This window comes from Thalassospira povalilytica (genome assembly GCF_002844235.1).
Taxonomy (GTDB): Bacteria; Pseudomonadota; Alphaproteobacteria; order Rhodospirillales; family Thalassospiraceae; genus Thalassospira; species Thalassospira povalilytica.
Map to the genome: position 1 here is coordinate 111,891 of NZ_PGTS01000008.1, position 57,671 is coordinate 169,561.

Consider the following 57,671-nt stretch of genomic DNA (forward strand, 5'->3'; position numbering starts at 1 on the left):
ACGTGGCATCAACCTGGTTGTGACAGGAAACCTTGGGCAAAGACCCTAATTATCAGCTTGGGAAATGTTTGTTGGTGTTCCAGCCTTCGCATTGCGCGCGATGGCGCAGAAGGTGATCGGCAAGCACGATGGCGGCCATGGCTTCGCCAACCGGAACGCCGCGAATACCAACACACGGGTCATGGCGGCCCTTGGTGACGACATCGACTTCCTTGCCATAGATATCGATGCTTTTGCGCGGGGTCAGGATCGAGCTGGTCGGTTTGACCGCAAAACGCACCACAATGTCCTGCCCGGATGAGATCCCGCCCAGAATGCCGCCTGCATGGTTGGAGCCGAAAACCGGTTTGCCATCATTGCCAAGGCGCATTTCATCGGCATTTTCAATGCCGGTCAGTTCCGCAGCTTCAAAACCGTTGCCGATTTCGACACCCTTGACCGCATTGATCGTCATCATCGCCTTGGCCAGATCGGCATCAAGTTTGTCATAAACCGGATCCCCAAGCCCGACCGGAACGCCGGAACAAACGACTTCAATCACCGCGCCAACCGATGATCCGTCCTTGCGCAGACCATCAAGATATTCTTCGAATACCGGCACCGCTTCGGGATCGGGACAGAAGAACGGGTTGTTATCAACTTCGTTCCAGTTCCAGTTGTCGCGATTGATTTCCTTGGTACCCATTTTGACCAGTGCAGCGCGGATCTGGATATCATCGCCAAGTACCTTGCGCGCAATCGCACCGGCAGCAACACGCATCGCCGTTTCGCGGGCCGAAGAACGGCCGCCGCCACGATAATCACGCGTGCCGTATTTTTCCCAATAGGTGTAATCGGCATGGCCCGGGCGGAACTGGTTTTTGATTTCGCCGTAATCCTTGGAGCGCTGATCAACGTTTTCAATCAGAAGCCCGATCGGGGTTCCAGTGGTTTTGCCTTCGAACACACCCGAAAGGATTTTGACCTGATCAGGTTCGCGACGCTGGGTGGTAAAGCGCGACTGACCGGGTTTGCGTTTTTCAAGGAATTCCTGAATGTCGGCTTCGGAAAGTTCCAGAAGGGGGGGCACACCATCAACGACACAGCCAATTGCCGGGCCGTGGCTTTCGCCAAAGGTGGTGAACCGAAAAAGAGTTCCAAAACTGTTGCCAGCCATATCCGAATTCCAGAATGCAAGGGTCAGAGACAAATCGGGCCGCCCGATCTTTAAAGGATTTTGGGCGGCCCGGAAATAAGCGTTTTTGCTGATCAGCCTTTAACAACCGAGATGTCAGGCGCATCAACCTGTTTCATGCCGACCGTGTGATAACCACAATCGACATGATGGGTTTCGCCGGTAACACCGGTCGACAGATCAGACAGGAAGTACAGGCCGGACCCGCCAACATCATCAAGGGTGACGTTGCGACGCATCGGCGAATTGTATTCATTCCATTTCAGGATATAGCGGAAATCGCCAATACCCGAAGCCGCAAGGGTCTTCATCGGGCCGGCCGAAATCGCATTCACACGAATGCCATCCGGACCAAGGTCATTGGCAAGATATTTTACGCTGGCTTCAAGGGCCGCCTTGGCAACGCCCATGACGTTGTAATGCGGCATGACTTTTTCTGCCCCGTAATAGGACAGGGTCAGAAGCGACCCACCCGCAGACATCAGTTTTTCGGCACGCTGGGCAACAGCAGTGAACGAATAAACCGAGATATTCATCGACATGGCGAAGTTTTCAGGCGAGGTGTCGACATAGCGACCACGCAATTCGTTCTTGTCGGAATAGCCGATGGCGTGGACGACGAAGTCCAGCTTGCCCCATTTTTCCTTGAGCGTGTCAAAAACAGCGTCAATGCTGGCCGCGTCCGACACGTCACATGGCAAGACGATGTCGCTGCCGACAGATTCAGCAAGCGGACGAACACGTTTTTCGAGGGCCTCACCCTGGAAGGTAAAAGCAATTTCGGCACCGGCGGCGGCGGCGGCACGTGCAATGCCCCAAGCGATGGATTTATCGTTGGCGACGCCCATAATCAGGCCACGCTTACCGGCCATCAGGCCCGAAATGTTTTCGGTGGACAGGCTCATTTTTCCTCTCGTTCCCACGATCTCTCTCTGGCAGGTGGAGGCATTCAATCAAAGCCGCGACCGGCACAGGAGGCATTAGACATTCGGCGCATCCTACACAAAGCTGGCTCAAGGTCAATCTGGCCTGTCCTAACGTGTGCGGGCACGCTATCTTGTTGATCACGTGCAGTATAACCGGAAAATGCGTAGGGATAAGCGTTTAATGGTCGAAATTCAGAAAATGATCGCGGATCGGACCGCATTCTGGCGCTATGCCGCCATGCGTTTTGTCCATGACAAATCGGTGCAGCGCGCAGCGGGCCTGTCTTACACGACGCTTCTGGCAATGGTTCCGTTTCTTGCCGTGGCGCTGACGGTTCTTTCGGCATTTCCGGTTTTTGATCAGTTCAAAGATCAGATCATGGACGTTGTTCTGAATAACTTTCTGCCTGAAACCGGCGAACAGGTCAGCGGGTATCTGGGAAGTTTCCTTCAGAATACCGGTCAGATGACCGCTGTTGGCACCATTGTGCTTGGCCTGACGGCAGTGATGTTGCTGGGCGCGATCGAAGGGGCGATGAATGACGTCTTCCGCGTGACCAGCCCGCGCAAATTGCTGTCGCGACTTGTGGTTTTCTGGACCTTGTTGACGGTCGGGCCGATGCTTTTGGGGCTTAGCCTGTCACTGGCGTCCTATATCTTTGCCATGCGCCATCTGGTCGGTGGCGAGGCACTGGGCCAGCAGATCGGACAACTGACCTTTATTGCGCCGTTCTTTTTGTCGGCAGCGGCCTTTTCATTGCTGTTTATCGGCATGCCAAACCGTTCTGTGGAAATCCGCGACGGGGCTGTCGGGGGCATGGTTGCCGCCTTGCTGTTCGAGGCCCTTAAAAAGGGGTTCGGTTTTTACGTCACCAACTTTCCGACCTATCAGACGATTTACGGGGCGGTGGCGGTGGTGCCCATTTTCCTGTTGTGGATGTATCTGACATGGATCGTCATTTTGCTCGGCGCACAGGTGGCCGCCGCACAATCGGAATGGCGTGCAGCACGCGCAGCCGGACTGATCCCCGATCCGCGCGGGGCGGTGCCGGGACATATGGAACGGATCATTGCGGTCTTGCGTGTGCTGGAATATCTGCAACACCGTTTTCACGAAGCCGGGAAACCGCCGACCTATCGTCGCATGATGCGCGAATTGAAGCTTGGCGGGCGTGACCTTAACTGGGCGCTGGCCGCCCTGCGACGTGAAAAGCTGATTGACCGATCAGAAAGCCATCGCTGGCTGTTATCCGGGGATTTGTCGCGGATCAGCCTGATGCAATTGATGACGCGGCTTGGGCTGTTTCTTGATTATGACCGGTTGTTGCTGGTGCAGACCGATGGCGGCTGGCCGGTGGTGATGCGCGAACGGCTGGTCGAGTTGGAAAAGAAACGCCAGTCTGTTCTTGATATCAGTGTTGGTGAGTTGCTCGATACTCCGCGACCCGAAGACAAGGTTCCCGAACCGGTCGAAGCCGACCCGCATCAACAAAAGTCCCGCGAAATCGATCAAAAGGACATGACCGATACCATCGGCTGATCTGGGCATCGCCCGGATTTGGGCGTTGGCCTTAGAAAATGGTTTTGCGGGTAACTGTGCCTGACGGTGCGGGGCCTGTATCCGCGATATCCGCAATCCTGGAATTTTGTTGATCGGAAAGCAGAATATTCAAACCGGTTCGGGTATTGCCGTGCAGGATTTTATCCATGATGGCGGGGCACAGGGCATTGATCTGTGCCAACAGCCGTTCGGGCCAACCGATGCGCAGGTCGATCCGGTTGCGTTCAATGGCGTTGGCGATCCGGATTGCGACATCACGCGGGCGATCTTCGGATGTTGCGGTTTGCCGATGAAGCAGTCCAAGTTTCGCACTATTCATGCCTGTGTGAGTAGCGCGCGGTGCGATATGGCATACCGCGATACCATTGGCGGCAACTTCGCGGCGCAAGGCATCACTAAATCCCTTAAGCCCGGCCTTGGCTGCGACATATCCGCTTTGATGTGCCGGGGCGATAAGGCCGGCCATTGATCCGATATTGACGATCTGACCATGGCCGCGATTGCGCATGGCGGGCAAGACCGCCTGACACAAGCGCATCGGCACCAGCAGATCCAGTGTCAGCAACGCGTCGTAATTCTGATGTTCGGCAAGATCAAACGCATTGATCGCTGCCAAATTGACAAGAATATCCGGGGTGTTTTCGCGCAGTGACTTACAAACCGTATCGATCTGTTCCATCAGATCACCCTGTTCGGCATGGTCATGGGTCGTAACAATTGCCCCACGTGATCGCAGAACCGCAGAAAGCGGACGACCAATACCGCCGGTTGCCCCGGTCAGAAAGACGTGTTTGCCATCAACCCGCATGGCGATGCCCGATCGGTCGCGCCAGAGTCATAGACAAGGGAATAAACAGATGGGCAAAATCGTTCACGGTGGCTCCGCACAGGTTGCGTTGGATGCTTTTGCATTGGATGGTTCAGCGTACGGACACATTTTGTCCGATCGAGCTGACAGCAACCTGAAGGCAAACCAACCGTGACGATTATGGTTACGCGTCCTGCGACGCGCCATCGGGTTTTGGCGTTTGCGGCGGGGATTGCGGGGAACTCATTTCGATTTTGATCGGGGCGTCGCCGCTGCGCAAATGCAGGTCGCGTTGCGGGAACGGGATTTCGATATCGTGTTCCTTGAAGGCATCCCAGACATTCAGCAGGATTTCACTGATGATGTTGCCCCGGCCATTTTGCGGATCATCGATCCAGAACCGGATTTCCAGATCAACCGAATTATCGCCAAACCCGCGCAAAAGGGTGTTGGGCCCCGGGTTTTCCAGAACGCGTTGGCACTTCGCGGCGGCTTCGTTGCACAGCTTGATCGCGAAATGCGGATCGCAGTTATAGGAAATGCCAACCGGGATTTTCAGACGCAGTTTGACGTCGGAATGGCTCCAGTTTTCGACCTGGGTGGTGATCAGGTCTTCGTTCGGGATCAGGAATTCGGTGCCGTCACGGGTGTGAACAGCGGTGTATCTGGCACCCAGCGACTGGATCCAGCCAAAAGTTTCGCCAATCGCAATGACATCGCCGGGTTTGATCGACCGGTCCAGAAGCAGGATCACACCACTGATCAGGTTGGCAACAATCCGTTGCAGACCAAGCCCGATCCCGACACCAACCGCACCGCCAAACACGGCAAGTGCGGTTAAATCGACCCCGATGGTCGACAACGCAAACAAGACCGCAACCGAAAGCAAAACAAGTTTCAGAAGCTTTGCCATCAGGACCTGAACCGACGGGGTCAGGCGGTGGACTTTCTGAATGCGCTGTTCAAACAGGCGTGATGCAAATGAAGCAACCCAAAGCAATACCGCAAGTGACAGCACAGCCTTGATAATTCCGTAAACCGATACCCGGAATTCGCCGACCTGCATGGCCAGCCCGTCAAGGATTTCAATTGTCGGATCCAGCCATCCGACAATGTTCAATGCCGCCAGCCCCCAGGCAACCGCGGCAATGGTGCGCGACCATACCGGATCATTGACAATGGCAGCAGCCAGTCGAATGACGATCCAGGCATTCAGCAGGCTTGCAATCAGTCGAATGACATTGTGACGATATCCCGCCTGAACCGCGATGGCATCAAGCAGCCAGACAAACACCACCAGCAACAAGGGAAAGGCCAGATCGGGCAGAACATTGGCGAACCGCCGAAAGCCGGCATATTGCAAAAACGGTTTCCATTTTTGCAGCCGCGCCAACAGTTTTTCCAGACGCGAACGCAACAGCAATGCCGGAATGATCACCGCGACGCAGGCGACAATCTGTATCAGGATCGGGATCAGCAACACATTGGCCGAAAGCCAGTTGATTGCCTGTTCAAGCCACTTTGCGTATTGGTCCGGATTGGTGAATTGTTCCATCATGCCCTGATTGCTGTTTGGTCTTTTGCCAACTGAATGGGGATCCAAAATCCTTTGATTCCATATGGTAACACGAAACCATATTTACAGTCAGATGATTGCGGTCCAGGGTCGGCGGCTGGACAGGAACAAGAAAAAAGCCGGCAAATGCCGGCTTTTGAAATGATGTTCAGCGCGTCTTGTAGGGATGCTTTTCTGACCATTCCCGGATGAAATCGATCAGTTCATCGTCGCGTTCATCGGGAAGTTTCACCGTCAGATGCACATATTGATCACCGCGCTTGTTGCCGCGGTCAAAGGGTGCACCCTTGCCGCGCAACCGCAATTTGGTGCCGCTATTGGCGTTGGCTGGAAGCTTCATATTGACCTTGCCGTCAATGATCGGCACTTCGATCGAGCCGCCAAGAATGGCTTCGGACAGGCTGATTGCCAGATCACAATGAATGTCATTGCCTTCGCGACGGAATGTCTTGTCCGGATGGACATGCAGCTTGATCAATGCATCACCCGGTTCGCCGCCATTCATGCCGGCCATGCCCTGACCCTTGAGGCGCAAGGTCTGTTCATCTTCGCTTCCGGGCGGGATGCGGACTTCAAGACTTTTGCCACTGGCAAGATTGATGCGTTTGGTCGTTCCCAGAATGGCTTCGGCAAAATCAAGGCTCAGCTCATAGGAAATATTAGGGCCTTTGACTTTCTGGGGTTTGCGTTCCCCGCCAAAGCCGCCGAAACCGCCACCACTGCGCCCGCGTCCCTTGCCGAATATCTCGTCAAAGATATCCTCGGCATTGGCGCCGGAAAAGCCGAACGGATCACCATTGCCGCCGCCAAAACCGCCGGAACGTCCGCCGCCACGTGCGAACGGGCTTGTTTCGCGGCCGTCGGCATCGATTTCGCCATTATCGAACTTCTTGCGGCGTTCGGCGTCACCCAAAAGGTGATAGGCGCTTGATACCTTTTTGAAGCGTTCCTCGATTTTAGCGTCGCCGGGATTTACATCGGGATGGAGTTCGCGCGCCAGCTTGCGATAGGCTTTCTTGATTTCTTCCTGACTGGCGTTTTTTGAAACGCCAAGCGTCTTGTAGGGATCTTGCATGTCCAGACCGGTTGTAAAAACAAAAAGCACGTTGGTTCATTATTAGATCATGATCGGTGAAATATGAACCTTATTCGCGATCAGCAAGTCCTGTTTGCATGTGTCTTTTCAGATGTCGGAATGCGAAAAGGCGACGCCAATCAGACTGATTGCGCCGCCTTGTTCGGTGTTTTGGCCAGACGGCCAGATATTGATCAGTTCACAACCTGCCAACTGCCATCCGGTTTGCGGCAAGCGGTGCCATAGGCGGTTTCTTCTTGGCCGCCGATCATGACAGTCTGTTGATATTCGCGGCAATATTCTTGGGTCTTGGGTTCCTGATAGGTGCGGGTCGGGGTGACCGTGCCCTGAACACCGGTATCGGGGTTCTGCCAGGTGGAAGTCTGACCTGTCGGGGTCGCTTCAAGCGTCCGCTGCGTGCTTTGCGCCATGATGGCCCGGTCCGCGTTATCAAGCGAACGGCCGACCTCGCTACCGATGAAGGCACCGGCAAGCGTACCAAGTGCGACACCGACCAGCTGGCCTTTGCCTTTACCAAACTGCGATCCGGCAACCGCACCGCCAACAGCCCCAAGAAGGGTGCCAGCCGTCTGCTTCTGACCCTGGTCCTGGGCACAGCCAGCGATAAAGGCGGTCATGACGACCGGAATTACGATATGACGGAATTTCATGTTTGTTTTGCCCATCTTGTCTTTACGGTCCCAACCGATATGCTTTGCGTATATATGTTAATCAAACGATGCGTCTGCCACCGATGTTCCGAATTAGTTGCGCAGAAAGGCAACTAATTCACTCAGCCGAAGGAATTCTTTTCCCAATGGACGAAAAAAATACGCCAAAATTTGGGCACGAACCCCATGAAGCGCCCTTTGAACAGTTTCAGTCATGGTTTGACGAGGCCAAATCTGCGGAAAAGGCCTATCCGGATGCCATGACGCTGGCGACTGCCGATGCGCAGGGGCGGCCATCAGCACGGATTGTCCTGCTTAAGGGGTTTGATCCGCGCGGGTTTGTTTTCTACACCAACTATGAAAGCCGCAAGGGCAGCCAGCTTGCCGAAAACAGCTATGCCGCGCTGTGTTTCCACTGGAAGACACTTGAAAAATGCGTCCGCATCGAGGGCAAGGTATCGAAGGTTGATGGTGCTGAATCGGATGAATATTTCGCATCCCGCCCTCGCGGCAGTCAGCTTGGTGCTTGGGCATCAATCCAGTCGCGCCCGATGAGTGGCCGCTTTGATCTGGAAAAACGGGTGGCGGAATTCACCGCCAAATTCGGTCTTGGCAAAGTGCCGCGCCCGGATCACTGGGGCGGTTTCCGTCTTGTCCCGGATCGAGTTGAATTCTGGTCCGAAGGAAAATTCCGTCTGCATGATCGCAAACTTTATACCCGTGATGCCAACGATGCGGGCTGGGACATCGACAAGCTGTTCCCATAAGCCAGCCGGGCTGTAACGGATAAAACAAAACGCACAAGGTCAGATGACTTTGTGCGTTTTTCTTTGGCAAGCTTGTGCGTCCCGACAGGTCAGGCTTTGTCTTCGGGCGGGCAGAAGATTTCCTGCAAAATCACGATCACCTTCATGATGTCGGGATTGGCCAGCGAATAATAGATCGTTTGTGCTTCGCGACGGGTTTTCACCAGTCCTTCGCGGCGCAAACGTGCCAGATGCTGTGACAGGGCAGATTGTTTGATGCCCAGTTCGTTTTCCAGCGTGCCGACCGACTTTTCCTGATCCCCGAGTGAGCACAGGATCATCAGGCGCCACTCATTGCCAAGGGTTTTGAGAAATTCCGCTGCTTCGCGGACATTCTCCTGGAGTGCTTCATAATCCATTCGCCAGATGACCCATTCAAAGTTCTGTGTGTGTGTTCGTCCGATGTTGTGCTTTTGCGATTTTTAAAGGACGAAATTTTTGGTTCGATATTGAAACCGCCATCGTAATCACAACCATAGATGATACAATCATTTTATGTGTTAGGCTTAATGAAAAACGGGATCGGGCCTTTGATATGTGTAACAATGGCAATCACATAGACCGAAGTTTGATCTTGAACAAAGAAATGGGCGGCCAAAAGCTGCAAACTTGACACAGACCTGAAAAAGGCCGGGCTCGGCTTTCGGGTCGCTCGGTTATCAAACTGACTGGCGGGAGTGTGTACTATGGCAATACGAACAATTCTGGCACCGGTGGCAGGGACTGCCATTGATGAACGGGTGATGGAAACGGCCTTTCGGATGGCCAAGCGATTTGACGCCCATCTTGAGGCGCTGTTCGTTGCCGCCGAACCGCAGGACGCCATCCCGATCGTTGGCGAAGGCATGTCGGGTCTGATCATCGAAGAAATGATCCGCGCTGCTGAAAACGAAACCGAAAAACGCGAAGTCAGCGGCAAGGCATCGTTCGAGGCCGCTGTTAAGGCATCGGGTGTCGAAACATCCGATACACCATCCCGGGAAACCAAGCCGACCTGCGCCTGGCGCAAGGATAGCGGCCGCGAAGATGAAACCGTTGCCCGCCGCGGGCGGCTGTTTGATCTTGTGGTGATCGGTCGGGATCCCAAGGAAGCATCTGCGTCACTGACCTTTGATGCCGCGCTGATGGAAACCGGGCGTCCGATCTTGGTCGCCCCGGAAACAGCCCCGGCAACGGTTGGCGAAAAAGTCATGATCGCCTGGAATGGCGGGGTCGAAGCTGCACGTGCCGTGACCTCGGCCATGCCGCTTTTGCGCAGTGCCAAGGAAGTGACAATCGTCAGTATCGGCGATGTCCCGTATGGCCGGGCCTGTGGCAAAGCATTGGCCGAGCAGTTCCGCTGGCATGGAGTCGAAGCCAGGGTCGTTGACAATACCGAAACGTCAAATGTGGCTAATGCCTTGATTTCCGAGGCGGAAAAATGCGGTGCGGATACGATCGTTCTGGGCGCTTACAGCCATTCGCGCTTCAAGGAGATGATCCTTGGCGGTGTGACCCAGGATATGTTGGCAAAATGCACCTTGCCGCTTTGGATTATGCACTGACGCAACGGTTATCTTAACCATATGATTTCGCGGCGCTAACCGGCAGTTTCGCGTTCGAGAAGGAAGAAAGGCGCATCTTGATGCGCCTTTTTTTGTTGCACTCGCGAACAATTCGCGACAGGGTTACGGAAATCTTACAAAGACGAAACCCCGATAAACGAGGCGTTTCGCATTGAGGAAGAGAAACGTCTGGCAGGGGAATTCCCATGTTATCATTGCGCGATGTCATTGATTTCGCAGCCATGTCCGAGGATTTGGCACATGAACTCAACAACCCGAAGGTCGGTCTTCCCGATCTTGGCGCCGTTGTTGCGGGCAAGGCCGGTCTGGCTTCGGATATGTGTGGATGCGGTGCAGCGCCCTGTGCGGCAAATGATGTTGATCTCGACTAGTCCTGCCGGGATGTAAGTGCTGGTCGAACCCGTTTGCGGGTGATCCTACTTCGAAAACAAATCAATCTGATTGCGATCCGGGCCGGATGTTTGGGGTCCCGGTGTTTCTTCGTGCCAGGCCAGTATGTGGTCGGGCAACGGGCCCAGCATGTGACCAAGATCTTCAAAGCCGATCATCGGGTCCAGCCACGGTGCGATATGATTGGGGCCGATAATCGCGGGCATTCGGTTATGAATATGGGCAATGGCGGGTGACGGTGCGCAGGTAATGATGGTGGCTTCGCGTCCATTTTCGAGTCCTGCGAACAGAAACGGCTGATGATCGGGCAGGGTGATCCGGTTTTTGTGTTTGGCCGCGCCATTCTTGCGCCATTCATACCAGCCCGTTGCCGGGATCAGACAGCGTCGTTCAAGCAGCGGGCGAAAGGTCGGCTTTTCACGAAGGGTTTCCGCCCGCGCATTGATCATCGGACTGTTCAGGCCGGGCACGGTCAATCCCCAGGATCGTATCGCAACTTTTTGACCGGGCAGGATGACGGCAATCGGGTCTGTCGGACGGCGTGTACCCGTCAGCCCTTCAAACGCGGCATCAAGATCATCTGAAACGTCATCTCCGACCTCATCATTGGCATTGGCTGTGCGGTTTTCATCCTGCATTGCCATACGCCGGATATCTTCCATATTCAGCCCAAGCTGAACCTGAAAAGCCCGAATGTCGCTATTAAGATCAAATCGACTGCACATATCTTTTCACCGATGCCGTGGCCCGATCATAACGGCTAATGCATGTCATGCCAAACAGCGTGACGCTGTGAAATGTGCGATGTGCTGTTAAAAAATTGATCTTTTCCGGGCTTTTGCTTCAATGGTTTGCTGTGGCAATGCTATAAGAAGGCAATCACCCGTCAGGCCCGATCAGGGCCGGGCCGGTGAAGATGCCCCAGTCGCGAAGTGAGCAGAATAAATGACCAGTAGCGCCCCGAAAACAGTTGTCCTGACAGGTGCCAGCCGAGGCATCGGTCATGTCACGGTTGGATATTTTGCCCGGCGTGGCTGGCGCGTGATTTGCTGTTCACGTGAAGCGCCGCCGCCAAGCTGTCCGCGCGATCCGGCACAGGGGATCCACATTCGTGCCGACCTTTCCAAACCCGAAGATGTCGAATCCTTTATCGCACAGGCCAACGAAGTTCTGGGCGATGATCCGCTGCATGCGCTGGTCAATAATGCCGGGGTGTCACCAAAGACCCCCTATAAGGAACGATTGGGCTGCCTGAACGGGGATATCGGTGCCTGGCGCGATGTGTTCGAGCTTAATTTCTTTACGCCGCTGACACTGGCGCGCGGTTTTGCCGCTGCTTTGCACCGTGGCAAGGGGGCGATTTGCAACATCACCTCGATCGCCGGGCATTATGTGCATCCGTTTGCCGGATCGGCCTATTCAACGTCAAAGGCGGCCCTGTCCGGGCTGACCCGTGAAATGGCGGTGGAATTTGCCGAACTGGGCGTGCGGGTCAATGCGGTGGCACCGGGCGAAATCAAGACCGACATGATTTCCCCGGAATATGAGGCACTGGTGCCGCGTATCCCGATGAACCGCATGGGAACCCCCGAAGACGTGGCCGCAGCAGTACATTATCTGGTCGGCGATGACAGCAGTTATGTCACGGGAACCGAAATCTTTGTCACTGGCGGTCAGCACCTTTATTAGGTGCTGACATGACGGTGCGCGAAGAAGGTCAAGTCATTCAGATCATGTTATAATGTCTGAACGGGCCGGGGCACGACCCATCTGCGTTGGCTGTGTCAAACAGCGCGCGCAAGTCCTGGTACTTGTCGTCGGTGTCTAGGCAGACGGTTTGATATCGAATGCCGGATCGTAATCGACATTGCCGGTCGGGATGTCGTTGATCAGTGGCCGGGCCATGAAATATTCGTCAGGCACACCGTCAAGCTTCAACCCGGGCAGGGGGGCAAAGCCAAACCGGCTGTAATAATTGGGTTCCCCCAATACCACACAGCCGCGCGCGTCATTGGCACGCAGATGACGAATGCCGCTTTGGACAAGTTCGGAACCGATTCCCATGCCTTGCCGGTCCGGGGTAACGGCCACCGGTCCCAAACCGTACCAATCGCAATGCACCCCGTTGATGCGAACAGGCGAAAAGGCAATGCAGCCGACCAGTTCGTCGTCTTCTTCGGCAATCAGTGAAAGTGTCAGATTGCCGCTTTTTCTGAGTGCATCAACAATCAGATGTTCGGTTTGTTGGCTATGAGGGGCCGTTTCAAAAGCACTGGCCAAAAGCGCATTAATTGCCGCGAAGTCTTTTTCGGTTTCTTCACGTATCAACATTTTCCGTCCCTGCCTGTGACGTTTGACCGGCTTCCTGCTGGTCTTCAGTCACGACTATAACGGGAAAATGTCTCAGGCCAACAGGCTTTTCAGCCAGTCGCGCTTTTGTTCAAGTCGTTTGACTTCCATTTCAAGCCAGCCGGTGAAATTTCCGGCCTCGTTGGAATGCTCTTCGCGAAGGGCAAGAACACGGTCAAGATCAAGCTCGCAGACATCCTGAAGAATCTCGATCTGTTCGGCGCGGACATCGTCATCAAGAAGATGCAGAAAACGCATTTTGAGCGCCATGATCAGACGGGAAAGTTCGCCCGATGTATCGCGCAGGTTGCCCTGCATCAGTTCGACGAATTTTTCATGGCCCGCTGTCGTCAGGCTCAGTTGCGCGTCGGAAAATGATCCGTTCGCGGTGTCTTCCTTGACCAAACCTTCAAGTTTCAGAAGCTGAAGCGAGCTTCCCATCATATCAAGCGACGGCCCCATGATGTGGGACATGAAATGGCGCACGGAATTGGCCAGATCGGCATAGCTGATCGGTTTGTCCGAAAGGGCAAGGGTGCCAAGCGCGCAAAGTCGCAGACATTCTTTGGGAAGCAAGGTTCTATCCGAATACATGATGCGGTCCCTGTGTGATAACGGGCCCGACGTTAACGCGAACGGTTCTTAATTGCAAGTTGGATTTTCCGTATCGAAACGGGCAACCCGTATGCAGACCTCAATATAGAACGCGCGCGTGCGAAAGCAAATGTCGGACATCAATCACATAGCGGTACGGGCTGTCATTTTGACCAGATAACAAAGGCCGGGGCAAATGCCACCGGCCTTTGTTATCTGGTCTGTCTGGTGTCTCAGGCAGCCTTGGAAATGCCGAGCTGTCCCCAGACCGTCAGAAGCGAGTCGATCAAATGATCAATCAGCTCGTCATCATGAAGCGGACCGGGGGTAAAGCGCAGGCGTTCGGTGCCGCGCGGAACGGTCGGGTAATTGATCGGCTGAACATAGATGTCATGTTCAAACAACAGGCGGTCGCTGGCTTCCTTGCACATGGCGGCATCGCCAACCATCAGCGGCACGATGTGGCTTGGCGCGTCCATGACCGGAAGGCCGGCTGCACGCATTCGCTGACGCAGGGTTTCTGCACGTTCTTTCTGGGCCTGGCGTTCCGCATCGCTTTCCTTGAGATGACGGACAGAGGCAAGCGCACCTGCCGCAATGCTTGGCGGCTGGGAGCTGGTAAAGATAAAGCCGTTGCCGAAGCTTCGCACGAAATCAACGATTTCGGGTTTGGCCGCGATATAGCCGCCAATCACGCCAAAGGCCTTGGCAAGTGTGCCCTGGATGATGTCGACACGGTCCATGACGCCATCGCGTTCGGCAACACCGCCGCCGCGCGGGCCATACATGCCAACCGCGTGGACTTCGTCCAGATAGGAAATGGCGTTGTATTTTTCACAAAGATCAAGGATCTGCCCGATCGGGGCAATATCGCCATCCATCGAATAGACCGATTCAAAGGCAACGATCTTGGCGCGTTCGGGGCCGATATCCTTCAGGATCGCTTCAAGATTTTCGACATTGTTATGTTCCCAGATCCGGCGTTCGGCCTTGGAATGGCGCATGCCTTCGATCATCGAATTGTGGTTTTGCGAATCCGAAATGATCACGCAATCAGGCAGCTTGGAGCCAAGTGTCGACAGCGTCGTCCAGTTCGCAACATAGCCCGACGTCATCAAAAGTGCGGCTTCCTTGCCATGCAAATCGGCGAGCTCCTGCTCAAGCGCGACATGAAGATGGTTGGAGCCGGAAATGTTTCGGGTACCGCCCGCACCGCCGCCCTGGCCGGTGATGGCATCCTGCATGGCGGCAAGCACCTTGGGGTGCTGTCCCATGCCAAGGTAATCGTTGGAACACCAAACAGTAATTTCACGCGGGGCGTCACCATTGCCCGGATGGTACAGGGCCTTGGGGAATTTGCCGACAATACGTTCAAGGTTGGCGAACACGCGATAGCGACCTTCTGCTTTCAGGCCTGACAACGCGTCTTTGAAGAAGTTGTTATAATTCATCTTTGGTTCTTTCGCCTGTCTCTGTGTGACCAAGGTGGCTGGTCACAAAGCTCTGTCAGCGCCCCGACCTGATCATGGATCCGGACGATCCGTCTTTTGACCGGGGCTTGATTGTTCCCTTATCGGACATGGCAACCGATCGGGCATTGACCCTTGTCAAAAATTAAAGCGATTCCAGTTTTGTTTGGAACCGTCCGAGCAGAGAAGGTGTTTCGTCTCTCGTTTGTCGATCTTGCCCAAGAGGCGTCCCGTATCGTCAAATGCGGACGCGCCCCGTCTCAATACAGTTCCCAATTTGGGCCTATTGTCTTCATTTGGCAAGGATTTGAACGTATTTGGCCGCACAATTATATTGATTTTAGATATAGATAAAATCGATCAATTGTTTGATTGCGTTTGATGGGTTTCTATTTATCGACGTAAGGCCAAATTGTCACTTGCAGTCGTGGAACAAAAAATCCCGCGCAACCATACGTGTCGCGCGGTATTTGAATGTCATTCTGGCGGGATGAACCCGCTTAACGGGACGCGTGCCAGGCAGTCAGGCCGGCCTCAACCGCATCAAACATTTCGTGGATCTGCTGTTCGGTGATGATCAGTGGCGGGCAGAAGGCAACGGTATCGCCCAAGGCACGCAGGATCACACCCTGTGCAAGGCAGGCCTCGGCAACCGCCTTGCCCGCCGCGCCATAGGGCTCGAACGGCGTTTTCGCGCATTTGTCCGCAACCAGTTCAAACGCCCCGATCAGGCCACGCCCTCGGGTTTCACCAACATGTTCGAACTTGTTAAGGTCTTTAAGCCGTTTCTGGAACGGCGACATGACAGTGCGCACATGTTCGATGATGCCGTCTTCTTCATAGATCCTGAGCGTTTCAAGCGCGACCGCTGCTGCCACCGGATGACCGGAATAGGTAAATCCGTGGCCGAATGTGCCAACCTCGTTCGAACCCTTTTTGACCGCCTGATAAATCTTGTCATTGATGAACAGGGCCGAAATCGGCTGATAGGCTGATGACAGCTGTTTGGCGACCGTGATCATGTCGGGTTTGAGGTTGAAGGTTTCAGTCGCGAACATGCGACCGGTACGGCCAAAACCGCAGATCACTTCATCGGCAATGAACAGGATGTCGTATTTTTTCAGGACGTCCTGGATCTTTTCGAAATAGGTGCGCGGCGGCACGATGACACCACCGGCCCCCATGATCGGTTCGGCGATAAATGCACCGACGGTTTCGGGGCCTTCGGCCTGAATAAGGTCTTCGAGCTGTTCGGCAAGGCGGGTTGCGAAATCTTCTTCCTCTTCGCCGGGCTGTGCTTCCCGCCAGTAATGCGGTGTTTCGGTGTGAAGAATCCGGTCAATCGGAAGATCAAACAGTTTGTGGTTGCCCGGAAGACCGGTCATCGACGCCGCGGCAACCGTGACGCCGTGGTAACCTTTCTTGCGCGAGATGATCTTTTTCTTTTCGGGCTGGCCGATGGCGTTGTGATAGTACCAGACCATCTTGACCGCAGAATCCGTTGCCTCCGAGCCGCTATTGGCAAAGAAGACCTTGGACATCGGCACCGGGACGATTTCCAGAAGCTTCTCGGCCAGATCAATCGCCGGGTTGGTGCTTTTGGACGCAAAGGTGTGATAATAGGGCAGGGTGTTCAGCTGCTTGGTGGCGGCTTCGACCAGGCGCTTTTCACTAAAGCCGAGCGACGCACACCAAAGGCCAGCCATGCCTTCGATGATCTTGCGACCGCTGTCATCAATGACATAAATGCCGTCGCCGCCGGTAATGATATGCGGGCCGGTTTTTTCATGCGTGACCAGATTGGTATAGGGATGCAGATAGCTTGCGACATCGCGGCTTGCATCCGAATTCCCCGGGACGGTCGGATTGACGTTGGTGGCGTCGATGGTCATTTCGAACCTCTTAATTCTTGATGTGGGACCCTGAAACCCGAAAGCTGTTCATCGCACTTTAAGCTTACCGGTGTGCGGCGCAACTCTTTCCTGATCAGACCGGTATGTTCCTGTTCGGTTCGGGTCACAAAACAACAAAACCGGTCAGATCGACTGACCGGTTTTGTGTGGTTTCTGTGTCAAACGTGATGATGGAGGATCAATGCGACATCAGAACCGGAACCGTCATGTGGCGCAGAAGATGCTGGGTCACACCGCCCATCATCAGTTCACGCAGGCGCGGGCGGCCATAGGCCCCGCAAATCAGCAGATCAATGCTTTCATCTGCCGCACGTGAAAGCACCAGATCGCCAACACTGATACCCGATGCATTCATGGTTTCATGGCGCACCTTGATGCCGTGGCGTTCAAGGCGCGCGGTCACATTCACACCGGGTACCGGCATGGTATCGCGTGCACCCTTGTTCGGGTCGGCGCACAGGATAAGCGCGGATTTCGCACCTTCGAGGATCGGCATGCTGTCATTTACGGCACGGACGGCCTCGCGATAGGGTTTCCAGGCCACCATCACACGTTCGCCGATCGTATCGAAACGCCCGACATAGGGTACGACCAGAACCGGTGCGCCCGATGTCAGAATGACCTTGTCGGGCATGTCCGATGCCGAACACGGATCGGAACTTTCAGGATCATGCTGCCCCATGATCGTCAAATCATGGTGACGGGCATACATGGCAGCGGTATCGGCAATTTCAGATGCCGCACAGGCTGTCTGCTGCCAGCTAAAGGCAATACCGGCTTCCTTGCAGGTATTTTCGAATTCCTTGCGCGCATCATTGGCGGTTTCGGCCATGGCTGCGCGCTGCTGGGAGATGATTTCCTCGGTGATCTGAACTTCCATGAAGCGCGGAATTTCGGCATAGGGCAAAAGAAACAGACCCGTAAGGTGGGCGTTCTGAGCCTTTGCAATTTTCAATGCGACCGAAAGACGTTCCTTGCACGCTGGCGAGGTGTCGATATGAACAAGAATATCCCGATACATTGGGCGATCTCCGTTGGGTGAAAGACGTGGCGCAGACCAGAACGGTGCCAAGCCCGACAGGCCATAACGTCATGCCAACCAAGATATCGGGGTAATCGGAAGTTTTCTTTGTTCTATCTCAAATTGCAGGTCATTGAGGATAAAAGATCTTCAACCGTCAACGCCGGGCTGGGTCATCGGGATGACCTTTTCCATAGAAGGTGCGGTGTTGTTGGCGGGCGGGGCATCCATAACCGGTTTCATCGGTTCGCTGTCCTCGATCGCCGGCATGGCGGACGATCCGGACGATCCGGTTGAGGGCATCTGCATATTGTTGCCCGACATCATCGACAAAGTTTTGTGCAACTGCTGGGACAGTGTTCCCCAATTGGTCTGAAGCGTTGCACAGGCTGCACTATCGCCTTCCTGAACGCAGCGTTGCGCCATGCGGTCAAGGATGCCAAGTGCTATGCGTGCCTCGTCGATCTGTTTTTGCTGAATCTGGTCAAGTGCCTTGCGATTGGCGTCTTCCATCATCACCAGATTGTCCTGGCCCTGCGGTTTTGTCGCCATGCCAGACGGGGCCGCCGGGGCACGGGATACACCGGATGGCGCCCCCCATGGCGTGACAAGGGTTTGGGAATCGTTGGTGACAGTGACCGGTTCCTTGGCCTCAAGCAAACACCCGGACAAGGCAAGACCCATTGCAATCATGGTCAGGCATTTGGCCGTCTTGTGCGTCGACATGCGTTGCTCCTTTGACCGTCGGGCGATCGCCCGCATCGCGTCATCTGTTGTCCCGGGGCCGTCACAGTTGGTGCTATGACTTTGCTTTTGCTTGGGAGCATATTGAACGTGGTTGTTAACGCTGTCCAGTCTGCGAGGATGAACAATCCATCATTGCGATGTTTGGTGCGCCGAACACCTAAGTCTGAGCAAGATTCAGCCGAGGATCATTTTTCAAGGACTTGCTGATCCAGCGCATGGTTTCGCGGATGCGCGAAATATGGCGCAGATCAGGATGGGTCAAAACCCAAAGCCTGTTTGCAGGAACATCAGGCAGCTTTGCCAGCAATTGCAAACCGGGCCGGGCAAGATCAGCAGGCAAACAGGCAAGGCCACATCCCGCATGTGCAAGTTGCGCCATGGCAATCAGATCATCTGTTCGATGTTTGTATGGTTTGCGAATATGTTGATCGAGCCACTTGAACGTCGCGTGACCCACAAGGTTTCCTGCACCACCGATGAATCTGTGATCGAACATCGTGTCTAGCCCGTCCGGTGTGTATTTTCCTGTTGCGCCGTATATCCCCCATTCAATTGTTCGGACTTCGGTACCAACGAGATGGTCTGGCGGGTTTGCCGCAACGCGAATGGCGATATCTGCATATCGCTGTGTCATATTGAATTCCAGATTGCTGGCAAGCAATTCCACCTGAATTTCGGGCCAGCGTTGATGAAGTTTGGCGATGCAATCTGGCAAGAGAAAATATGAAAAACTGGTCGGGGCGGTTAATCGGACCAACCCGCCAAGGTCAGTATCGGCACCGGCAACATGAGTGCTGATGGTATCGAAACTATTCATGATCTGACGGGCGGGAACGAGCATTTCATTTCCCGTGTCAGTCAAGTGATATTGACCGCGTATTCGATCAAACAACCGGCTTCCTGTTTGCTCCTCCAGGGCGTGGATATGGCGAAATACCGTAGTGGTGCTTACCCGGATTTTCTGTGCTGCCTGCTCGAGATTTCCCGTTTCGACAATGGCAAGAAATGACTTGATGTAGTTCCAATCCACCGAATACTCCATTTCAAATTTGCAATTAAATACTACAAAGTTGCCTGTGTATTGCAAAATTGAAATTACCTACATTGGTCGACATACGGATTTCACCTTCATATGTCAGGAAAGAAAACATGATCGGATACACATCACTCGGCACCAATGACTTATCCCGTTCGGGCGCGTTCTATGACGCATTGCTTGCCGGCTTTGGTGCGCAGCGGGTCTTTGAGCAGCCGGACTTTATCGTTTGGAGTGCTAGCGAAAACGTCCCTGCGTTTTCGGTGCATGTTCCGTTTGACGGGAATGCGGCGACGGTTGGAAATGGCACGATGATCGCACTTTCAACAGCGTCGCGTGATCAGGTCGATGCGCTTTATAAAAAGGCGATCTCGCTTGGTGCGACGTCGGAAGGTGAGCCGGGTCAACGACATGAAAGCGGGTTTTACGCGGCCTACTTCCGCGATCCGGATGGTAACAAACTCAACATCCATCATATGGGCTAGGGCGATGATTGGTTGTGATACTAAGGGCGATGAACTGATGACATCGTATCATTTGATCGGTCACCGGCTTTGCCCCTATGTCCAGCGTGTCGCGATGGTTCTGGCGCAAAATGGCATTACCCACAAACGCACAGACATTGTCCTTGATGCCAAGCCGGACTGGTTTCTGGGGCTAAGCCCAACCGGAAATGTTCCTGTTTTGGTGGTTGATGATGGGCGGACCTTGTTTGAGGCCGCCGCCATCTGCCAATACCTTGAGGCAATAGCGGGTAAAAGCCCGAATGCGACGGATGCCTACGACCTTGCCTTTGCGCAGGGGGTGGTTGCGATCGGGGATAAGTTATTATCCCTCACGGCAGATATGATTTATCGCGATCTGTCTGAAAACAGCTTCGATGCAACGATGCATCAGATCCACAAACAGATGTCGATTGTGTCCGGTCTTGTGTTGCCACAGGCCTTAGGCGCGGGCAAAGAGCTTTCGATGCTCGATATCGTTTTTGCGACGGTTTTTCGGCCTTTCGCCCTGATCGCGGTCGCGCTAAACCGGGAACTGTTTGCCGGTTTTCCCGGGTTGCGTGGTTGGGCAAGCGATTTGGCCAAGCACGAAACGGTCCGAAACGCAGTGCCCGCCACCTATTATCGGGAACTGCACGAGTTCATCGCGTGCAAGGGTGGATATCTGGCAAACCGTTTACGCATGATACCGCAAGACAACATTGTGCTTGCGCCACCAAGCTGATGACGTGATGCGCAATAAAGGCAACAAAAAAAACGCCCGCTTGGTTGAACCTGCGGGCGTTTTGTCTTTTGGGCTTGTTGCAGTTTAGTCGTGCTTGCCGCCATTGGCCTTGGACCAGCCGATCGGGTCGTTCAGGAAGGAACGAACACCTTCGATGGCTTCCTTGCTGAAATATTCGCCTTCTTCGGCAACGGCCAAAACATCGGCCCAGGTTGCCAGATAATGCATTTCGATGTCGTCTTTGCGCAGTTCATCAAGTGCGCCTTCGAAAATGTCATAGAAGAAAACGACAAAGGCATGTTTGCACTCGGCACCGGCTTCGCGGATCGCATTGACAAAATTGACTTTCGATGCGCCATCGGTTGCCAGATCTTCGACCAGAAGAACACGCTGACCTTCGTGAATGTCCCCTTCGATGCGGGCCTTGCGACCGAAACCTTTGGGTTTTTTGCGGACATACTGCATCGGAAGGTCAAGGGCATCTGCCAGCCACGCCGAATAGGGGATGCCAGCCGTTTCACCACCGGCAACCGCGTCGAATGCCTCGTAACCGGCGGCATCAGAAACCTGACGGGCCGCAAGTTCGATGACCTTGCGGCGCGCTCGCGGGAATGAAATCAGTTTGCGGCAATCGATATAGACCGGGCTGGCCCAGCCGGACGTAAGGATATAGGCTTCTTCCGGGCGGAAATTCACCGCTCCGATATCAAGCAAAATCTTGGCAACGGTTTTCGCGGCATATGTGCAATGCGCGGTCGGATTGGCGTTGGTCATGACGAATTTACCCTTCTCGGATCGTATATTTGCCGACCTCTTAACGCTTTCTGCCAAAAAGCGCAAAGAAAAGCCGCTGACCATTTGGTCAGGTTTGCCGGTGTTGCCGGCTGATCGGGTGTCTATGCCGGTGCTGATTTTTCCATGTTGCGCGTAATGTGGTATCACAAGCAGCAATATTGATGTTTTAAACATCAATATTATGGTTTAGTATCGGAGTTATGCGCATTGGGTCCTTTGGGACGTGTGCAAGGACGACGAAGACAAAGGTGCCGATATGATTACAGCCGGACAAATGCGGGCTGCGCGTGCCCTTTTGGGGATTGATCAAAAAACACTTGCCGAAATGGCGGGGGTATCGGTGCCGACCATTCAGCGGATGGAAGCCAGTCAGGGCAATGTTCGCGGAGTGGTCGATACGTTGTCAAAGGTGGTCACGGCCCTTGATCGTGCCGGTATCGAACTTATCGGTGAACAGGCACCCAGCACAGCCACGGGGCGCGGTGTTCGATTAAAGGACCCGGTGTCACAGCCTGCCCGCGACGATAACGCGGTTTAAGAAAGACGCCCTTGTTCAGGGCCAAAGTCCATTGACGAATAGTGCGGTTGCCCGGTTTTCTGAACGGGGAACCGTTTTGTGCAATCACTGTCACGAGGTTGCCAGACACCATGAAGACAGCAACACCAAACAAGGGCCGCGCAACCGGCCCGGGATTTGTGGAGCTTTTCACCCCGAAACTCATCACGGTTTTACGGGAAGGCTATGGTCTTGCGCAGTTGCGCGCCGACGCGATTGCCGGATTGACGGTGGCAATCGTGGCCTTGCCCTTGTCGATGGCCATTGCCATCGCATCGGGGGCAAGCCCGGCCCAGGGGCTTTATACCGCGATCATCGGCGGTATTCTGGTATCACTTCTTGGTGGAAGCCGTTTTCAGATTGGCGGACCTGCGGGGGCATTTATTGTGCTTGTCGCGGCAACGGTTCAGCAACACGGGATGGATGGCTTGTTGCTGGCAACAATCCTTGCTGGGGTGATGCTGGTTTTGATCGGTTTTCTACGTCTGGGAACCTATATCAAGTTCATTCCATATCCGGTTACGGTCGGTTTTACGGCCGGTATTGCCGTCATTATCTTTGCAAGCCAGATCAAGGATCTTTTGGGGTTGAAGCTGTCGGGGGCGGAGCCCGGACCGCTTCTTGAAAAATTGCCGGTCATCTGGAATGCCTTGCCCGGAACGGATCTGACCACCGTGGTCCTGTCGGGGCTTACAATCCTGATAATTGTCGGTCTCAAACATCTGCGGCCACATTGGCCCGGAATGTTGATTGCGGTGGCCTGTGCGGCAACGGCGACCGCCATGCTTGATTTGCCGGTTTCAACGATCGGCAGTGTCTTTGGGGGCATTCCCGGTTCATTGCCGGTGCCGTCGCTTCCGGAAATCACGGTGGCCAAAATTCAGGCCGTTTTGCCCAACGCCATTGCATTTGCGTTGCTGGGTGCGATTGAGTCTTTGCTTTCGGCGGTGGTTGCGGACGGGATGACGGGGCGGCGGCATCGTTCAAATTGTGAACTGGTGGCACAAGGTGTCGCCAATGTTGCGTCGGGTCTGTTTGGTGGCATCTGCGTGACCGGCACGATTGCGCGTACTGCAACCAATGTGCGTTCCAAGGCACATGGGCCGGTTGCCGGGATTTTGCACGGGGTTTTCCTGTTGCTGTTCATCCTGATTGCTGCACCTTTGGCCAGCTTCATTCCGCTTGCATGTCTTGCCGGTGTGTTGGCGGTGGTTGCCTGGAACATGATTGAAAGACATGCGATCATCACATTGTTGCGGTCTTCGCGTGGTGATGCGGCTGTTTTGCTGACGACATTGTTGCTGACGGTGTTTCGCGACCTGCTTGAGGCGATTGTGGTCGGATTTGCTCTGGGATCGGTTTTGTTTATCCGCCGGATGTCCAATATCGCCGATGTCGAAAGCGACACGCCATTTGTTGCCGAAGACCGCGCAGACAGTCAGGTTTCAGTACCCCAGGATGGAACCGCCTTGGCAGGCGATCGCGATATTGTTGTCTTTCGTATTTCGGGGGTGTTTTTCTTTGGCGCGACGGCGGCGTTCGGATCGGTCCTGGATCGTATTGGTGATACGCGCCGGGCACTTGTGATCGATTTTTCCGCAGTTCCATTTCTGGATTCAACAGCGGCCAATACGCTGGCGGGGTTGGTACAGAAGGTGCGCGGGCGCGGCGGGAATATTGTCTTTTGCGGGACCAAACACGATATCCGGCGTGACCTTTTTGTCCACGGGATGAAGCCACCAATGGTACATTATGAAGCCGACATTGATCAGGCGGTCGCCTGGCTGAACAAACGGCTTGATCCCGTGGTCACGGCAAAAACCGAACTGACGGGCAAGCATCACGCCTGACGCCGACTGCGATGAAGTTGTTGTCTTATATTGGCAAATTGGATGTTTCGGTTTATTCGGTATAGTTATACCGATTTAAGCTGTGCCAAAACAGCAAGCCCCAAAGGAAATGTCATGACCGACCAGACCGGATTGAATGTTGCCATTGCAGATGGCATCGCGACTGTCACCATTTGCCAGCCTGAACGCAAGAATGCGCTGACAAAGCCGATGTGGGGCACGCTTGCCAATATCGCACAGGAGCTTTCCGACGATCTTGATCTGCGCTGTATTGTTATTCGCGGCGGCGACGGGGTCGGGTTCGGCGCGGGGGCCGATATTCATGAATTTGTCCGCGAACGGGCCGGTTTCGAAAAAGCCCGCGATTACGGGTTGCTTCATGCCGAGGCCCTGCAAGCAATCCAGAACTGCACCCATCCGGTCATTGCGGCAATCGATGGTCCGTGCATGGGGGCATCGTTTGTCCTGGCATCGGCCTGTGATCTGCGCATTGCGGCGGATAACGCCAAATTTGCCGTGCCGCCGATGAAACTTGGCGCGACACTTGGCTATCCGGAGCTTGAGATCATGCTTGATCTTCTGGGGGAGGCCGCCTTGTTTGAAATTCTTCTTGAAGGACAGGTGTTTGGTGCCGAACGCGCCCGCGAGATCGGCTTTGTTGCCCGTCACGTGCCGATTGCCGATTTTGATGCCGAGATCGACAAGACCGCCCATCGCATCGCCGGTGGAGCACCAATTACCCAGCGCCTGCACAAAAAAATGATCAATCGCCTGCGTCAGGGCGGGGCAATTGACGCGCGCGAGTTTGACGAAGGCTATCGCGCCTTTGACAGTGCGGACTTCAAGGAAGGCTACACCGCCTTCCTTGAAAAGCGCAAAGCTGTCTTTACCGGCAAATAGGCCCGGCTTTACAGCGGCAGGTCGGGCGTTAACGGAACGTCCGTGATGCCGTAATCAATGCCCATCTTGTGCAATTCACTGGTGATTTGCGATCTGTGATGGGTTTGATGGTTAAACAGCTGCATCAGGAAAAGCTGGCGGGGCAGTTTGCGCTTGATCCCGTCCAGCCCCTGTAATTCGCGAATACCGTCCTGCCAGGCATGGTCATTGGCATCGACAAAGGCGCCGATTTCACGATCAATCCGGATGCGCTGTTCTTTCAGATCGTCAAAATCATCGGCAACAATGGTGCGTGCATCATACGGGCCGGCCTGACCGGTCTTGAGGATGTCGAGAATACGCAGATCGATATAAAGAATATGGTTCAGCGTATTGTGGATTGATGTGAAAAACATGTTGCGATCACGGCGGCGTTCCTCGTCGCCAATCTGTTCACACAGATCAAACAGAACCGCATTCTGCCAACTGTTATAGGTCGCCATGCAGCGCCCGTAATCGTTGAAATTCATCTTTGCCATGGTTGATGGTGCTCCTTGGAAAGGTCTTAACCCGCTGCTTCGGTCGAGCGCGTTTCATGTAAATTCGCCGTGATTTCCGATGGTCGGGCCTCTGCGATGAAATGGACCATCACATTGGCAAAAATCCCGAAGCCCAGCATGGACAAGGTCACCGGCAACAAGGTTCCGTCGTGGAAATGGCCGATCACCATGCCCGCCACGGCACCGGTTGCGAACTGGATGGTGCCCATCAATGCGGTCGCGGTTCCGCCAATATGGGGGAAAAACTGCATGAAGGATGCGGTCGCACTGGGCGCGGTCAGGCCGATCATTCCGACCGAAATCATCACCATGGGTACGACGCTATAAAGGCTTGGCTCAAAGACATTGATCGCCAGAAACAGTCCGATGACGGCTGCCAGCTGAATGGCGGCTGCGATCTTAAGGATCTGATGGAGTTCCAGACGTTTGAGCAACGGCGTGTTCAAGCGGTTGCACACCACGATCACCAGAACATTGGCACCAAACAGATAGGGAAACTGGGCCGGGCTGACGCCAAAGAAATCGATATACATGAACGGGCTGTCAGTCAGAAAGCTGAACATCACCGCACTTGCCCCGGTATGGGTCAGCATGAAACCGACTGCACGCCGGGTGCGCAAGACTTCCAGATAAGTCCACCAGACGCGCCGGGTCGGGCCGGCATAATGCGGGCGGAACCGGGTGGTTTCAGGCATTCTGAACCAGACAACCCCCAACATCAGGCTGCCATATACAATCAACAGAACAAAGATCGCCTGCCAGTTAAACCAGACCAGCAGCACCGAACCGACCGTCGGGGCGGCGAGCGGGGCGATCATCATGATCACCGCAATCAGGGCAAACATCTTTGCCGCTTCCTTGCCCTCGTAAAGATCACGGACAGATGCCCCGACCACGACAAGCGCAAAGCCACCCCCAATCGCCTGAACAAACCGCATGACATTCAGCGTTGCCGCACTGTCGACACCGGTAATGATCGCACTGGTCACGATATAGATCACAAGACCGCCAAGGGCGACCGGTCTGCGTCCGACACGATCGGAAAGCGGCCCGCCAATCAGCTGACCCAGTGCAAAGCCGATCAAAAAGGTGCTGATTGAAACTTCCACCGCATGGGTGGCAGTGCCGAAATCGGCTGCCATGGCGGGGATCGCAGGCAAATAGGTGTCGATTGCAAACGGCGCGGTTGCAATCAGGGCTGCAAGAAGCAGGGCCAGACGTTTGGGATCGGGCCGGGTATCGGGCATGGACTTTGCCATATGTCTGCATTCCGTTTCATTAGGGGCGCTTAGGGCGCATATCCCTGATTGCCGGCGCAAGTCGCCATTGATTTGCCAATGCGTGGGGCGCAAAGGGCCGCGCACAAATGTGAACGCGGGTCACGGTCGGAACCAGGACAGGAAAAGGCAAATAAACGGCGCAACTTTGCGTCCGGGCTTGCGCGATTGTCGATCACGCCATCAGGGACAGCAACCTGAAACGATTGAAGAAAGATCATTATCCACAAGATCGCTGTTTTTTCCAAGCGCGACAGTTTGCCAAGTGCGGAATGGCAGCCATGCATGCGCATGCAAAAAAGGCGACACCGGTTTGCGGTGTCGCCCTTTGGAAGATCGGTTTCCGTGAAACGGGAATGACTAGTGGGTCATGATCCGTTCCGGCCCCATAAGGGTTGTCGGAAGCCAGGTCGATATCGCCGGGACATAGGTAATCAAGATAAGGAAGCCCAGCAGGATCATCAGCCAGGGCAGGGCTGCCTTGACAACCTTGAGCAACGGCATGCCCGTAATCCCGGATGTCACAAACAGGTTCAGACCCACCGGCGGCGTGATCATGCCGATTTCCATATTGACCACCATGATGATGCCCAGATGGATCGGATCAATGCCCAGCTGCATGGCAATCGGGAACAGGATCGGTGCCATGATCAGAAGAATGGCGCTCGGTTCCATGAAGTTACCGGCCAGCAACAGGACAATGTTCACCACAATCAGGAAGCCCCATGCCGGGAGTCCCCATCCGATGATGGTTTCGGCAATGGTGTGCGGGATGCGTTCAGACGTCAGGACATGGGCAAACAACATCGCATTGGCGATGATGAACATCAGCATGATGGTGACTTTGCCAGCATCCAGAAGAACGTGACGCACATCCTTGTCAAATGGCAGCAACGCCAGTGCCTTGCCCATTTGCGGAACGTTGTGAGCGATCAGGCTGCCGATGCTTTTATTGCCGTTTTCCGGGACCCAGGGCATTTCCTTGATCGGGCCCATGTCACGGTAAAACAGTACGGCGACAAACATGGCATAAAAGGCGGCAACTGCTGCGGCCTCGGTCGGGGTGAAGACCCCGCCATAAATGCCGCCCATGATCAGCAGCACAAGCAACAGCCCACCAGACGCCGAGAACAGGGCACCACCCCATTCGGCAAGTGACGGACGCGGCTGGCTTGGCAGTTTCTTGATGCGTGCAACGATGTAAATCGCAATCATCAGCATCAGGCCGACCATGATGCCCGGAATGACCCCGCCCAGGAACATGCGCCCGACCGAAACTTCGGTCGCGGCCGCATAGACCACCATAACGATGGATGGCGGGATCAGGATGCCAAGCGTCCCGGCGTTACAGATCACACCGGCGGCGAAACTTTGCGGATAACCTGCGCGCACCATGCCGGCGATCACGATCGAGCCGATGGCAACCACGGTTGCCGGGCTTGACCCCGACACAGCAGCAAACAGCATGCAGGCCAGAACCGATGCCATGGCCAGCCCACCGGGGAACCAGCCCACGGTATCAATGGCAAACCGGATCAGACGGCGGGCAACCCCGCCGGTCGAAAGGAATGCCGATGCCAGAATGAAGTAGGGGATGGCAAGAAGGGTGTAATGTTCCATCCCGCCAAACAGCTTTTCGGCCAGCGTGGCAAGGCTGTCATCGCCAAACATCAGAATGGTCGCAAGCGAAGAAACACCAAGCGAAATGGCGATCGGTGCGCCCAGTGCCATCAAGCCGAACAGCAGGATAAACAGAAATGCGATAGTCATGAAAAATGTCCCCCGCGCGGCTTATGCGTTTGGCTTTGACGGTGTGGCGGTTTTGTCGCCATCTGCGGCATTGCCAGCATGATTAAGCTGGTCAATGGCTTCGCGTGCTTCGTCTGCCAGGTTAAAGCCGACCTGTTTGCCGGTAATGATGCGCCAGCCCACCTGTGCCAGACGGAACGCCAGCAAAGCAGCGCCAACCGGCATGATCAGATAGACGAACCACAGCATGATCGGGCTGTCTTCGGCTTCCATTTCAAGCATGTGGTTGAAGCTGACCAGTTCCCAGCCACCAATGATCAACCAGCTTGAATACAGGATGCCCGTGGCAACAACGATCAGGCCAATCACGCGCTGAACCCGGTCCGGGAACAGGCGCACAAGCGCGTCGACACCAATGTGCGAGCCGACCTTGACCCCGTATGACATGCCAAACAGGATCAGCCAGGCAAACAGGAATTCGGTAATTTCCAGGGCCCAGGTCAGGCCGGAATTGAAGACGTAACGCATGACAACGTTAACAAAGGTCAGCGAAGTCATGGAGGCAAGCAGGAGGGCAATAATGCCCTCCTCCAGCCGGTTAACGACCGTTGAGATCATCGTAAACGGCCCTTTTCCGATAATGTTGGGAAAAAGTAAGGATCAGTTACACGCAGCAGCGGCGTCGATGATGTCCTGACCGATATCGCCAGAGAACTCATCCCAGACCGGCTTCATTGCGGTCTGCCACTTTGCGAAATCGTCTGCCGACAGCTGAAGGATTTCGGTTTCACCCGAATCAATCACTGCCTGACGCTGTTCTGCGGTCAGTTCAGCCGACAGGCCGTTTGCGTAATCGGATGCTTCGTTCATTGCCTGGGTCAGGCCGTCACGAATTTCCGGATCCAGACCTTCCCACCATTTGGTCGAGGTAACGACCATATAGTCGAGAAGACCGTGGTTGGATTCAGTGATGTAATCCTGAACTTCGAAGAATTTCTTCGAATAGATGTTCGACCAGGTGTTTTCCTGACCATCAACAACGCCGGTCTGAAGCGCGGAATAGGTTTCCGAGAACGCCATTTTCTGCGGGACGGCATCAACAGCTTCGAACTGGGCTGCGATTACGTCAGACGACTGGATACGGAATTTCTGGCCAGCGGCATCTTCGGGAACGCGCAGCGGCTTGTTCGCCGAAAGCTGTTTCAGGCCATTGTGCCAGTAACCGACACCGGTCAGACCTTTGCCAGACATGGCATTCAGCAGTTCCTGACCTTTTTCGCCATCCTGGAAGCACGAAACAGCATCCATGTCCTTGAACAGGAACGGCAGATCAAAGACCTGAAGTTTCTTGGTCCATTTGCCGAATTTGGCAAGCGACGGTGCGCCGAACTGAACATCACCACGCAGGATGGCCGGCAGAACCTTGTCGTCATCAAACAGCTGGGAGTTCGGGTAAATTTCGATTTTTACCTTGTCGCCAAGGATTTCTTCCGCACGTTTTTTGAAATATTCCGCACCCTGACCTTTCGGGGTGTTCGGTGCGACAACGTGTGCGAACTTGATGACTTCCTGTGCAGAGGCGGCATTAACACCCATAAGGGCTGCGGCGGCAACGCCTGCTGCGAGGATATGCTTGGTAATAGGACGCATTAAAGTGTCTCCCTTTACTAACTTATGCGTTTTCCCGTAAGCGCGCCTTTTGTGGCGTCGTTTTAAAACGCCTTTTGGCGCTGTGCCGTAATCAGCAAGGTACGGGCCAGTTTTCAGGGATGTTGGATAACAACGTAAAATCATACACTTGTGCAGTATTCGTCGCTGTTGCGTCGCAGCATATTCGGCTGTTTTGTTGTCGATTTCACACATGAAATCTTGTCTGATGTGTGGATGTCCGCACATTGTGGCTGCGCTGGTCTTGCGGGCAAAAGGGCAAAGAAAAAGCCCGCCGGAAGGGCGGGCTTTGGATTATTCCGATGCGCTGCGTGCGCGCCTGAATTCGGCGGGGGTTATGTCGTATTTGGTCAGCTTGTCGTAAAAGGTTTTGCGCGGTACGCCAAGGGCACTGACCGTGGCGGTGACATTGCCGCCATGTTCGCGAAGGGCCTCGGTAATCAGGCTTCGTTCAAAGGCTTCGACCTGTTGGGGCAGGGTCATGCCGTTCTGGCTGGCCATGTCATTACCGGTCGCCAGCGGATCAAGGCCAAGAACGCGCCGTTCGGCGGCGTTGCGCAATTCACGTACATTGCCCGGCCAGTCATAGGCGGTGAATTGTGCCATTTCAGCCGGGGTGACCAGCTTGACCGGGCGGTCGAACCGTTTGGCGGCATCGCGGGTGAAATGTTCGAACAACAGCGGAATGTCGTCTTTGCGTTCGCGCAATGGCGGAATATGGAGCTGTACGACATTCAGCCGGTAATAAAGATCTTCGCGGAATTCGCCGCGTGAAGATGCTTCTCTGAGGTCGGTTTTGGTTGCCGCGACAACGCGCAGGTCAATCGGCTGCACCCGGTTTGAGCCAAGCCGTTCAAGGGCGCGTTCCTGCAAGACACGCAGAAGCTTGATCTGAAGAGCAAGCGGCATGCTTTCGATTTCATCAAGGAAGATCGTGCCCTTGTCGGCAAATTCGAATTTGCCGATGCGTTTGTGGTCCGCCCCGGTAAAGGCCCCGGCTTCATGGCCAAACAGTTCCGATTCAATCAGATTTTCGGGCATGCCCCCGCAATTGACCGCAACAAACGGTCCGGGACGTCCCGACATTTCATGCAGATTGCGCGCAATCACTTCCTTGCCTGATCCGGTTTCACCATTGATCAGGACATGGGCATTGGTACTGGCGACATTGCTGATCAGGGTGCGGAGCTTTTCCATCGCCGGATTGCGCCCGATAAAGTCGGATGCATTTTTGGTATGGCGGGCCAACTCGATGCGCAGCGTCCTGTTTTCCAGGATAAGCTTGCGGTGGGCCATCGCACGTTTGGTAATGTCGATGAACAGATCCGGGGAATATGGTTTTTCGATAAAATCGAACGCGCCGTTTTGCATCGCCTTGACCGCGGTCGCGACATCGCCATGACCGGTGATCATGATGACGGGCATGTCATTATCGATCTTTTTGATTTCGCCCAGAAATTCCAGACCATCCATCTTGGGCATGCGGATGTCGGAAATAACCACCCCGGGCCAGCCTTTGCGCAATCGGGCAAGTGCGGATCCGGCATCGGCAAAGACTTCGACATGAATGTCGGCAAGTTCAAGCGTTTGCTGTGCGGCTTCACGCACATCGGCATCATCGTCAACAAACAGAACGCAATCGGCGGTGGTTGGCACTGGCGTATCCTTCGGCCCGGATCAGGGATCAGGAAACCCGGTCAAAGGTCGGCCTGATCGCTGTGCATATTAAGCATGGTCGTGGTTTGGCCGAAGTTTCTATCAGGCCCGGCGATTGCCGTCGAGAGGCTGTTTTCCGCTGTATCCTCGCCAATGCCTTCGTGGCGCAACTCGATGATAAAGGAGGACCCGCCATTTGGGCGGTTTTCCGCACGGATGGTCCCGCCAAAGCTTCGGATGATGCCATAACAGATCGAAAGCCCCAGCCCCAGGCCGTCACCAAACGGTTTGGTGGTAAAGAACGGGTCAAACAGTTTTGGCAGGTTTTCGGGCAGAATGCCGTGGCCATTATCATTGACCTTTACCAGAACGCGGTCTTCGCGTTCGGTGATTGAAATTTCGATTTTCGGGTCACTGATATTCTGGCAGGCATCGGCAGCATTGTTGATCAGGTTGATGAAAACCTGTGTCAGCTGATTGGCCTCGGCGATGACCGGGCGCACATACTCATCATGGCTCAGGGCAATGTCGGTAACACCGGCCCGACCGGTTTCAAGCACCAGGTCAATCGCCGTCTGCACCTGTTTGGGAACGTCAACCGGGTGGTTGTCCTGTTCCGGGCGTCTGGAAAACGTTTTAAGGTTGTTGGTAATCCGCCCCATGCGGTCGGTCAGTTCGGAAATGCGTTGCAGGTTGCGGGTCGCTGTTTCCTCGTTGCCGCGCGCAATGAATTTAAGGGCGTTTTCCGCATAGCTGCGAATGGCGGTCAGCGGCTGGTTTATTTCATGGGCGATCCCGGCTGACATCTGGCCAAGGGCGGCAAGTTTACTGGTCTGGACCAGTTCCGCCTGTGCTGATCGCAGGGCATCTTCGGTGCGCGATCGTTCGGTAATTTCCTGGGCCAGGCGCAAATTGGTGCTCATCAGGTCGGCCGTGCGCAGGCGAACTTGCCGTTCCAGTTCGCGTTGCGACCAGTCCCGAATTTCAAGCTGTTCCAGCATCGCGCGCCGGCGCTGTAAAATGATAAAGACAAGGCCGGTGAAAATGATATGCGCAGCCCCTCCCATCAACCCGGCACTGATCACGGAACGATCAAGCGATGACTTGTCGGTCAACAGATACATTCGCCATCCCTGAACAGGAAGCGTGCTTCCTGTCACCAGATAGGTCGTCCTGGCCGGTTCGGATTTTCCCGACGCGCTATCACCTGATGGCGTGTTTGCGACGCCGCGTGCACGCGGGGCCGGGGCATTCTGGTCGGTATTGCGATCCCCAGCGCTGCGTGGTGTTCCCCCCAGTGACAACACGCCAAGATCATCATCGGACGGCCAATGGCCCGAAAGCAACGGCATCGGCGCAAGCGGGTAATCCCCATATTTGCGCGACGCGATAATTCGCGGGCGATCCTTGGCCGCAAGACCACCAAGATCGCGAAAACGCCATTCGGGATGGGATGCAATGATCACGATGCCGTTTTCATCGGTGACCAGCACGCTTTCACTGCCGCGTGCCCAGCGCTGGACAAGTGTTTCAAGGTGGGTTTTGACCACCACGGCGCCTTCAAACGTGGTGCCGTCCGGACGCACAGGATGCGAAATATAATAGCCCGGCACGTTTGATGTGATGCCAAATGCGAAATAGTGGCCGGTCAGCCCGGCCTGGGCTTGTTGGAAATAGGGACGGAATGAAAAGTTGCGCCCGATAAAGGATGCCTGACTGTTCCAGTTGCTTGCCGCAATGGTCGTGCCGTTCTGATCCATGAAATAGATGTCGGACGCACCGCTGTCGGCTGCCAGCTTTTCAAGATAGACATTGACCGCCGCCGCATTGGCCGGGTCGGCAAACAGAGCAAGATCAAGAATGCGTTTGTCAGATGCCAGCGTGATCGGCAGATATTCGTGTTCCTTGATCGCACCCTGAAGGTTCGACCGGTACAGTTCCAGTTTGTTGCGGCCGTCTTCGGTGATGTCGACAAGTTTGGTCTCGCGCCAGAATTCCGTGACCATCCAGACCGTAATGGGCAACAAGGCAAGCAAGACGCACAGGACAATGCGCGATGTTCTTTTGACCGAAACGGATGTCCCAAGCATTCTGTCCACACTTCACTGACGGTTAAAACCCACCCTAAAGAATAGGTGGGTGGGCGCAGATTAAATTACAAAACTGTTTCGAAGCCCAGCGCCAATTTCATAACCCGGCGTCGGTGCTTGATAAAGCCGTGATCTGACGCTACCAATCATGCCAGACCATCGACGCATGCAGGATTAGCGACTATGATCTTCGGGGCCGCAATCCAATAACAATAATCAAATCAGGAAAGTCTCCCTGAATGTCCGAACAAGATACGCATCTGATCTGGGTTCTGGCCGATGACCGTGCGGGAAACATCAATCAGGCAATCGGTGTGGCCGAAGCACTGGCGCAACCCTTCAAACGTGTTGATATCGGATATACAAAACTGGCGCGCCTACCCAATATCATTCGCGGGGCGAGTTTGATCGGGGTTGATGTGCCCTCGCGCATGCGTCTGGTGGCACCCTGGCCTGATCTGGTGATTTCGGCCGGGCGGCGAACCGCACCGGTGGCAAGATGGATCAAAAAACAAAGCCGCGGCCACACCCGCATTTGTCAGATCATGCGCCCCGATAGTGGTGAAAGTGCATTTGATCTGATTGCTGTTCCGGCCCATGACCGGATGGCGCTTCGTGAAAACATCCTTGAAATTCCGGGCGCGCCGCACCGTGTTACCGAAACGCGTCTTCTGATCGAAGCTGATGCCTGGCGTCCTCATTTCAAAGGATTGCCGGCGCCGCGTTTTGCCGTGATCGTGGGGGGCAGCACAAAGAAAACCACCTTTACCCGTGATATGGCCGATGAACTGATTTCGCGTGCGATTGACGCAGCCCGCGCGGTGGATGGCAGTTTGCTGGTGACGACCAGTCGGCGCACCGGGCCGGAGAACGAAGAACTGATCGCCGAACGTCTCGCTGCGTCGGGGCTTGGCTATCATCTCCATGACTGGACGTCGCAGGATGAAAATCCCTATTTCGGGTATCTGGCCCTTGCCGATGTGCTGATTGTTACCGGCGATTCTGTTTCCATGTGTTGCGAGGCCGCGGCCGCGCCTGGCGGTGTGTATATCTATGCCCCTGATGGATTGGCATCCGAGCGCCATCAACGATTGCACCAGTCACTTTATGACGGCGATTATGCCCGGCCGATGCAAACCGGGACCGAACTTGTGCCGTTCCGCCATCCATCCTTGCAGCCCGCCCGTCTGGTTGCGCAAAGATGTCTGGAACTTCTTCGCGCAACAGAACATCAGGATTCCATATAACGCCTTGATTCTTCTATGGCCATAAGGTCTATTCGGGGTGCCCCGAACAGTCAGGATGTCTGCGAATGCCCGCCGCCAACGCCAATTCGTCCCCGACACGCCAGAATGGTGCGCCCGCACTTTTTCCCCGCCACATTGCGGTGATGGTGCTTGCCCTTGTGGCATGCAGCTTTGCCGGAAATCATGTTGCCGCCCGACTGGCATTTGAAAACGGCACGGGGCTTTTGCTGGCGGTTTTGTGCCGGTCCGGCGTTGCCTTGTTGATCCTGATTTCGATCGTGACTTTCCAGCATCATTCCATTCGCCTGCCCAAGCGGCTTGGGCGCTGGCAAGTGTTGCTGGGGGTGATGATCACGGTGCAGAGCCTGTGTCTTTATTCCGCGGTTGCCCGCGTTCCGGTGGCACTGGCGTTGCTGACGGCCAACACATTTCCGATCATTCTGGCTCTTTTGACCTGGGGGTTGGGCGGGGCACGCCCGACATTGAAGTCGGCAGCATTGATGCTTTTCATACTTTCCGGTCTTGTTCTGGCGCTTGATCTTCCGGGAATTCTCGGCGGCGGGGTGACAGTCACCGATGAATGGTGGCTTGGCATTGCCTTTGCACTGACGGCGGCAACGGCGCTGTCGGTTGCGTTTTGGGTGACCGATCACAAGCTGGCGGCACTGAACGGTTCAGTGCGTTCAATGTTCACCATGCTGGTGGTGTTTGTCGCCATGATCTTTGCCGGGTTGGGTGATGTGTTGCCGGGCGGAATGGCCTTGCCACAGGCAGGGCAAGGCTGGATCGGGCTTGCCGTACTCGTCGCCCTTTATGGCAGTGCATTCTCGGTTCTGTTCATCACTGTGCCGCGTCTGGATATGGCGCGCAATGCGTCGGTCATGAATGTCGAACCGATTGCCACATTGTTGTTTGGCTGGGTGATCCTTGATCAGATGATCGGTCCGATCCAGATGGCGGGCGGGTTGATCGTGGTCAGCGGGATTGTGATCCTGACCCTGCGCAAATCATCGTGACGGGCTTTTGCGCACACAATCGACAACAAAGTCGATAAAGGCCCGGATGCGTGTCGCCAGATGGTCGTGACCGGCCCAAACGGCATGAACGGTTTCAATGTCGTCTTTGGTCCAGTCGGCCAGGATTTCCACCAGATCCCCTTTTTCAAGCGCATGATGGACGTGGAAATTGCCAATGCGCGCAATGCCGATACCGGCCAGACACATTGATTTGACCAATGGGCCATTATTGCCAAGAAAGTCACCGGTGATCGTCTGATCAAACTGGCGTCCGGTTTGCGGATCGGTAAATGGCCAGAAATTGCGTCCCTTGATAAAATTGAAACGCAGGCAATTGTGATCGGCAAGGTCGGCAGGCGTTTGCGGGACCCCGAACTGTTCGAGATAGACCGGGGATGCGACGATCTTGCGTTTGGTTTCAAGAAGCTTGCGCGCCATCAAGCTGGAATCCGGAAGCCCGCCGGAACGAATGGCGATATCGGCCCGTTCTTCAAGCAGATCAACAATGCCGTCTGTCTGGGTCAGTTCCAGTTCGATATCGGGATATTGCCGCAAAAAGCCGGGCAGGTGGGGGATGATAAACACCTGGGCAAAGGCCACGGATGCATTGATGCTCAGTTTGCCGCGCGGGGCAGCCTGACCGCCGCCACCAATCAGGCGTTCGGTTTCATCAATCTGATCAAGGATGGTACGGGCGCGGCGCAAATACATCTCGCCTTCGGGGGTAAGCTGCAATTGCCGTGTCGAACGGACAAGAAGTCTGGTGCCAAGCCGGTCTTCGATCCGTGTGACCAGCTTGCTGACAGCGGATGGCGACATGTGCAAATCCCGCCCGGCTTGTGAAAAGCTGCCATGTTCGATGACCTTGATAAAGGTCTCCATTTCGCCCGCACGGTTGTCCAATGCATCCTCGTCTTTGAATTGAATTCAAATATGGTTGTCGCGCAATCCGGATTATCGCGCAAGGTTTTGATTGGCATAGTCACACCAAATTCCGGGGAAACCCCGATGAAACCTGTTTATCCGCGCTAAGTGCGGAAGGAGAACTTGAATGCCACTTGCCTTGTTTGCGTTGACCATCGCGGCCTATGCGATCGGAACAACGGAGTTTGTGGTTGTCGGCCTGTTGCCGACAGTTGCAAGCGATCTTGATGTGACCTTGCCGATGGCGGGGCTGATTGTCAGTGTTTATGCCCTTGGTGTGACTTTTGGTGCTCCGGTCCTGACGGCTTTGACCGGGCGCATGAACCGTAAATCCCTGATGTTGGGGCTTATGGGCCTGTTCATCATTGGCAACGGTGTTGCCGCGCTAAGCCCGAGTTATGAATTGCTTCTGGTTGCGCGGGTGATTTCGGCCTTTGCCCATGGTGTATTCTTCTCGGTCGGGGCAACCATTGCTGCCGATCTGGTTCCGGAAGACCGCCGGGCATCGGCGATTGCCATGATGTTCATGGGGCTGACCGTTGCCATCGTGACCGGTGTGCCGCTTGGCACCTTTATCGGGCAGATGTTTGGCTGGCGCGCGACCTTCTGGGGTGTTGCGCTGCTTGGTGTGATTTCCTTTGCCGGGATTGCGTTGCTGTTGCCGGGCAACCTCAAACGCGGTGAAACGGCCGGTCTTGGTGATCAGGTGCGGGTGCTTGGCAGTTCGCGGTTGCTGATTGTGTATGGCATGACGGCCCTGGGCTATGGGGGCACGTTCGTGGCCTTCACCTATCTGTCCGCGATCTTGCAGGAAATTACCGGTTTTACCGAATCATCGGTCAGTCTGATCCTGATCTTTTACGGTGTGGCGATTGCGGTCGGTAATATTGCCGGGGGCAAACTTGCCAATCGAAACCCGGTGCGCGCCCTGACCGTTCTGTTCGTGCTTCAGGCTGCGGTGCTGGTGCTGTTCAGCTTTACCGCGATTTCACCGGTTGCGACCATTGTGACCCTTGGTGCGCTTGGCTTCCTGCAATTTGCCAATGTTCCGGGCTTGCAGCTTTATGTCGTGAAACTTGCCAAACAACACCGGCCCGGCGGGGTTGATGTTGCATCCGCGCTCAATATCGCGGCCTTCAATCTTGGCATTGCGCTGGGCGCATGGATTGGCGGGCATGTTGTGGCATCCGGACTTGGACTGGCGGCAACACCGTGGATCGGGGCGATTCTTGTGGTTCTTGCCCTTGGCCTGACCGTGCTGAGCGGGTCGCTTGACCGTCGTGACGTTGCCCGTCTGCAACCGGCCGAATGATCGGCCTTTCCCAAAGAATTTTCATCGGGTCCGGAACGAAACCATCCGCGGGATGTTTCGCAGACAGACCCATAATCAACGAGGTTTGAAAACATGTTTGATGTAACGACAAATGGCGCCACCATCCCGGCATTGGGATTTGGGACATTTCGCATTTCCGAAGATGACGTGAAACGGATTGTGCCCAAGGCACTGGAAACCGGATTTCGTCATATCGATACCGCCCAGATCTATGAGAACGAAGCAGCCGTTGGCGAAGCCATCGAACTGTCATCCGTCCCGCGTCAGGATATTTTCCTGACGACCAAGGTCTGGGTGTCGAATTACCGCCATGATGATTTCATCGCATCGGTTGATGAAAGCCTGAAAAAGCTGCGCACCGACTATGTCGATCTGTTGTTGCTCCATTGGCCGAACAAGGACGTGCCGCTTGCCGAACAGATTGGTGCACTGAACGATGTACGCAAAGCCGGCAAGGTACGTCATATCGGTGTCAGCAACTTTAACACCGCCCTGATGAACGAAGCAGTCGCCCTGTCCGATGCGCCGATTGTCACCAACCAGATCGAATATCATCCCTTCATCGATCAGTCGGTGGTCATGGAAACCGCGAACAAGCTTGGCATGTCTTTGACAAGCTATTTTGCGATGGCCGATGGCAAGGTGTTTGAAAACGATACCCTTGAGGCGATTGCCGCAGACCAGGGAAAATCCGTGGCCCAGATCGTCTTGCGCTGGGTGATTGAACAAAACAACGTCATCGCCCTGTCAAAAACCGTCGGGGAAAAGCGCCTGGTTGAGAATTTCGATATCTTTGATTTCGAACTGACCGGTGAACAGATGCAGGCCATCCATGACCTTGCCGATGAAAACGGCCGGATCGTAAGCCCGGATGGGCTGGCCCCGGACTGGGACTGATCGCAAGGCACCATTCCACGAAAAAGGGGCCAAATGGCCCCTTTTTTACGCGATATGTTCGGTCAGACAGCCTGTGAATGGCGCCCATGCGCAGGGTCAAGATAGATATCGAAGGCCGCACAGATCGCACGCACCAACGGGCGCCCGGTTTCGGTCAAAATAATGTTATGGCCGTTAACTTTGACGATGTTGTCCGAACTCATTGCGTCGATGCGATCAAGTTCCGGGCGGAACCGGTCGGCTGATGTCTGAAAACGGGCGCATACATCATCAAGATCGACTGAAAGATTGCACATCAATTCGTTGATGATTTCGCGGCGCAGCGTGTCTTCGTCGCTTAATGCGACGCCTTTTTCAATCGCGCACATTCCGGCCTCGATACTGCGTTGCCAGCGCGCCAGTGCCGGATCATTTTGCGCATATCCTTGTGGCAGCGACGAAATCGCCGATGGACCAAACCCGATCAGGGCTTCGGCCCGATCAGTTGTATATCCCTGAAAATTGCGGTGCAATTCACCATTGCGAAGTGCAACAGCCATGCTGTCGGCTTCATGGGCGAAATGATCAAGCCCGATGGCGATATATCCATGGGCCGATAGCCGGTTCTGGATTTCTTCATACTGCGCCCAGCGTTCCTGTGTGTCGGGCAGAACTTCGGTCGGGATCAGTTGCTGGTGCTTTTTCATCCATGGCACATGGGCATATCCGAAAACCGACAGCCGGTCAGGGCGCAGCGATACGGTCTGATCAACCGTGTCACGCAATGTATCAATCGTCTGATGGGGCAGGCCATACATCAGATCAACATTGATGCCCGTAATCCCGCGATCCCGAAGCCCGTCAATCACATCACGGACCAGATCAATGCTTTGAATGCGGTTGACTGCCCGTTGGACGTCGTCATGAAAATCCTGAATACCGATGCTTGCACGGTTAAAGCCGCATTCGACCATGGCATCCATGAAGTCGGCCGTTGCGGTGCGCGGATCCATTTCAATGGCAATTTCGGCATCGGGCAACAGATCCAGACGACTGCTGATCGCAGCCATGATCGTGCGCAGGTCATCGGCCTTTAGGATGGTCGGGCTGCCGCCGCCGAAATGGATATGGGAAACGACAAATCGCTGACCCTTTGGCAGCTTGCCAAGCGTGCTTTCAATTTCACCAAGCAGGGCCCCGACATAGCCGGTGACCGGCTTGTAATGTTTGGTGATCTTGGTGTTGCATCCGCAGAACCAGCACATTTCTTCGCAATAGGGAACATGCAGATACAGCGACAGCGGCTGTGCGGGATCAAGTTCCCCAAGCCAGCCTTCAAACACGGTGCCGTTGATCCCGGCATGGAAATGGGGGGCTGTCGGATAGCTGGTGTAACGCGGCAGTCGCAGATCGTATTTTTCGTAAAGAGCCAGCTGCATGACGGATATCCCGATTAATTCGTTCTATCCGTCTTTTGCATCATTCCAATCTGCGCTGCCTTGATGTGCGTCAAGCAAAGAGCATCGATGATCAAAGATGCTTGAAGGCCGAAATCAGATCGGCGCGCAATGCCGCAAGCCGGTCACGCCCGGCCTCCTCGTCATAGGGTTCGGCCGTGCCAACGCCCCAGATCGGGCCGGGCCATGCGGGGTCATCCTTGAACCGTCCGACAACATGACAATGAAGTTGCGGCACCATATTGCCCAGCATCGCGACATTTGTCTTATGCGCATCAAACCGGCGTTTGATCACCTGTGAAACGGCGGCGGCTTCATTGCCCAGCGTGATGCGGTCCTCTGGGCTCAGATCATCGTAATCAACAAGATCAGGGCGCTTGGGTACAAGGATCAACCAGGGATAACGCGCATCATTCATCAACAACACATGCGAAAGCGGGCCGTCGGTAACCAGCGTTGTATCGGCGGCAAGTTGGGGATGAAGCGAAAAGGCGTTGTTCATGTGGGCCTCTATCTTGATGACAACAGACCGTTCTTATAGCGGCAAGGTGCCTGCTTGTCTTGGGTTGCGTGTGCCGTTGATCACATTGGATTTCTTGCGCTTTCCCGATATTGTCACTAGGTCCTGATCCAGGCTTTCGCCTGGGACCGGGCCATGCCCGGCCGGTTATGGACAAAACGGAGTATGCCAGCATGTCCGATCAGAAACGTGTGGTCATTGTCGGGGCCGGATTTGGCGGAATGAGTGCCGCCAAAAAACTGGCGGGCAAGAATGTCGAAGTCGTTCTGATTGACAAGCGCAATCATCACCTGTTTCAGCCCCTGTTATATCAGGTCGCTACAGCCGATCTTTCGCCTGCTGAAATTGCCTGGCCAACCCGAAGTATCTTCAGCCACGCACCGAATGTTTCGGTTTTCATGGGCGAGGTCACCGGGATCGATTTGGCCGGGCAACGTGTTTTGTCCGGGGATCATCATCTTGAATATGATTATCTGATCCTGGCGACCGGTGCGGTCACATCCTATTTCGGCAATGACCATTGGGCGTCTTTGGCGCCTGGGCTTAAAAACATTACCGAGGCCACCGACATCCGTAAAAACCTGCTTTTGGCTTTTGAGCGTGCCGAAAACAGCGAGGATGAAGAACAGAAACGCCGTCTTCTCAATTTCGTTGTCGTGGGCGGTGGCCCGACCGGGGTCGAAATGGCCGGTGCAATCGCCGAACTGGCGAAAAAGGCCCTGACCGACGATTTCCGCCGGATTGATCCGCGTGATGCCCGTATCATTCTGGTCGAAGGCAGCGACCGGCTTCTTGGCGCATTTCCGCGCAGCCTGTCGGAATATACCCATCAATCCCTTGAAAGTCTTGGCGTTGAAGTCCGTCTTGGCAGTCCGGTTTCCGACATCACCGAACAGGGGGTTAAGATCGGTGACGAATTTATCCCGGCAGCCAATGTGATCTGGGGTGCGGGGGTTCAGGTGCCCGATCTTAAGGACTGGGTACAGAAACCCGCTGATCGTGGCGGGCGAATTATTGTTGAACCCGATCTTTCCGTGCCGGGCCATCAGAATGTTTTTGTCATCGGTGATGCGGCCCATGTGCCCTGGCGGGATGGTTTGACAGTTCCGGGAATTGCCCCGGCAGCCAAGCAACAGGGCAAGTATGTTGCGCGTCGTATTCTCGATCTGATGGACGGGCGATCAACACCGGCATTCAAATACAGCCATGCCGGTAATCTGGCGACGATCGGTCGCCACCGTGCGGTGATTGACCTTAACGGGTTCAAGCTGAAAGGCTGGCTTGCCTGGTGGTTCTGGGGGCTTGCGCATATTTACTTCCTGATCGGTATTCGGGCCCCGGCACTGGTCATGGTGCAATGGGTCTGGAGCTACCTTTTCCGCAAAAAAGGCGCGCGTCTGATTACCGGGTTGGACAAGGACAATGCCCGTGCGGTCGTGCCACCCGCCAAACAGAAAGCCGGATGATCTGGCACAACGCTGCTTGTGAATGGACCGGGCAGGGCGATCAACCGTGCCCGGTCGCGGGTTTCAGGCAGCATTTTTTGTCGCGTGTTTTCGGATCAGTTTTTCGGCAATTGCGACTGTCTCGGCCTCGGCCAGCGCGATCGACTTTTGGGTGCGGTCATCACCGAACTCGTCATATTCAATTGCGGCCCCGTATTGATCCGTGATGCCGATATATTCAAGCGGGGTAAAAATCCCGCCTTCGACAAAGTTCAGATGCGCGACCCGACCACCCGCGTCATAACCGTAATCGCCACGCGATGACAAAACGACAATCGATTTGCCGTCCGTCACCATCGGCCAATAGGGAACGCCTTCGCGGGACCGGTCAAAGCCGAATGTTTTGCCGACACGCACAATGTTGTCGACCCATGCCTTCATCTGGGCGGGCATACCGAAATTATACATCGGAACGCCCGCGACAATAATGTCGGCACCCAAAAGTTCATCGACCAAAAGGTCACTTTCACGAAGAACGTCATGCATCCAGTCTTCGCGATCATCGGGTTTGGTAAACGCTGCATGGACCCAGTCGCCTGTGACAGGTGCGGGCGGATTTGCACCGACATCACGATAAATGATCTCGTCATTGGGCCGCGCGGAACGCCAATGTTCGATGAATTTGGCGGTCAGACGGCGGCTGTGGGATCCGTGCGGTTTCTGATCGGATCGGCCGGGGCGGGCGCTGCTGTCGATATGAAGAATTCTGGTCATCGCGGTCTCCGTTCTTGATGAAATCACTTCATCTGTGATCATGTGATGACCAAGACTTGCCTTGTTTTGATGCCTCGGGCAAAATCGAATTCATCATGTTATAGATGAGTTGAATTCATCCATATGTCTTTACCGCCCCTTGCTGCCTTGCGCGCGTTCGAAGCCGCTGCACGTCATCAAAGCTTTAAAAAAGCTGCTGGCGAGATTGCCGTAACACCAACGGCCATCAGCCATCAGATACGCCTTCTTGAAGAAGCGCTGGGTGTGCGTCTGTTTGATCGCAAACCACGCCAGGTCGTATTAACCCAGGCCGGGCAGGAACTTTATCCCGTGCTTCGTGATGGCTTTGTATCCTTTGCCAATGCGGTGGATGCTATTCGTCGCCGCAAAACAGCGCGTGGTTTGACGGTTTCGGTTCTTCCGTCTTTTGCCGCCAAATGGCTGTTGCCCCGTTTGCCTGATTTTCAGAAACGCCATCCTGATATTCATCTGCGTCTTCATACCTCGGCTGCGGCAGTTGATCTTGCCAGCGGGGTGGTGGATGCCGCGATCAGATACGGGCGCGGGCCATATCCGGGGCTTGTTGCCCAAACGATGTTTCGTGAAACCTTTGCCCCGCTTTGCAGCCCGATGTTGGGCATTCAAAGCGGTGATGATCTTTGCAATGCGACCTTGCTGCATCTTGATTGGCTTAGTCCCGATGACGTGACGCCGACTTGGGAACGCTGGGCTGCGGCAAACGGGATCAAGGGGCTTAAAACATCGGGGGGCATCAGTTTTTCCGATGATACCCACGCCATTCAGGCGGCAATTGCCGGGCAGGGTGTGGTTCTTGCCAGTCCGGCAATGGCGCGCGATGAACTTGATGCCGGTCTTTTGACCATGCCCTTTGATCAACATCTGGACGGTCATCCCTATCATTTCCTGCATACCGGACGCGGTACCAACCGGGCAGAGGTCGATGCATTCGCCGACTGGATTTCAAACCAGGTCGCCACTTTGCCAACCGCATCCTGAAAATCCGCTGATTGATCATTGACCTGATCAGGCAGTTGGGAAACCATACGTGCCCGTTTCCATTCACCCGTCAGGTGCAATATGCCACGTTTTGCCGCCAATCTTTCGTTTCTGTTTGCCGATCTTCCGTTTGAAAAACGATTTGCGGCGGCGGCCGATGCAGGATTTGTCGGGGTTGAATATATCGGTGCCTATGACATGCCGTTATCGACGGTCAAATCACTGCTGACCGATAACGGCCTTGAACAGGTCTTGTTCAATCTTCCCGCCGGCAACTGGGAATCCGGTGACCGCGGCCTTGCCTGTCGTCCGGGGCGCGAAGACGAATTTCGCGATTCTGTGGTCAAGGCGCTTGATTACGCGGCGGCAACCGGCTGCAAGATGCTTCATTGCATGGCCGGTGTGATGGGGGAAAACGAAAATTCCGGCGAACTGGCGCGTCTTTATTGCGACAACCTGCTTTATGCCGCCGACCTTGCCGATCAGGCCGGGGTCGATATCCTGATCGAACCGATCAATCCGGTTGATATGCCGGGATATCTTTTGAATTCCGTCGAACAGGCCGCCGTGATCCTTGAGCAGCTGGGTCATCCGCGCCTGAAGCTGCAATTTGATATCTATCACGCGCAAATTGTCGGCGGGAATATCGCAGCCCGCCTGGACAAGCATCTTGATCGCATTGCCCATGTGCAGGTTGCCGGCGCGCCGGGCCGTCATGAACCTGATAGCGGGGAACTGAACTATCCGTTCCTGTTCTATATGCTTGATCGCATTGGCTATGACGGCTGGATCGGTTGCGAATACAAGCCGCATGGCAAAACCGAAGACGGGCTTGGCTGGGTTCGGCCATGGATGCCAAAACCCGGTGCCTGAGCCCGTCTTGTCAGGCTGGCTATTCGATCAGAATGGCCCGGAAGTCGTTGACATTGGTTAATGTCGGGCCGGTAATGATCAGATCATCAATCCGTGCAAAGGCGCTATAGGCATCGTTATTGGCAAGATATTGCCGCAAATCAACACCGGCTTTCTGTGCCTTTTGCCAGCTTGTCCCATCCATGATCGCACCGGCATTGTCTTCGCTGCCGTCAATGCCGTCGGTGTCAATGGCGATGGCGCTGAACCCCGGCTGATCGCGCAACTGGATCAGAAGCGACAGCAAAAATTCGCTGTTGCGTCCGCCGCGTCCGCCTTTGCTTCGTACTGTTACCGTTGTTTCCCCGCCCGAAAGCAGGACACAAGGTTTGGCGGCCGGTTGCCCGTGATTGGCGACCTGATGGGCGATACCGGCATGCATGATGGCGACCTCGCGCGATTCCCCTTCGATTGCATCGCCAAGGATCACCGGGTTCAGACCCATTTTGCGGGCCACTTCTGCGGCGGCTTCAAGGCTGTCTTGCGGGCGTGACAGCATGATGGTCTCATGCCCGTCAAAGCAGGGATCATCGGGTTTGACCGTTTCATCATCGGCACTGCGCAAAAGTTTTTCGGCGGCCTCGGGAATGTCGATCTGATAATGGCGGATGATATCAAGCGCGTCCTGACCCGATGTCGGGTCGGCAACGGTCGGTCCCGATGCGATGATCGCCGGATCGTCGCCGGGCACATCCGAAACCAGATAGGTTATCATGCGGGCCGGTGCGGCGGCCTTGGCAAGGCGTCCACCCTTGATCGCCGAAAGATGTTTGCGCACACAGTTCATTTCCGAAATTGTCGCACCACTGCGCAGCAATGCCTTGTTGATCGATTGCTTGTCATCAAGGGTCAGTCCCGGACCGGGCAGGGCAAGCAGGGCCGACCCGCCGCCCGAAATCATGCAGACCACCAGATCATCTGGGCCCGCCGACTGAACGATTTCAAGAATGCGTTTCGCGGCTTCTTCGCCCGCAGCATCCGGCACAGGGTGCGATGCCTCGACGATTTCAATCTTCTCACAGGGAACAGCGTGGCCATAACGCGTGACAACAAGTCCTTCAAGATCGCCTTTCCATTCCTGCTCAAAGGCGCGCGCCATGTTGGCCGATGCCTTGCCAGCACCAATGACAATGGTTTTTCCTTTGGGCGGGGATGGCATGTTGCGGGGGATCTGAACACCGGGATCAGCCGCCTTAAGGGCCGCATCCATCAAAGCCAGAAGTTTCTCGCGAGATGTCGTCATATCGGGGTTCCCTGAATGTATTTTATGATGTTTTCGGCCTTGTTTCGGGGGGGCGATCAGGTCGCCTGTTTGTCCGAAGCCGTTTTAAAGAAATCAAGCACCGCCTGAAGGTGATTGGACATTGCCTTTTCGGCGGCATCCGGGTCACGGGCGGCGATTGCTTCGATGATGTCGCGATGGTGGTCCTGAACCATACGGTCAAAGGACGGGCCGCTCATTGAATTGAAACGGATTTCAGTAAGGGCAGCCTGCAACACGTCATGAAGCATCTTCATCACGTGATAATAAATGATCGACCCGGTGGCACGTCCGATCATCATATGCAGACGATGGTCATCATCGGCGCGATATTTGGCCGCACGTCGCGGGTCATGGGCCTGACGGAAGGCCAGCCGCAACAGTTTGATATCCTCGTCACTGGCATTGATCGCCGCACGCCGTGCCGCCCATGTTTCAAGCGTGCAGCGGATTTCCTGCAAATCGCGCAGGTTATTGATCGAATCGCGCACAAGATCGGTCATCGCCGTATCCATATCGATCCCGGTCGATGACAGGATTTCGGTGCCGCCCCCCTGAACCGCGCGCAAATAGCCGCGGGTCTTAAGTTTTTGCAGGGCCGCACGTACCGAAACCCGGCTGACTTTCATGCTTTCGGCAAGCTGACGTTCACCGGGCAGGCGGTCCCCGGGCAGGAAGATACCATCGGCAATCTTTTCAAGAATTTGATCAGCAACCTGATCGGCAATCCGTTTGGGACGTTTGGCGTCCTGGTTGTCGGATGCCGGGCTTGATTTGGCAGACGGCATGTTGGGTTTACTCCAATCGTGTTCTTCGGCGCCAACGCAGGTGAAAATCGGGTTCTGACCATAATGGTCATACCACTTTACGGGATGTTGGGGGCCGACGCAAAGCGTCGATGTGTGAAGTGATGCGATATTGCAGGGCTATCTTGTCTCTTGGGCGATAAATTGATAGTTCAACAAGTGCCTGAACGATTGCCAGCACCGTTTTCTCCCTGTCTGGAACTGTTCAGCCTGACCTGCCACCTTTACCCAAAATACTGACTTTCAGGAGAATACGCGTGTCTCACCATGCAGGGGCCCTGTTGGGCCAAGATGATCCGGCCCCGTTTGAAGTTCTCAACGAAAATGGCAAAGGGCATTCGCTTTTTGTTTGCGACCATGCATCGCGCGCTATTCCCAAAAGTCTTGGCACCCTTGGTCTGCCCGAAGAGGAACGCAAACGTCATATCGGTTGGGATATCGGTGCGCGCAAAGTGACCGAAATTCTGGTTGAACGGTTCGATTGCCCGGCTGTTCTTGGCGGGTATTCCCGTTTGGTGATTGATTGCAACCGTCAACTTTGGGATCCGACCGGCATGCCGGAAATCGCCGATCAGACGGTTGTTCCGGGCAACAAGAATGTCTCGCCGACCGAACATATGAAACGCATCCGCGAGATTTTCCTGCCCTATCACGGTGCGATCGAAGAACGCATTGCCAATTTCCACGCGCATAAAATCGTCCCGGCCCTGATTGCGATCCACAGCTTCACCCCGGTGTTCCAGGGCTTTGAACGCCCGTGGGAAATCGGTGTCTTGTGGGATCAGGATGATCGTATTCCGGTACCGCTTCTGGCCAAGCTGCGCGAACAGAATCCCGATCTGACCATTGGCGATAACGAACCCTATTCCGGGCAGCACATGGCCGATTACACCATTGACCATCATGGCGAAGCCGGCGGGCTTCCCTGTGTGTCGATTGAAATCCGTCAGGATCTGATTGATACTGACGAAGGTTGCGAGAAATGGGCAAAGATCCTTGGCGATGCCTTTGTCGATATTCTTGCCGACCCGAACCTTTACAAGATTCGGAGAGACTGATTTGGTTGGGTCCAGTGCGCGCGAACCGGGATTTTCCATCGGGATCGAAGAAGAATTCTGGCTTGTTGATCGCCAAAGCCGCGATCTTGCCAAGGACCCGCCCGCCGATTTCCTGAAAGACGCCAAGGCAGAACTTGGCGATCAGGTTTCCAGCGAATTCATGCGTTGTCAGATCGAAACCGGAAGTACGGTCTGTAACAGTGCGGCCGAGGCCCGTGCGCAACTTGTCCATATGCGTTCCACCCTGTCCGGGGTGGCTGCGAAATATGACATGGCGCTGCTTGCGGCCTCGACCCACCCGTTTGCGCAATGGGACAGTCAGAAACATACCGACGGTGAACGCTACAACACGATTGCGCGTGACCTGCGTACCGTGGTTGATCGTTTGCTGATTTGCGGGATGCATGTCCATATCGGGATCGAGGACGATGATCTGCGGATCGAACTGATGGCGCAGGCAAGTTACTTCCTGCCACATCTTTTGGCCCTGACGACAAGTTCGCCGTTCTGGCGGGGCAGGGATACCGGTCTTCAGACGTTCCGGCTTTCGGTGTTTGACAACCTGCCACGGACGGGGCTTCCGGAAGTTTTCGGGTCTTGGGCGGAATATCGTCGCCATGTCGATATGCTGATCGAGGCAGGCGTGATCGAAGACGGCACCAAGCTTTGGTGGGATTTGCGGCCCTCTGATCGCTGGCCGACGCTTGAAATGCGCATTGCCGATGTTTGTACCGATCTGGAAGATGCGATTTGCGTGGCATCGATTACCCGTTGTGTGATGCGCATGCTGTATCGTTTGCGGCGCAATAATCAGCGCTGGCGCATTTATTCGAACATGCTGGTGCGCGAAAACCGCTGGCGGGCTTGCCGATATGGCAGTGATGCCGGGGACAAGGCGGGACTGATTGATTTCGGGCGCGGGGAAATCGTGCCCTATGCCGATCTGGTCGAGGAAATCCTTGAACTGATCCGCCCTGATGCCGAGTATTTCGGCTGTGTTGCCGAGGTCGAACATGCCCGCGAAATCATCCATCGCGGCACCAGTGCGCGCCGTCAGCGCGAGATCTACAATGCCGCCATCGAACGTGGGGCCAATGTCGATGATGCCTTGCTGGCAGTGGCTGATTGTTTGATCGAACGAACCGTGCCGGGATCAGGCAATCTGTCCTGATGGCACTTGTCAGCGGCCAGTGCATTGAGTATCGTCGCGCCGCATTGAAAATTTCGCGCACCGGGTATCCGCTGTGCAATCCATCATCGGAGAAGAATTGATGACCGAAGTCGGTGGTATCGCAGCCGATCAGCTTGCGAGCTATGTTGAGCGTATCGAACGTCTCGAAGAAGAAAAGGCCAACCTGATGGCCGACATCAAGGAAGTCTATGGCGAAGCCAAGGCCCTTGGCTATGACGTGAAAATCCTGCGCCAGATCATCCGTCTGCGCAAAATGGAAGACCACGAGCGCACCGAACAGGAAGAAATCCTCGAGGTCTACAAACGCGCACTGGGAATGAGCTGACAATTCCTGTCAGGAGACATTCACGATCCCGAGAAGCCCGCTTTCGAGCGGGCTTTTGTTTTTGTAGGATTTCGTCATGGAAACGCAAACCCGTCCCCAAATCACTGCCGAAGTCACCAATGGTGTCTGTCGGCTTTTGTATCATCATCAGATGTCCTGTCTGACCGAGCTTCGGTTGGGGAATGGTCGTCGGCTGGATGTTTTGGCATTGGGGGCCAAGGGGGAATTGTGGGCAGTCGAAGTCAAATCCTCGGTCGAGGATTTCCGGGCTGACCAGAAATGGCAAAGCTATCTTGATTATTGTGACCGCTTTTTCTTTGCCGTGCCGATGGATTTTCCGCGCGATCTGATCCCTGATGATGTCGGGTTGATTATTGCAGATCGATTTGAAGCCGCGATTATTCGCCAATGTGAGGAAACCTCACTTTTGGCCGCAAGGCGCAAAAAGCTTTTGATTTCGTTTGGGCAAACGGCGGCGGCCCGTCTTCAGGGTGGGGGCAGTGACGCGGTGTTTGTGACCTGAGCGGCATAAACAAAAGGCCCCGAAGAATACCCGGGGCCTTTTGTCGATTGCAGGGATTTACTCCGCTGCCTTGAGGTGCTCTGGCGGGTTGCGGAACTGTTCGATCAGTTCGGCTTCGCGTTTCTTTACCTTGGCGATATTGGCGTCCTTGACATGTCCATAACCGCGAATTTGTTCCGGAAGCGCCAGCAACGCATTGGCAATGCGGAAGTTGTCCGCAGTCAGGCCGTCGATAACTTCTGTAACAAGCTTCTCGTAATCGGCAATCAACTGGCGTTCCATCTTGCGTTCATGGGTACGGCCAAACGGATCAAGCGATGATCCGCGCAGGAATTTGAATTTCGCAAGTATGCGGAAAACACTCATCATCCAGGGGCCATAGGTCGATTTTTTCAGCTGACCGCTTTCCGGGTCCTGGGTCGCAATGGCCGGCGGGGCAAGGTGGAAGTTGATCTTGTAATCACCGGTAAAGTTTTTCGCCAGTTTGGCAAGGAACCTTGGATCGGTATAAAGACGTGCGACTTCGTATTCGTCCTTGTAGGCCATCAGTTTGAAGTAATATTTGGCAACCGTGCGGGACAATTCATCACCACCACCAAGCCTCTTTTCTGCAGCAGCAACCTTGTCAACCAGGGCAACAAACCGATCCGCATAAGCCGCATTCTGATAGTCGGTCAGGAAGGCCCGACGTTTGGCAACGATATCGGAAAGTTCGGTTGCGATCGGATGGGCTTCGGCTTCGTTCGGGCCGACCACATCAATTACCCGTTTGGGATCGTGGGCATAAAGGCGGCCCCAGTGGAAGGACTGCTTGTTCATATCCACACCAACACCATTAAGCTCGATCGCCTGCATCAGGGCTTCTTCACTGATCGGGATCAGGCCGCGCTGCCAGGCAACACCCAGCATGAACAGGTTGGTCGCAATCGAATTGCCCATCAGGCGAGTTGCAATGTCACTGCCTTCGACAAAATGCACCGCATCCGCCCCACACGCATCATTAATGACTTTCATATGCTCGTTGGTCTTGAGCTGGAAGTCCGGATTGCGGGTAAAGGCACCGGTGACGGTTTCATGGGTGTTGATCACCGCCTGCGTGAAGTTGCGGCGCATCTTGGCAAGGCCTTCGTAACTTGCCGCAACCAGAAGATCACAGCCCAGAACCACATTGGCTTCACCGGCCGGAATGCGGGCAGCATGCAGTTTGTTCTGGTCATTGGCAAAGCGGATATGACTGACAACCGCACCGCCTTTTTGCGCCAGACCCGCCATATCAAGCCCGACAATGCCTTTGCCTTCGATATGGGCTGCCATGCCAAGCAACGCGCCGATGGTCACAACACCCGTGCCACCAACCCCGGTGATCAGAACCGACCACGGATCATCAATATCGGGCAGGGTCGGACGTGGCAGGCTGGCAAATACCGCATCACCTGATTTATCGCCTTTGGCCGCGGCTTCGGGCTTGCGCAATGATCCGCCTTCGATGGTGACAAAGCTTGGGCAGAAGCCATTCAGACAGGAGAAATCCTTGTTACAAGCCGACTGGTCAATCGCACGTTTGCGGCCAAATTCGGTTTCGACCGGCACAACCGCAAGGCAGTTGGACTTCTCACTGCAATCGCCACAGCCTTCGCAAACCAGATCATTGATGAAAACGCGCTTGGGCGGATCGACCATCAGTTTGCGTTTGCGACGACGGCGTTTTTCCGCAGCACAGGTCTGATCAAAGATCAGGATCGAAACGCCTTCGATTTCACGCAGTTCTTTTTGGGTGCTATCAAGCTCATCGCGGTGGCGAATATCAACACCCGGCGCAAAGTCCGATCCCATCGGATATTTGTCAGGTTCGTCCGACAGGACGATGATGCGTTTTGCACCCTCGTCATACATTTGCCGGGTGATTTGCGGTACGGTCAACGGACCGTCAACCGGCTGTCCGCCTGTCATGGCGACCGCATCGTTAAACAGAATCTTGTAGGTAATATTCACACCCGAAGCGACGGCGGCACGCACGGCCAAAGACCCGGAATGGTAATAGGTCCCATCGCCCAAATTCTGGAATACGTGCTTTTCATTGGTAAAGGGTGCCTGACCGATCCAGGTGACACCTTCGCCGCCCATATGGGTAAAGGTTTCGGTCGAACGGTCCATCCAGTTGACCATGTAATGGCACCCGATACCGGCCATCGCGCGGCTTCCTTCGGGGACCTTGGTTGAACTGTTATGCGGACACCCCGGGCAGAACCACGGAATGCGGGCCACATCCGGGCGCGGTTCGGCGATTTCCTTTTCCTTTTCGGCAAGCCAGTCGATGCGTTCATGAATGGCCGGGCTGTCATAGAAACGTTTGATGCGTTCGGCCAGAACCACGGCAATACGTGCCGGGGTCAGTTCATCCATTGATGGCAGGATCCATTCGCCTTTTTCATCGAATTTGCCGATCACGGTCGGGCGGACGTCTTCGCGCCAGTTATAAAGCTGTTCCTTGACCTGGTTTTCCATCACCGCGCGCTTTTCCTCGACAACGATGATTTCTTCCAGACCCATGGCGAATTCACGTACATCGTCACGGTTGAGCGGCCAACTCATCCCGACCTTTAGAACCTTGATGCCGATCTTTGCGGCGTCTTCCTCGGAAATACCAAGGTCGTCAAACGCCTGCATGACATCAAGATATGCCTTGCCGGTGGTAATGATGCCAAGCCGCGCATTCGGGCTGTCGATCACGGTTTTATTGAGCTTGTTGGCACGCGCATATGCCAGTGCGGCATACAGCTTGTACTTCATCAGGCGGTGTTCCTGTTCCTTTGGCGTATCTGGCCAACGGATATGAAGCCCGCCTTCGGGCATGACAAAATCGGTCGGGATGACGGGCGTGATGCGGTCCGGGGCAACATCAACCGCGGCCGAGCTTTCAACGGTTTCGGCGATGGTTTTCATCGCCACCCAGCACCCGGAATAGCGGCTCATGGCCCAGCCATGAATACCGAAATCAAGAATATCCTGCACACCTGACGGGTTCAGCACCGGGATCTGTGCGTCAATAAACGCATATTCGGTCTGATGGGGCAGGGTGGATGATTTGCACGAATGGTCATCCCCGGCCAGAACCAGAACACCGCCATGTTTGGATGTGCCAGCATGGTTGGCATGTTTGAACACGTCACCGGACCGGTCAACACCCGGGCCCTTGCCGTACCACATGCCAAAGACGCCATCATATTTGGCGTCCTTGTACATATTGACCTGCTGGCTGCCCCAGACGACGGTTGCGGCAAGGTCTTCGTTTACACCGGCCTGAAATTCGATCTGTTGTTTGGTCAGGAACTTCTTGGCCCGCCAAAGTTGCTGATCCAGTCCGCCCAGCGGCGATCCGCGATATCCCGAAATACAGCCTGCCGTATTCAACCCGGCGCGCGCGTCAAGCTGGCGCTGCATCAGGGGCAGGCGCACCAGTGCCTGAATACCTGTCAGGTAAACCCGACCCTCTTCCAGGGTGTATTTGTCGTCCAGACTGATTGCCGCCAATTGTGCCATGACCGGTCTCCCTTGGGATCTCTCTGATATTCGGGTCATTCGGGTCTTACGCACTGCATTTTATTATATGGGATGTGGTGCAGTGTTTCGGTATGACCTGTTCTCTCATTCATTCGGGTCGGTTTGCGGGACCATCACCGAATACAAGAATGGTAATGAATACTGACCTTTTTTCAAAATGAACTCGCATCGCAATGCGTAAAACGCCCGATTGCATCGGTTGACGTTGGGTCAACTTATTATTTACTTATTCCGGTACCGATTTACGCGCAATATAATTGCGTCTCTGTTGCGATGCGATATTCCAGCAATGATCGAGTCTGTCTTCTGGCCGGGAAAAACAATGTGCTATGGTCAGACAGATTTTAATGCAGCAATCAGTGGGGGCATAAGATGGAACAGCGTGTTTCGCTGATTACCTTGGGCGTTGCCGATCTGGATCGTTCGCGCCGGTTCTATGAAAACGGTCTTGGCTGGAAAATGACCGAAATGGTCGAAGGGCAGGTGGTGTTTTACCAACTGTCCAATGGTCTTGCCCTTGGCCTGTTCGGACGTGATGCGCTTAAGGAAGACGGCAAGTTCGATGATGATACGGGGGCCAGCTTTGCCGGGCTGACCCTGGCCTTTAACGCGCGCAGCGAAGAAGAAGTCGATCTTGTCATGGCCGAGGCCGAGAAAGCCGGGGCCAAAATCCAGAAGCCGGCCGAAAAGGTTTTCTGGGGCGGGTATTCCGGATATTTCCGCGACCCGGATGGTCACGCCTGGGAGGTTGCCTTTAACCCGTTCTGGGAAATCGATGATCGTGGCAATCTGATCATCCCGACCAACAAGGAATGATCATATTTTCCGAGCGACCCCGTATCCGGTTGCCGTAAAGGCGGAAACTGGCCGCGGGTTCCGGGGCTGCCCACCATCCCCCGGATTTCAGATCAGTGCTTTGGGCTTGCATTTGCAGGGCCAAGAAGACAAAACACAAAAGGTTTTTGTTGTTTTGAATGGCGCGGGAAACAGACAGGATAAAATATGTCGCACGCAGACTGGATCATGCAGTTTCCCGGATTGTCGCGTTTGTCGACGGAGCTTCGCCAATATCTGACCGATAACAGCCGGGTTATTGATATTCCGGTCGATACCGTGATTTTTGGCCCGGGAAAGCCACCCGAACAGTTATTGTTGCTGCTTAGTGGCACGGTGCGGGTTCAGAAAACATCTGAAACCGGGCGTGAAATTGTTCTGTATCGTGTGCATGCCGGTGAAAGCTGTGTGTTAACCACAGCCTGTCTGATGGCATATGAAGATTATTCCGCCGAAGGCATCGCAGAAACCGGATTGCAGGCGGTGGCCATTCCCCGTGATGTGTTTGATCGCATGGTTGCGGATTCACCGGAATTTCGCCAGTTCGTCTTTATGGCCTATTCGCGCCGCATGACCGACCTGTTTGCAGTGGTCGAAGAAATCGCGTTTCGCAGGCTCGATATCCGGCTGGCGCAAAAGCTGATCGAATTGTCATCCGAACAGCACACCATCCAGACAACCCACCAAAAACTTGCAGGCGAGCTTGGCACCGCGCGCGAAGTCATTTCCCGCCAGCTTGCCGAATTTCAGCGTCGGGGCTGGATCGAACAGGCGCGCGGAGTCATCCATATTCTTGACCGCGATCAGATCAAGGCGTTGGCAAAACAGTAAAGACACCTGATTTCAGGCTTCTGTTTCATTAATAAAATCAAAAAATTATAATATTTGAATGTGTTTGGTGACTTGGTCACAGACGCGCTTCACAATGACTGGGTAGGATGATCTCAACAGTGTTTAACGGCGCCGGAACTGTGCGCCTGACCGAAGGAGATACCATGTCCCCGTATCCGGTAAATATGTCTGCAAAGCCAGACGTTCGCGCATTCTTTGACGACGCAACCAACACCATCAGCTATGTGGTCAAGGACCCGGAAAGCAACGCCTGTGCCGTGGTCGATTCCGTCATGGATATCGACTATGCCGCGGGCCGCATCAGTTTTGATCACGCAGACGCCATCATCAAGGATATTCGCGAACGCGAACTTGATCTGCAATGGATCATTGAAACCCACGTTCATGCCGATCACCTGTCTGCGGCCCCCTATATCCAGCAACAGCTGGGCGGAAAGCTGGGCATCGGGGCCAATATCCGGGTTGTTCAGGAAACCTTTGGCAAGATCTTCAACGAAGGGACCGAGTTCCAGCGTGATGGCAGCCAGTTCGACAAGCTGTTTGAAGATGGCGATACCTATCAGGTTGGATCCATGACCTGCTTTGCGATCTTTACGCCGGGCCATACGCCGGCCTGCATGGTGCATGTCATGGGGGATGCTGCCTTTGTCGGGGATACGCTGTTCATGCCTGATGGCGGTTCGGCGCGCGCCGATTTCCCGGGCGGGGATGCCGGTGTTTTGTATGACAGCATTCAAAAGGTGCTGTCACTGCCCGACGAGATGCGTCTTTTCATGTGCCATGACTATGGACCCAATGGCCGTGACATTCGCTGGGAAACCACGGTTGGTGACGAACGCCGGTTCAACATTCATGTTGGCGCGGGCAAGACACGCGAAGAATTCATCAAATTCCGCACAGAACGTGATGCACAGCTTGATATGCCGCGTCTGATCCTGCCATCGCTGCAGGTCAATATGCGTGCGGGTCAACTGCCCAAGGATCAAAGCGGCCGCCTGATGCTCAAGGTTCCCCTGAACGGGTTGTAAGGCTGCGCCTTGAACCTTTGCAATATGATCGAAAGTTGCCAAACATGACCTTGCCGCGTCTTGGGAAATATATCCCCGTCCTTGACTGGGGCCGCAGCTATGACCGGACTGCGTTCGGCAATGATATGGTTGCTGCCATCATTGTGACGATCATGCTGATCCCGCAATCGCTGGCCTATGCGCTTCTGGCGGGATTGCCGCCAGAAGCCGGGCTTTATGCATCGATTGTCCCGATCATTCTTTATGCCATTTTCGGCACAAGCCGCGCATTGGCCGTTGGGCCGGTGGCCGTGGTTTCGCTGATGACGGCCGCTGCGATCGGCAATGTGGCCGAGGCAGGCACGATGGGCTATGCGGTGGCGGCCCTTACACTTGCGGCGCTTTCCGGGGCGATCCTGCTTGCGATGGGGGTGTTCAAGCTTGGTTTCCTGGCCAACTTTCTGTCCCATCCGGTGATTGCCGGATTTATCACCGCATCGGGCATTCTGATTGCGACAAGCCAGATCAGGCACATTCTGGGCGTGGATGCCGGCGGGCATAATCTTTGGGAAATGGTGACATCCCTTGTTGCGCATCTTCCGCAAACCAATCCGATGACCCTGTTGATTGGCGGGCTTGCAACGCTGTTTCTGTTCTGGGTGCGCAAGGGGCTTAAACCCGCCTTGCGCAAAATCGGCATAGGGCCACGACTTGCCGATGTCGTGACAAAGGCCGGACCGGTT

General features: G+C 54.8%; 56 protein-coding genes (2 of these 56 cut by a window edge). 25 read left to right on the top strand and 31 right to left on the bottom strand.

Translation table 11 applies throughout. From position 1 onward, the window contains the following. From CU041_RS18555 to fabI, 3 genes are all read right to left on the bottom strand, one after another. Positions 1-9, bottom strand: partial view of a hypothetical protein gene (locus CU041_RS18555; protein ID WP_101248016.1) — the 5' end (the start) only. Its footprint begins 1,308 nt before the window's first position; the window shows 9 of its 1,317 coding nt (coding positions 1-9); the start codon lies at positions 7-9; the stop codon falls past the left edge of the window. Between the two features lie 43 nt (positions 10-52). After that, positions 53-1,156, bottom strand: a complete 1,104-nt coding sequence (gene aroC / locus CU041_RS18560) for a chorismate synthase (protein ID WP_068518184.1) — start codon at positions 1,154-1,156, stop codon at positions 53-55. Between the two features lie 92 nt (positions 1,157-1,248). Next, the gene (fabI, locus tag CU041_RS18565; RefSeq protein ID WP_068518183.1) at positions 1,249-2,079 is read right to left on the bottom strand and encodes an enoyl-ACP reductase FabI; all 831 of its coding nucleotides are present in this window, start codon (positions 2,077-2,079) and stop codon (positions 1,249-1,251) included. Positions 2,080-2,281: 202 nt separating this feature from the next. Here fabI and CU041_RS18570 point away from each other — a divergent pair, with 202 nt between their 5' ends. Next, entirely contained in the window at positions 2,282-3,640 is a 1,359-nt protein-coding gene (locus CU041_RS18570; protein ID WP_068518182.1) for a YihY family inner membrane protein, read from the top strand. A gap of 31 nt (positions 3,641-3,671) precedes the next feature. Here CU041_RS18570 and CU041_RS18575 read toward each other — a convergent pair whose 3' ends face one another. The 4 genes from CU041_RS18575 to CU041_RS18590 form a co-directional block, all read right to left on the bottom strand. Beyond that, positions 3,672-4,469 (bottom strand): SDR family NAD(P)-dependent oxidoreductase, encoded by a 798-nt coding sequence (locus CU041_RS18575; protein WP_101248017.1) that lies wholly within the window; start codon positions 4,467-4,469, stop codon positions 3,672-3,674. 184 nt (positions 4,470-4,653) lie between these two features. Further along, on the bottom strand, positions 4,654-6,027 hold the full coding sequence (locus CU041_RS18580; RefSeq protein WP_233433175.1) for a mechanosensitive ion channel family protein: 1,374 nt from the start codon (positions 6,025-6,027) through the stop codon (positions 4,654-4,656). Positions 6,028-6,193: 166 nt separating this feature from the next. After that, entirely contained in the window at positions 6,194-7,120 is a 927-nt protein-coding gene (locus CU041_RS18585) for a DnaJ C-terminal domain-containing protein (RefSeq protein WP_101248069.1), read from the bottom strand. 194 nt (positions 7,121-7,314) lie between these two features. Then, a complete protein-coding gene (locus tag CU041_RS18590; RefSeq protein ID WP_101248070.1) occupies positions 7,315-7,791 on the bottom strand; it encodes an RT0821/Lpp0805 family surface protein in 477 nt (158 codons plus the stop codon). A 146-nt stretch (positions 7,792-7,937) separates the two neighbouring features. Between CU041_RS18590 and pdxH the strand changes: the two genes are divergently transcribed. Next, positions 7,938-8,558 carry a pyridoxamine 5'-phosphate oxidase gene (pdxH, locus tag CU041_RS18595; RefSeq protein ID WP_101248019.1) on the top strand — a complete coding sequence of 207 codons (621 nt, stop codon included), beginning with the start codon at positions 7,938-7,940 and terminating at the stop codon, positions 8,556-8,558. Positions 8,559-8,647: 89 nt separating this feature from the next. Here pdxH and CU041_RS18600 read toward each other — a convergent pair whose 3' ends face one another. Further along, positions 8,648-8,956 carry an ArsR/SmtB family transcription factor gene (locus CU041_RS18600; RefSeq protein WP_068518179.1) on the bottom strand — a complete coding sequence of 103 codons (309 nt, stop codon included), beginning with the start codon at positions 8,954-8,956 and terminating at the stop codon, positions 8,648-8,650. Between the two features lie 327 nt (positions 8,957-9,283). Here CU041_RS18600 and CU041_RS18605 point away from each other — a divergent pair, with 327 nt between their 5' ends. Both CU041_RS18605 and CU041_RS18610 read left to right on the top strand, forming a co-directional pair. Next, positions 9,284-10,141, top strand: a complete 858-nt coding sequence (locus CU041_RS18605) for a universal stress protein (protein ID WP_101248020.1) — start codon at positions 9,284-9,286, stop codon at positions 10,139-10,141. 206 nt (positions 10,142-10,347) lie between these two features. Continuing rightward, positions 10,348-10,533 (top strand): hypothetical protein, encoded by a 186-nt coding sequence (locus CU041_RS18610; RefSeq protein WP_101248021.1) that lies wholly within the window; start codon positions 10,348-10,350, stop codon positions 10,531-10,533. 45 nt (positions 10,534-10,578) lie between these two features. On the opposite strand, the gene CU041_RS18615 is transcribed toward CU041_RS18610, so the two are convergent. After that, positions 10,579-11,277, bottom strand: coding sequence for an SOS response-associated peptidase (locus CU041_RS18615; RefSeq protein WP_101248022.1), 699 nt, complete (start codon positions 11,275-11,277; stop codon positions 10,579-10,581). Between the two features lie 220 nt (positions 11,278-11,497). Between CU041_RS18615 and CU041_RS18620 the strand changes: the two genes are divergently transcribed. After that, positions 11,498-12,241 carry an SDR family NAD(P)-dependent oxidoreductase gene (locus CU041_RS18620; RefSeq protein WP_068518176.1) on the top strand — a complete coding sequence of 248 codons (744 nt, stop codon included), beginning with the start codon at positions 11,498-11,500 and terminating at the stop codon, positions 12,239-12,241. A gap of 135 nt (positions 12,242-12,376) precedes the next feature. On the opposite strand, the gene CU041_RS18625 is transcribed toward CU041_RS18620, so the two are convergent. From CU041_RS18625 to CU041_RS18655, 7 genes are all read right to left on the bottom strand, one after another. Further along, the gene (locus CU041_RS18625; protein ID WP_101248023.1) at positions 12,377-12,883 is read right to left on the bottom strand and encodes a GNAT family N-acetyltransferase; all 507 of its coding nucleotides are present in this window, start codon (positions 12,881-12,883) and stop codon (positions 12,377-12,379) included. Positions 12,884-12,955: 72 nt separating this feature from the next. Further along, entirely contained in the window at positions 12,956-13,495 is a 540-nt protein-coding gene (locus CU041_RS18630; protein WP_101248024.1) for a hypothetical protein, read from the bottom strand. A gap of 233 nt (positions 13,496-13,728) precedes the next feature. After that, positions 13,729-14,946 carry a 5-aminolevulinate synthase gene (gene hemA, locus CU041_RS18635; RefSeq protein WP_068518173.1) on the bottom strand — a complete coding sequence of 406 codons (1,218 nt, stop codon included), beginning with the start codon at positions 14,944-14,946 and terminating at the stop codon, positions 13,729-13,731. Positions 14,947-15,464: 518 nt separating this feature from the next. Then, positions 15,465-16,856, bottom strand: coding sequence for an aspartate aminotransferase family protein (locus CU041_RS18640; RefSeq protein ID WP_101248025.1), 1,392 nt, complete (start codon positions 16,854-16,856; stop codon positions 15,465-15,467). Positions 16,857-17,055: 199 nt separating this feature from the next. Then, on the bottom strand, positions 17,056-17,898 hold the full coding sequence (locus tag CU041_RS18645; protein WP_068518171.1) for a universal stress protein: 843 nt from the start codon (positions 17,896-17,898) through the stop codon (positions 17,056-17,058). A 150-nt stretch (positions 17,899-18,048) separates the two neighbouring features. Further along, positions 18,049-18,624: a hypothetical protein gene (locus CU041_RS18650; protein WP_101248026.1), complete on the bottom strand. Its 576-nt coding sequence runs from the start codon at positions 18,622-18,624 to the stop codon at positions 18,049-18,051. Between the two features lie 178 nt (positions 18,625-18,802). Beyond that, the gene (locus CU041_RS18655) at positions 18,803-19,687 is read right to left on the bottom strand and encodes a LysR family transcriptional regulator (protein WP_233433176.1); all 885 of its coding nucleotides are present in this window, start codon (positions 19,685-19,687) and stop codon (positions 18,803-18,805) included. Between the two features lie 107 nt (positions 19,688-19,794). Here CU041_RS18655 and CU041_RS18660 point away from each other — a divergent pair, with 107 nt between their 5' ends. Together CU041_RS18660 and CU041_RS18665 are read left to right on the top strand one after the other, a co-directional pair. Further along, on the top strand, positions 19,795-20,166 hold the full coding sequence (locus CU041_RS18660; RefSeq protein WP_101248027.1) for a VOC family protein: 372 nt from the start codon (positions 19,795-19,797) through the stop codon (positions 20,164-20,166). After that, positions 20,093-20,908, top strand: a complete 816-nt coding sequence (locus tag CU041_RS18665) for a glutathione S-transferase family protein (RefSeq protein ID WP_101248028.1) — start codon at positions 20,093-20,095, stop codon at positions 20,906-20,908. The genes CU041_RS18660 and CU041_RS18665 overlap by 74 nt, the downstream gene beginning before the upstream one ends. A gap of 84 nt (positions 20,909-20,992) precedes the next feature. Here the strand turns inward: CU041_RS18665 and CU041_RS18670 are convergent, their stop codons facing one another. Then, entirely contained in the window at positions 20,993-21,682 is a 690-nt protein-coding gene (locus CU041_RS18670) for an orotate phosphoribosyltransferase (RefSeq protein WP_101248029.1), read from the bottom strand. A 244-nt stretch (positions 21,683-21,926) separates the two neighbouring features. On the opposite strand from CU041_RS18670, the gene CU041_RS18675 reads away from it, so the two are divergent. The 3 genes from CU041_RS18675 (at position 21,927) to CU041_RS18685 (ending at position 25,009) form a co-directional block, all read left to right on the top strand. Further along, positions 21,927-22,241, top strand: coding sequence for a helix-turn-helix domain-containing protein (locus CU041_RS18675; RefSeq protein ID WP_233433177.1), 315 nt, complete (start codon positions 21,927-21,929; stop codon positions 22,239-22,241). A gap of 110 nt (positions 22,242-22,351) precedes the next feature. Beyond that, a complete protein-coding gene (locus CU041_RS18680; RefSeq protein ID WP_101248030.1) occupies positions 22,352-24,109 on the top strand; it encodes a SulP family inorganic anion transporter in 1,758 nt (585 codons plus the stop codon). A gap of 114 nt (positions 24,110-24,223) precedes the next feature. Beyond that, the gene (locus CU041_RS18685) at positions 24,224-25,009 is read left to right on the top strand and encodes an enoyl-CoA hydratase/isomerase family protein (protein ID WP_101248073.1); all 786 of its coding nucleotides are present in this window, start codon (positions 24,224-24,226) and stop codon (positions 25,007-25,009) included. Between the two features lie 8 nt (positions 25,010-25,017). On the opposite strand, the gene CU041_RS18690 is transcribed toward CU041_RS18685, so the two are convergent. The 7 genes from CU041_RS18690 to CU041_RS18725 form a co-directional block, all read right to left on the bottom strand. After that, entirely contained in the window at positions 25,018-25,527 is a 510-nt protein-coding gene (locus CU041_RS18690) for a DinB family protein (RefSeq protein WP_068518166.1), read from the bottom strand. Between the two features lie 26 nt (positions 25,528-25,553). Beyond that, entirely contained in the window at positions 25,554-26,807 is a 1,254-nt protein-coding gene (locus CU041_RS18695) for a multidrug effflux MFS transporter (protein ID WP_101248031.1), read from the bottom strand. A 378-nt stretch (positions 26,808-27,185) separates the two neighbouring features. Further along, positions 27,186-28,595, bottom strand: a complete 1,410-nt coding sequence (locus CU041_RS18705) for a TRAP transporter large permease (RefSeq protein ID WP_101248033.1) — start codon at positions 28,593-28,595, stop codon at positions 27,186-27,188. 21 nt (positions 28,596-28,616) lie between these two features. Continuing rightward, entirely contained in the window at positions 28,617-29,192 is a 576-nt protein-coding gene (locus tag CU041_RS18710; protein ID WP_068518162.1) for a TRAP transporter small permease, read from the bottom strand. Between the two features lie 42 nt (positions 29,193-29,234). Beyond that, a complete protein-coding gene (locus CU041_RS18715; protein ID WP_068518161.1) occupies positions 29,235-30,224 on the bottom strand; it encodes a TRAP transporter substrate-binding protein in 990 nt (329 codons plus the stop codon). Between the two features lie 312 nt (positions 30,225-30,536). Then, complete coding sequence (locus CU041_RS18720) at positions 30,537-31,898, bottom strand: sigma-54-dependent transcriptional regulator (RefSeq protein ID WP_101248035.1); 1,362 nt, start codon at positions 31,896-31,898, stop codon at positions 30,537-30,539. 41 nt (positions 31,899-31,939) lie between these two features. After that, entirely contained in the window at positions 31,940-33,988 is a 2,049-nt protein-coding gene (locus CU041_RS18725; protein ID WP_101248036.1) for a sensor histidine kinase, read from the bottom strand. A gap of 239 nt (positions 33,989-34,227) precedes the next feature. Between CU041_RS18725 and CU041_RS18730 the strand changes: the two genes are divergently transcribed. Beyond that, positions 34,228-35,235 carry a mitochondrial fission ELM1 family protein gene (locus CU041_RS18730; RefSeq protein WP_101248037.1) on the top strand — a complete coding sequence of 336 codons (1,008 nt, stop codon included), beginning with the start codon at positions 34,228-34,230 and terminating at the stop codon, positions 35,233-35,235. A 65-nt stretch (positions 35,236-35,300) separates the two neighbouring features. Beyond that, the gene (locus CU041_RS18735; RefSeq protein WP_101248038.1) at positions 35,301-36,251 is read left to right on the top strand and encodes an EamA family transporter; all 951 of its coding nucleotides are present in this window, start codon (positions 35,301-35,303) and stop codon (positions 36,249-36,251) included. Here CU041_RS18735 and CU041_RS18740 read toward each other — a convergent pair. Next, positions 36,243-37,154 carry a LysR family transcriptional regulator gene (locus tag CU041_RS18740; RefSeq protein ID WP_101248039.1) on the bottom strand — a complete coding sequence of 304 codons (912 nt, stop codon included), beginning with the start codon at positions 37,152-37,154 and terminating at the stop codon, positions 36,243-36,245. The two genes, CU041_RS18735 and CU041_RS18740, sit on opposite strands and share 9 nt — an antisense overlap. 148 nt (positions 37,155-37,302) lie before the next feature. Between CU041_RS18740 and CU041_RS18745 the strand changes: the two genes are divergently transcribed. Then, a complete protein-coding gene (locus CU041_RS18745; protein WP_101248040.1) occupies positions 37,303-38,487 on the top strand; it encodes an MFS transporter in 1,185 nt (394 codons plus the stop codon). 93 nt (positions 38,488-38,580) lie between these two features. Continuing rightward, positions 38,581-39,405, top strand: coding sequence for an aldo/keto reductase (locus CU041_RS18750; RefSeq protein ID WP_101248041.1), 825 nt, complete (start codon positions 38,581-38,583; stop codon positions 39,403-39,405). Positions 39,406-39,467: 62 nt separating this feature from the next. Here CU041_RS18750 and hemN read toward each other — a convergent pair whose 3' ends face one another. Continuing rightward, entirely contained in the window at positions 39,468-40,823 is a 1,356-nt protein-coding gene (gene hemN / locus CU041_RS18755; protein WP_101248042.1) for an oxygen-independent coproporphyrinogen III oxidase, read from the bottom strand. A gap of 91 nt (positions 40,824-40,914) precedes the next feature. After that, positions 40,915-41,343 (bottom strand): HIT family protein, encoded by a 429-nt coding sequence (locus CU041_RS18760; protein ID WP_068518152.1) that lies wholly within the window; start codon positions 41,341-41,343, stop codon positions 40,915-40,917. 191 nt (positions 41,344-41,534) lie between these two features. Between CU041_RS18760 and CU041_RS18765 the strand changes: the two genes are divergently transcribed. Continuing rightward, positions 41,535-42,827, top strand: a complete 1,293-nt coding sequence (locus CU041_RS18765; RefSeq protein ID WP_101248074.1) for an NAD(P)/FAD-dependent oxidoreductase — start codon at positions 41,535-41,537, stop codon at positions 42,825-42,827. Between the two features lie 63 nt (positions 42,828-42,890). Here CU041_RS18765 and CU041_RS18770 read toward each other — a convergent pair whose 3' ends face one another. Beyond that, complete coding sequence (locus tag CU041_RS18770; protein ID WP_101248075.1) at positions 42,891-43,580, bottom strand: FMN-dependent NADH-azoreductase; 690 nt, start codon at positions 43,578-43,580, stop codon at positions 42,891-42,893. A gap of 123 nt (positions 43,581-43,703) precedes the next feature. Here CU041_RS18770 and gcvA point away from each other — a divergent pair, with 123 nt between their 5' ends. Beyond that, on the top strand, positions 43,704-44,597 hold the full coding sequence (gene gcvA, locus CU041_RS18775) for a transcriptional regulator GcvA (protein WP_101248043.1): 894 nt from the start codon (positions 43,704-43,706) through the stop codon (positions 44,595-44,597). Between the two features lie 81 nt (positions 44,598-44,678). Next, positions 44,679-45,470 carry a 2-oxo-tetronate isomerase gene (gene otnI, locus CU041_RS18780; protein WP_101248044.1) on the top strand — a complete coding sequence of 264 codons (792 nt, stop codon included), beginning with the start codon at positions 44,679-44,681 and terminating at the stop codon, positions 45,468-45,470. A 19-nt stretch (positions 45,471-45,489) separates the two neighbouring features. Here otnI and CU041_RS18785 read toward each other — a convergent pair whose 3' ends face one another. Further along, positions 45,490-46,752, bottom strand: a complete 1,263-nt coding sequence (locus CU041_RS18785; RefSeq protein WP_101248045.1) for a glycerate kinase type-2 family protein — start codon at positions 46,750-46,752, stop codon at positions 45,490-45,492. A gap of 56 nt (positions 46,753-46,808) precedes the next feature. Beyond that, positions 46,809-47,558, bottom strand: a complete 750-nt coding sequence (locus CU041_RS18790; protein WP_068518147.1) for a FadR/GntR family transcriptional regulator — start codon at positions 47,556-47,558, stop codon at positions 46,809-46,811. A gap of 275 nt (positions 47,559-47,833) precedes the next feature. Between CU041_RS18790 and CU041_RS18795 the strand changes: the two genes are divergently transcribed. The 4 genes from CU041_RS18795 (at position 47,834) to CU041_RS18810 (ending at position 50,674) form a co-directional block, all read left to right on the top strand. Continuing rightward, the gene (locus tag CU041_RS18795) at positions 47,834-48,634 is read left to right on the top strand and encodes an N-formylglutamate amidohydrolase (RefSeq protein WP_068518146.1); all 801 of its coding nucleotides are present in this window, start codon (positions 47,834-47,836) and stop codon (positions 48,632-48,634) included. A 1-nt stretch (position 48,635) separates the two neighbouring features. After that, entirely contained in the window at positions 48,636-49,805 is a 1,170-nt protein-coding gene (locus CU041_RS18800; protein WP_101248046.1) for a carboxylate-amine ligase, read from the top strand. A 100-nt stretch (positions 49,806-49,905) separates the two neighbouring features. After that, on the top strand, positions 49,906-50,151 hold the full coding sequence (locus CU041_RS18805) for a DUF2312 domain-containing protein (protein WP_007090950.1): 246 nt from the start codon (positions 49,906-49,908) through the stop codon (positions 50,149-50,151). A gap of 76 nt (positions 50,152-50,227) precedes the next feature. After that, on the top strand, positions 50,228-50,674 hold the full coding sequence (locus CU041_RS18810; protein WP_101248047.1) for an MmcB family DNA repair protein: 447 nt from the start codon (positions 50,228-50,230) through the stop codon (positions 50,672-50,674). A 57-nt stretch (positions 50,675-50,731) separates the two neighbouring features. Here CU041_RS18810 and CU041_RS18815 read toward each other — a convergent pair whose 3' ends face one another. Continuing rightward, positions 50,732-54,214: an indolepyruvate ferredoxin oxidoreductase family protein gene (locus CU041_RS18815; protein WP_101248048.1), complete on the bottom strand. Its 3,483-nt coding sequence runs from the start codon at positions 54,212-54,214 to the stop codon at positions 50,732-50,734. A 393-nt stretch (positions 54,215-54,607) separates the two neighbouring features. On the opposite strand from CU041_RS18815, the gene CU041_RS18820 reads away from it, so the two are divergent. The 4 genes from CU041_RS18820 to CU041_RS18835 all read left to right on the top strand — a co-directional run. Further along, positions 54,608-55,051: a VOC family protein gene (locus CU041_RS18820; protein ID WP_101248049.1), complete on the top strand. Its 444-nt coding sequence runs from the start codon at positions 54,608-54,610 to the stop codon at positions 55,049-55,051. Positions 55,052-55,237: 186 nt separating this feature from the next. Further along, positions 55,238-55,900: a Crp/Fnr family transcriptional regulator gene (locus CU041_RS18825; protein WP_101248050.1), complete on the top strand. Its 663-nt coding sequence runs from the start codon at positions 55,238-55,240 to the stop codon at positions 55,898-55,900. 119 nt (positions 55,901-56,019) lie between these two features. Then, the gene (locus tag CU041_RS18830) at positions 56,020-56,949 is read left to right on the top strand and encodes an MBL fold metallo-hydrolase (protein ID WP_233433178.1); all 930 of its coding nucleotides are present in this window, start codon (positions 56,020-56,022) and stop codon (positions 56,947-56,949) included. 44 nt (positions 56,950-56,993) lie between these two features. After that, a protein-coding gene (locus CU041_RS18835; protein WP_101248051.1) for a SulP family inorganic anion transporter crosses the window boundary here: on the top strand, positions 56,994-57,671 show its start. The gene runs 1,095 nt beyond the window's last position; the window shows 678 of its 1,773 coding nt (coding positions 1-678); it begins with the start codon at positions 56,994-56,996; the stop codon falls past the right edge of the window.

Bases quoted from the DNA above. Each gene is read 5' to 3' on its own strand.
- CU041_RS18585 (WP_101248069.1), bottom strand. From the start codon at position 7,120: ATGCAAGATCCCTACAAGACGCTTGGCGTTTCAAAAAACGCCAGTCAG.
- CU041_RS18660 (WP_101248027.1), top strand. From the start codon at position 19,795: ATGATCGGATACACATCACTCGGCACCAATGACTTATCCCGTTCGGGC.
- CU041_RS18655 (WP_233433176.1), bottom strand. From the start codon at position 19,687: ATGGAGTATTCGGTGGATTGGAACTACATCAAGTCATTTCTTGCCATT.
- otnI (WP_101248044.1), top strand. From the start codon at position 44,679: ATGCCACGTTTTGCCGCCAATCTTTCGTTTCTGTTTGCCGATCTTCCG.
- CU041_RS18690 (WP_068518166.1), bottom strand. From the start codon at position 25,527: ATGGCAAAGATGAATTTCAACGATTACGGGCGCTGCATGGCGACCTAT.
- CU041_RS18770 (WP_101248075.1), bottom strand. From the start codon at position 43,580: ATGACCAGAATTCTTCATATCGACAGCAGCGCCCGCCCCGGCCGATCC.
- CU041_RS18570 (WP_068518182.1), top strand. From the start codon at position 2,282: ATGGTCGAAATTCAGAAAATGATCGCGGATCGGACCGCATTCTGGCGC.
- CU041_RS18610 (WP_101248021.1), top strand. From the start codon at position 10,348: ATGTTATCATTGCGCGATGTCATTGATTTCGCAGCCATGTCCGAGGAT.
- CU041_RS18815 (WP_101248048.1), bottom strand. From the start codon at position 54,214: ATGGCACAATTGGCGGCAATCAGTCTGGACGACAAATACACCCTGGAA.
- CU041_RS18665 (WP_101248028.1), top strand. From the start codon at position 20,093: ATGAAAGCGGGTTTTACGCGGCCTACTTCCGCGATCCGGATGGTAACA.
- CU041_RS18605 (WP_101248020.1), top strand. From the start codon at position 9,284: ATGGCAATACGAACAATTCTGGCACCGGTGGCAGGGACTGCCATTGAT.
- gcvA (WP_101248043.1), top strand. From the start codon at position 43,704: ATGTCTTTACCGCCCCTTGCTGCCTTGCGCGCGTTCGAAGCCGCTGCA.
- pdxH (WP_101248019.1), top strand. From the start codon at position 7,938: ATGGACGAAAAAAATACGCCAAAATTTGGGCACGAACCCCATGAAGCG.
- CU041_RS18790 (WP_068518147.1), bottom strand. From the start codon at position 47,558: ATGCCGTCTGCCAAATCAAGCCCGGCATCCGACAACCAGGACGCCAAA.
- CU041_RS18600 (WP_068518179.1), bottom strand. From the start codon at position 8,956: ATGGATTATGAAGCACTCCAGGAGAATGTCCGCGAAGCAGCGGAATTT.
- CU041_RS18620 (WP_068518176.1), top strand. From the start codon at position 11,498: ATGACCAGTAGCGCCCCGAAAACAGTTGTCCTGACAGGTGCCAGCCGA.
- aroC (WP_068518184.1), bottom strand. From the start codon at position 1,156: ATGGCTGGCAACAGTTTTGGAACTCTTTTTCGGTTCACCACCTTTGGC.
- CU041_RS18750 (WP_101248041.1), top strand. From the start codon at position 38,581: ATGTTTGATGTAACGACAAATGGCGCCACCATCCCGGCATTGGGATTT.
- CU041_RS18765 (WP_101248074.1), top strand. From the start codon at position 41,535: ATGTCCGATCAGAAACGTGTGGTCATTGTCGGGGCCGGATTTGGCGGA.
- CU041_RS18715 (WP_068518161.1), bottom strand. From the start codon at position 30,224: ATGCGTCCTATTACCAAGCATATCCTCGCAGCAGGCGTTGCCGCCGCA.
- CU041_RS18695 (WP_101248031.1), bottom strand. From the start codon at position 26,807: ATGGCAAAGTCCATGCCCGATACCCGGCCCGATCCCAAACGTCTGGCC.
- CU041_RS18730 (WP_101248037.1), top strand. From the start codon at position 34,228: ATGTCCGAACAAGATACGCATCTGATCTGGGTTCTGGCCGATGACCGT.
- fabI (WP_068518183.1), bottom strand. From the start codon at position 2,079: ATGAGCCTGTCCACCGAAAACATTTCGGGCCTGATGGCCGGTAAGCGT.
- CU041_RS18630 (WP_101248024.1), bottom strand. From the start codon at position 13,495: ATGTATTCGGATAGAACCTTGCTTCCCAAAGAATGTCTGCGACTTTGC.
- CU041_RS18760 (WP_068518152.1), bottom strand. From the start codon at position 41,343: ATGAACAACGCCTTTTCGCTTCATCCCCAACTTGCCGCCGATACAACG.
- CU041_RS18725 (WP_101248036.1), bottom strand. From the start codon at position 33,988: ATGCTTGGGACATCCGTTTCGGTCAAAAGAACATCGCGCATTGTCCTG.
- CU041_RS18590 (WP_101248070.1), bottom strand. From the start codon at position 7,791: ATGAAATTCCGTCATATCGTAATTCCGGTCGTCATGACCGCCTTTATC.
- CU041_RS18705 (WP_101248033.1), bottom strand. From the start codon at position 28,595: ATGACTATCGCATTTCTGTTTATCCTGCTGTTCGGCTTGATGGCACTG.
- CU041_RS18575 (WP_101248017.1), bottom strand. From the start codon at position 4,469: ATGCGGGTTGATGGCAAACACGTCTTTCTGACCGGGGCAACCGGCGGT.
- CU041_RS18810 (WP_101248047.1), top strand. From the start codon at position 50,228: ATGGAAACGCAAACCCGTCCCCAAATCACTGCCGAAGTCACCAATGGT.
- CU041_RS18825 (WP_101248050.1), top strand. From the start codon at position 55,238: ATGTCGCACGCAGACTGGATCATGCAGTTTCCCGGATTGTCGCGTTTG.
- CU041_RS18640 (WP_101248025.1), bottom strand. From the start codon at position 16,856: ATGACCATCGACGCCACCAACGTCAATCCGACCGTCCCGGGGAATTCG.
- CU041_RS18820 (WP_101248049.1), top strand. From the start codon at position 54,608: ATGGAACAGCGTGTTTCGCTGATTACCTTGGGCGTTGCCGATCTGGAT.
- CU041_RS18685 (WP_101248073.1), top strand. From the start codon at position 24,224: ATGACCGACCAGACCGGATTGAATGTTGCCATTGCAGATGGCATCGCG.
- CU041_RS18580 (WP_233433175.1), bottom strand. From the start codon at position 6,027: ATGATGGAACAATTCACCAATCCGGACCAATACGCAAAGTGGCTTGAA.
- CU041_RS18745 (WP_101248040.1), top strand. From the start codon at position 37,303: ATGCCACTTGCCTTGTTTGCGTTGACCATCGCGGCCTATGCGATCGGA.
- CU041_RS18625 (WP_101248023.1), bottom strand. From the start codon at position 12,883: ATGTTGATACGTGAAGAAACCGAAAAAGACTTCGCGGCAATTAATGCG.
- CU041_RS18735 (WP_101248038.1), top strand. From the start codon at position 35,301: ATGCCCGCCGCCAACGCCAATTCGTCCCCGACACGCCAGAATGGTGCG.
- CU041_RS18645 (WP_068518171.1), bottom strand. From the start codon at position 17,898: ATGTATCGGGATATTCTTGTTCATATCGACACCTCGCCAGCGTGCAAG.
- CU041_RS18805 (WP_007090950.1), top strand. From the start codon at position 49,906: ATGACCGAAGTCGGTGGTATCGCAGCCGATCAGCTTGCGAGCTATGTT.
- CU041_RS18615 (WP_101248022.1), bottom strand. From the start codon at position 11,277: ATGTGCAGTCGATTTGATCTTAATAGCGACATTCGGGCTTTTCAGGTT.
- CU041_RS18650 (WP_101248026.1), bottom strand. From the start codon at position 18,624: ATGTCGACGCACAAGACGGCCAAATGCCTGACCATGATTGCAATGGGT.
- CU041_RS18680 (WP_101248030.1), top strand. From the start codon at position 22,352: ATGAAGACAGCAACACCAAACAAGGGCCGCGCAACCGGCCCGGGATTT.
- CU041_RS18670 (WP_101248029.1), bottom strand. From the start codon at position 21,682: ATGACCAACGCCAATCCGACCGCGCATTGCACATATGCCGCGAAAACC.
- CU041_RS18785 (WP_101248045.1), bottom strand. From the start codon at position 46,752: ATGACGACATCTCGCGAGAAACTTCTGGCTTTGATGGATGCGGCCCTT.
- CU041_RS18710 (WP_068518162.1), bottom strand. From the start codon at position 29,192: ATGATCTCAACGGTCGTTAACCGGCTGGAGGAGGGCATTATTGCCCTC.
- hemA (WP_068518173.1), bottom strand. From the start codon at position 14,946: ATGAATTATAACAACTTCTTCAAAGACGCGTTGTCAGGCCTGAAAGCA.
- hemN (WP_101248042.1), bottom strand. From the start codon at position 40,823: ATGCAGCTGGCTCTTTACGAAAAATACGATCTGCGACTGCCGCGTTAC.